Source organism: Psychrobacter glaciei (genome assembly GCF_014652895.1).
GTDB lineage: Bacteria > Pseudomonadota > Gammaproteobacteria > Pseudomonadales > Moraxellaceae > Psychrobacter > Psychrobacter glaciei.
This window is the reverse complement of sequence record NZ_BMZR01000005.1, coordinates 57672-115342: the sequence shown is the minus strand read 5'-3', so window position 1 is coordinate 115342 and position 57671 is coordinate 57672. Positions and strand designations below refer to the sequence as shown.

Sequence of the window (57671 nt, the reverse complement as noted above, 5' to 3'; positions counted from 1 at the left end):
TACTTGTGGGAATTTACTTGGCGTGGTAATCGCCTGCTGTTCACGAGCCAGTGTTAGCAAAGGTGCAAGGGATAGTTGGGCGACCCAAGTAGCCGGTAAGTCTAGCTGTTTGGCCGTATTAGGATGCAATTGACCAAGCCAACCGACATACGCATCATCGATGTATAATTTGGCGCTTTGACCCGGATGTAAGAAGGCAAGCTCACTACGCTCGTAGCGGATACGCATGCTATCGATTTGCGCTGGTAGCAGTTGCTCGATATCGTGCTTAAGGTCATAAAAGTCTAGCGCACGGTTTTGATAAGCTTGCTCATCCCAAATATCACCGACTGCGACCAAGGCAATACTTGGCGTTTGTACCAAATCACTAATACTTTGACCAACAAAGCTAAGACCTGTTTCAAAGAAACGTACGCGTGGCTGCTGACGATTAAGATTGTATTGTACACAAGGCAATAAACTTGATAGCAAAGTACGGCGCATCACTGCTAAATCACTAGAGATAGGATTGGCTAATGCCAATACTTCTCCTAATGCCTCATCATCAAGTAACGCTTCTATTTTTGCGTCACTAAAGCTAAAGCTGATCGCTTCCATATAGCCATTATCGACCAGTGCTAGCTTCATCTCGTGCGTCAAGTCTGCCGTATCATCATAATCCATGCTGACTTGCAAATGCGGCAACACGCTTGGAATATTGTCATAGCCATAGATACGAGCGATTTCTTCGATGAGATCTTCTTTGATACTCATATCAAAACGATAAGAAGGCGGCGTGCAGATAAGGCTATCCGCTTGCTGCTCTACCTCAAACCCTAATTGGGTTAAGATACGCCCCATAACCGCTGGCGCTATCTCAATACCGATGACATCACGAACTTTAGCGATTGGCAAAGTGATTGGTGCACGGGCTGGCAAGTGCTCAGTATTTTCTGCTTCGACTATAAAACCTGCCTGACCACCAGTAACGCTAGTAATCAAATCAACAGCACGCGCCAGTGCCAGCGCTGGTAATTCAAAATCTACCCCACGCTCAAAGCGTTGTGAAGCATCAGTGTGCAAACCAAAACGGCGTGCACGAGCGGCAATAGCAAGCTGACCAAAGAAAGCGCTTTCTACAATAATATTGGTCGTGCTATCAGTCACACTACTACGCTGACCACCCATGATACCAGCAAGAGCAAGAGCGCCTTTATCATCAGCTATCACCAACTCATCGCCCGTTAAGGTAATGGTTTGCTCATTCAGCAAGGTAATGGTCTCAGCAGGATGTGCCAAACGAACCACGATATCACCAACAATGGTATCGGCGTCAAAAGCATGTAGCGGTTGACCCAATTCCATCAATACATAGTTGGTCACATCAACCAAAAAGTTGTGCGAGCGTAGTCCTGATTGAACCAACGCATCTTGCATCCATTTTGGGGTATCAATGCTACGATCAATACTGCTGATTGATTGTAATAAATAACGCGGGCACGCTTCAATTGCACTGACCGTTACCGCTGGCGTAGCAGTATCAGCACCGTTATCAGTAACTACCACATTGGTAGGAATCTCAGGCAGCTGCATTGGCAAGTCGTTAATGACTGATATTTCACGCGCAATACCACGGACACTAAAACAATCACCACGGTTTGGTGTGATAGAGATATCCAGTATTTGGTTATCGAGACCTAAATATTCACGGATATCTGTACCAATCGGCGCATCAGCTGGTAGCTCAAGAAGACCATCAATGCTATCGGTTAAATCAATCTCAGACGCACCGCAGAGCATACCGTTAGAGTCGACACCACGTAGGTTGCCATTTTTAATTTTAAAGCCTTTCTTGTCATCGCTTGGGAGCACTGCACCAACGGTCGCAACAGGTGCTTTCATACCGACGGTGACATTAGGCGCACCGCATACGATTTGTAGCAGCTCAGCTTCACCGATATTTACCTGTGTGACGCGTAGCTTATCAGCATCTGGATGTTGCTCGACGCTGACGACTTCACCGACGACCACACCACTAAAGGCACGGGCGACCGCATAGCGATCATCAATCTCTAGCCCTGCCATGGTGAGTTGTTCGGCCAACTGCTCACTGGTATTGTTGGGGTTTACCCATTGACGTAGCCACTGCTCACTAATTTTCATAAATATCTCGGATCAGAATTTTATAATAAAGATTTTAGAATAAAGGATGACGTATTAACCTGTTATATCAACGAGGGAAACGTTAGCCAAACTGTTTTAAGAAGCGTACGTCGTTTTGGAAAAACAGGCGCAAATCATCAATACCATAATAGAGCATCGCAAAGCGCTCAATACCCATACCAAAGGCAAAGCCAGTGTATTTGTCGCTATCAATACCGCAGTTGGTCAGCACTTGTGGATGCACCATACCGCAGCCCATGACCTCAAGCCATTTGCCATTGTCATCTAAGATATCAACTTCAGCAGAAGGCTCAGTAAATGGGAAAAATGACGGACGGAAACGAACGGTTAATTCTTTGGCAAAGAAAGCTTCTAAGAACTCACTAATCAAGCCTTTTAGCTCAGCAAAGGTACTCGACTCAGTAACCATAAGCCCTTCTAACTGATGGAACATCGGCGAATGGGTTTGGTCCGAGTCATTACGATAGACGCGACCGGGACAAATAATACGAATCGGTGGCTCATTCTTTTCCATGGTGCGAATTTGCACTGGACTGGTGTGCGTACGCAACAAATAATGCGCATCAAAGTAGAAGGTATCGTGCATCGCGCGTGCAGGATGATGCGATGGGATATTTAGTGCTTCAAAGTTATAGTAATCGCTCTCAACTTCAGGGCCTGTGGCGACGTTAAAACCTGCTTGTATAAAATACTGCTGCATACGCTGGGTAATCATGGTCACTGGATGCAAATGGCCTTTTTGACCACCGCGAGCAGGCAATGTAATATCAATGCTCTCGCTTGCAAGCTTGGCATTTAATGCCGTGACTTCCAGCTGCTGCTGCTGATTGGTCAACGATTCTTGAATACGGCTCCGCACTTGATGTAACCAGCCACCGTAAGTTTTTTTATCGTCGCTGCTGAGCTTACCCATCTGCTTTGACCAGCCGGTTAATGGGCTCTTTTTGCCAGTCAATTGCACACGCAACTCTTGCAGCACACGCGCATCAGTTACTTGTAAGATTAAAGATTCAGCAGCACTGGCAAATTCAGTCAGCTGAGCTTCATTTAGCTCATTGAGCTCTGAAGACAAAGTCGGTAGCGCCGACAAATCGTTGGTGGCAACAGGGGTAGTCATAAGACGCATCATTCCTGATTTAAACAGACTATTAATTGTAGGGACTTGACCAAATATTGCAAACCATTTACCCAGTTACTTTTAATTAGTTATTCGTATTTAGTTATTCGTATTTAGTTATTCGTATTTAGCTACTTTCAATTAGTTGCTCGTAATTAGCTATTTTTAATTAACTGCTTTTGTTTCGCTAATTGTACCTAACTACTTTCGAATAACAAAAAATAAGTACCAGTTATGTGAATGGCTTGAATATTTAGACGATTAAATGTGCAATATCACGAAAAGCACAAGAAGCTTAAGCATTAATAAAATTAGTCGTAAAATAATTTAATATAAAAAAAGCCACCGACCAGCGGTAGCTTTTATTAATATCGACCTATTAATCAATATTAGTCCTATTCGTTTAGATGCTTAATCAGATAAGCGTTATATCTACTTAATATCTAAAGGATAGTTAATATTTATGCTAGTTCCGCTTTTGCTTTTTCAACCAATGCTGTGAAAGTCGCTGCATCATGCATAGCGATGTCAGCAAGTACGCGACGATCGATTGAGATGTTGGCTTTTTTCATACCATTGATAAAGCGGCTATAGCTTAAGCCGTTTAAGCGTGCACCAGCATTGATACGTGCAATCCAAAGACGACGGAAGGTACGTTTTTTGTTGCGACGGTCACGATAAGCATATTGACCAGCTTTGGTCACTGCTTGTACCGCTACGCGGTAAACACGTGAACGGGCACCGTAGTAGCCTTTTGCGCGCTTTAAGATTTTTTTGTGACGACGATTCGCCTGTACACCACGTTTTACACGGGCCATAAATTACTCCAAGATATTGTTAATCATTATTAAACGAATCACGATGTCATCAAATAGTAGACATCGTTATCAAATTGCAAGGTCAAATATTTTTAACTAAGTAGCTATGAATTAAACAGCGCTTGATTAAATACATATGACGATAGGCTATTAGATGTATGGGCACATACGACGAACTGCTGCTTCGTCAGACTTGTCCACCATCTTAAGACCGCGCAACTGGCGAATACGCTTAGCTGATTTCTTGGTCAAGATATGGCTTTTGTTTGCTTGCTTACGCTTGAAGCCGTTTGCTGTTTTTTTGAAGCGTTTAGCTGCACCGCTTCTGGTTTTCATCTTAACTTTCATGATGATTTGCCTCTTTGTCTTTAATAGAACCTGGTCGTCAAATAGTTAAAATGAATAGTGGCTTTAAAAACAACCACTAAACCTCTATTTGCCTCGAGGTGGGAGGCGCTATTTTAGCAGATAGTGTGCTATTTTGCCAAGTAAAGTTTCAGCCCTGTCCTAATGGACAATTCATGCTTGTCATTCGTCTTAACAAAAGTACATGTCCTAGCCGTTTTAAGCGTCATAAAGACCTTTCTTTTTTAGCTACCATTAATTTATAAGATATAAATAAGATAAAATAGCGCTAATAACCATGCAGCCACGATCAATTATTTACCATAAACCATAAACCAGACACAAGGCTTCAGCGCTCTTTGCCTCATTTCATATTTGTTGCTGGATAAAAACTCATGTCAGGTACTATTGAATAGTGTTCGATAGCACCTGACATTATTGAAATCTCTATAAAGCTTCATAAACCACGAATTTTTTTGTAAATAGATTGAATCTCGGTTTAAGCTGTGCTTAAGTAGAGACTGAGCGTCGCAACATTTTAAGTGCCAATAAACAACGCCAATTACTGCATCTACTGACCGTAGATCATACGATGCATGTTTATTTTTAACTATTCGGCTAGCTTGCCAATTGCTCAACAGAACAACTGATTATGGACAATCACTCTAGGAGACGACGTTGTCAAACCAAGAACTAAACTTTGATGACGGAATATTTGTGTTTGAAACGGTGATGCGAGTGCGCAATACCGAAATTGATATGGGTCAGCATTTAGCACTGCAATCATTGACCGCCCTACTGACTGAAGCAATGCAGCGCTTTTTATACTCTAAAGGAATTAAAGAGATCAATGCCGATCATCAAGGCTTGATTATTAATAAGCTACAGCTGAGCATTTTTAGCTGTGTACGGGCACGTGAAGAGCTTCTGTTTGAGGTCGGCGTTGAGCCATTATGTGATAATGGTGGCAATATTGTGTTTAAAGCCATGCGTATGCACAATGGCGAAATAGTAGCAAAGGCAAGGCAGCATTTTGTCAATTATGATTTTCGCCTAAATAAAATAACCACGCTAGATAGCACGATTAAGAAAGCCTTATACCCGCATTTATTCGAGCTTTAACTTTTCTTATACCATTCACAAAAATTAGAGTAGCAAGGAAAACGAGTGTAAGTGCTACGCATTGTAGACTAAACGAGTTTGACACCGCTAATCGTACTTTTTGAGCTTGGTAGTACTAACCAATTACTTACCACTTTCTAATTATAAGACGATAGACAGATTATGACTTTACCTGCTTGGCTGACTGCCATAAAGTTTAACGCTGATGGTTTGATTCCTGCGATTGCTCAAGATCACGAGTCAGGGCGCATTTTGATGATGGCCTGGATGAATGCTGAAGCACTTCAATTAACAGCACAAACAAAAACTGCCGTGTATTTTTCACGTTCACGTGCCAAGCTATGGCATAAGGGCGAATCATCAGGGCATACTCAGACTGTCCATGATATTCGCTTAGATTGTGATGCTGATGTGATTGTGTTGAGTGTGACTCAGGCTGGTGGTATCGCCTGTCATACTGGTCGCGAGTCTTGCTTTTACCAGCGTTTGGATTTGTCTGGGCAGACCCCTGAATGGCAAACCGTCGATAAAGTACTAAAAGACCCAGCAGATATTTATCAATCTTCTGAAGCTTCTGGCGCTACTTCTCACAGCCATAATACTGATACAAACGATGCTATGAATGCGGATAGTACGAATAACGCAGTTGAAGATCATAATACCGCAACGGGTAACACCTCTATTTTACAGCAGCTTGATAACGTATTGGCAGAGCGCAAACAAGCGGATGCCGACAGCTCTTATGTGGCAAGTTTATATGCAAAAGGGTTGAATAAAATCCTAGAAAAAGTGGGCGAAGAAAGCACAGAAAGCATTATCGCTGCCAAAGACTTTGCCAATTGCGATGAGAAAACTAACAAAGCACAATATGACGAGGCTCGTCATGAGCTCATTTATGAGGTTGCCGATGTCTGGTTTCATACGTTGGTGGGGCTAGCGTGGTTCGATATAGAGTCAGACGCTGTGTTAAACGAGCTGGGTCGTCGCTTTGGGCTATCAGGCATCGACGAAAAGGCCTCGCGATAACTTGTGACACTATAAAGTTAATACAGTAACGATAACGGGCGAAATCGTAAAACAAATCTCTACTTGTTTTGATTATGATTGCTTTCACCTTTTTGTCACAATGGCAGGTTATAATATAGCTCTTTTAGCTTCGCATCTTTTATCTATATTTTTTGTTTAACAGATCAGTATTCTATAAAATAAAAGCATTCATATATAGATATTACAATCAAGACATTAAGGATATCATTATGGGCAGTTTTTCCATTACACATTGGCTGATATTATTGGTGGTAGTGGTGGTCGTATTTGGCACCTCAAAACTTAGAAACGCGGGCAAGGATTTGGGCGGTGCCGTCAAAGGCTTTAAAGAAGCGGTCAAAGATGAGAATACAGAGCATGCCAAAAAGCATGCAGTTCTCGACCATGATGGCAATGCACACCCAACAGATCACGCGGCAACCAGTAAGGTGCAGGATAGCGATATCAATACTGCACCTGTTGACGATAAGCACCATTGATAATACCAAGTATAGTGCTGGGTATGATACTGCTGGCATCTAGATAGTGATAATCAACCATTATGTTTGATATTGGGTTTTCTGAATTACTCCTCTTTGGCGTCATTGCCTTAATTGTCTTGGGCCCAGAAAAACTGCCACAAGCAGCACGCACTGCTGGGCAGTGGTATGCCAAAATTCGCCGTACAGTCTCTACCTTACAGTCTGAAATAGAGGCTGAGCTAGACCTAGCTGAAACACGGCAACAAATGCAAAAAGAGCTGGCTAAAATCCGTGAAACTGAGGCAGAAATGCGGCGTGAGATGGCAGAAATGCGCGGCAGTATGCAGGAGTTTGAGTCTTCACAAAACCAGACTCTGAAAGCCACGCATGATCTAGACGCTGACCATCGCAATAATAAAACAAGCAATAATCAGCAAGATAGTAGTGATCAAAAAAACACGCCACCTGTCACGCCAAAGGCGTTTGACTACGCCTACGAGCAGGACGAAAAATCAGCAGATTCTGAGCAATTATTGAAACACGGTACTGACGACGAAACCTCAAAAACTGCCTCTAGTGATAATATTCAACAAATTACTCAACCAACTGCTCAAATCATCACCACCAAACCGTGGGAAAATATGTGGTTCCGTCTGGGCGCTTATGATAAAGCGCGTCGTTTGCCGCAGCCTCCCTATTTACCGAATTACAAAGCGGATAGATTATTAAACAGTCATTTAGATCCTTCTTTAAAAACACAGGCTTCTGTCAATAAGCAGGAGACTGATTGATGAATTTATTTAAGCGCAAAAAAAGTCGTCAAGAAAAAATTGCAGATGCAGATTTAGAGAAAGTAACTGAGACAGCCAGTAACGAGAAATCTGGTGATATATTAAGTTCATTGGCTGATATGCCCATCACTGAGCACCTCATTGAGCTACGCTCGCATCTGATCAAAATATGCGTGGCAGTGTTAGTCATATTTTTAGCCTTGGCTGGATTCTCACGCGAGCTCTATAATTTCTTATCCGATCCATTAGTCGCGCAGCTACCCGCCAATTCGACGATGATTGCCACGGATATTACCTCTAACTTTATGGCACCAATACGCCTGACTGTCTTTGTCGCTGCCTTCTTTGCCATGCCTTATATTTTGTACCAAATTTGGTCTTTTGTCGCACCTGGGTTATATAAAAAAGAGAAAAAAATCGCTATCCCTGTGCTGATGTCATCTATCTTTTTGTTTTATGCGGGCGTGGCTTTTTCTTACTTTATCGTGCTAAAAGGCGTCTTAAAATTCTTTATCATGTTTGCCCCGCAGAATGTCTTGCCAATGACGGATATCGATAGCTATTTAAGCTTTGCGCTTAAGCTATTTATGGTGTTTGGCCTGACTTTTGAGATTCCCGTCGTCACCTTACTATTGATATTGGTGGGGATTGTCTCCATTCAGACTCTAGAAGATAAACGTCGTTATATTATCGTTGGTTGTTTTGCCGTGTCTGCAGTCGTCACACCACCCGATGGCGTGTCGATGTTGTTACTCGCCATCCCTATGTGGTTATTGTTTGAGCTGGGTCTGTTATTAGCAAAAATCTTAATCAAAGAAAAGTCTAGTCCTACTCTCGTATCGACAGACAAAGAGTAAAACACTTATCAGTCTAATCCAGACTAAAATAAAGTTATTGATTACATATAGCTATGCGTTAAACTACCATTACACCGTTTTATTCTTGCCTCATTAGTCAGCTGATTGCTTACTATCACGTTTTAGCATCACCATCATCTATAAGCCATTGTTTACCCAGTGGCTTTTTTTGCCCCTTTTGTTTTTAATCAATTTTTGTATTTAGGTAGCTTTATTATGTCCGCATCTATGCCAGCTTATATGAGCGATCCCACTGACGAGCAGCTGAGCGCGCTGAATATGGCGATGGATCACAAGTCGTTTAAAGTGGTCGCTTATGCTGGTGCCGGTAAAACCACGACGCTAAAACTAATCGGTGAGCGCCTACGTGGACGCGGCTTATATTTAGCCTTTAACAAAACAATTGCCAATGACGCTCGTTCAAAGTTTCCATCCCATGTGGAATGTCGCACCTTTCATTCGCTTGCTTATCGGCATGTCGCCCGTGATATTACTGCCAAGCTGTCTTTACCGCGCTTTTCACCCAAGCGTCTTGGCGACGATTTGGGCCTGCAACCGGTACAAGTACGCCGGCAAATGGATGGCATTAATAAATACATTACGCTCACGCCTGCGAGATTAGCTCGATTCGTTAGTGATGCAGTCAGCAACTTTTGTAGTACACATGCCAGCTATCCAGCACCAAGGCATATATTGTTTCCGAGTTGGCTTGATGAGTCTGATGCAGAGCAATTACGTGAGATGCTCTACCCTGCCGTAGAGCAACGCTGGCTACAGTCGATTGATGCACGTCACCCCGCTGGTATCGGGCATGACATTTATCTCAAACTTTGGGCGCTATCTAAGCCAAGTATCCCTGCGGACTTTATCTTATTTGATGAAGCGCAAGATGCTGACCCACTGATGATGGGAATTTTGACGCAGCAACCACGACAAGTCATTTATGTCGGCGATGCGCACCAGCAGATTTATGAGTGGCGCGGCGCAGTCAATGCGATGAAAAAACTGCCATTGCCGCAAACATTATTGACGCAGTCGTTTCGTTTCGGCGAACCGATTGCTGAGGTTGCCAACACTTTGCTCAAAGCCTTACAAGAAGAGGTACCATTAAAAGGCAATCCTAACAAGCAGTCTTCTACTGAAAAAGGTATGGTTCATAGTAAAAAAGATGCCATTCTATGCCGCACCAATGCCGCTGCGATGTCGCAATTATTGACCGGACTTAAGCTAGGACACCGCGTGGCATTGCAAGCCGATACCGAGCGTATGCTGAAATTCTGTCAGGCCGCCGAAAATTTAAAAAATGGCAAATCGGCGTATGGTGTGCCAGAGCTGGCATATTTCTATAACTGGTCTGATGTACAAGAATATGCTGAAACCAACGAAGGCAGCGATCTCAAAACTCTGGTGAAATTGGTCGATGACCATGGCACCAATGTATTAAGCCAAGCAGTTAATAGTTTGACCAGCATCGAAAATGCCGACTATGTCATCTCTACCGCTCACAAAGCCAAAGGGCTTGAATGGGGAAAGGTACAGTTAGACGATGATTTTTATTATGATGTCACCACCAATGCCGTCAAGATCAGTCCAGAGGAATTGCGTTTGCTCTACGTTGCTTGTACACGTGCGCAGAGTAATTTGGACATCCATAATATCAAAGACTTGATATCAGGCTTACAGACAGGCAAAAAAGTGATTTTTGGCAATACTTAATCCCTCTTTATGGTTGTCAATTTGAATCCCTAATCTGCCTCTATTTATAACGACCTTTTAGCAGTGAATAATAAGCATGAATAATAGTCAGCAACTTCAAGCACGTCAAAACACTATCCGTCAGTTATTTGCCAATCCTGTCCGCTTACTGGCGCCAATGGAAGGCCTAACCGATCCATTGATGCGACAAATCCTAACGCAGATTGCAGCAGATTTAGGTCGTCCCTATGATTGGTCAGTGAGCGAGTTTATCCGCGTGACCCAACACGTCTTGCCAGCGCATGTATTTTATAAATACGTTCCAGAGTTGCGTCATGATGCCAAGACCGCCTGTGGCACACCGATTCATTTGCAACTTTTAGGCAGTGAAGCGCAACTTATGGCAGACAACGCAGCATATGCTGCCGAGCTTGGTGCACCTGCCATTGATATCAACTTTGGTTGCCCTGCTAAAACGGTAAACAGCCATCGCGGTGGTTCAGTATTATTGGATGAACCCGAAACCATGTATCAAATTATCAATGCGGTGCGTCAAGCGGTACCTGCCGACATTCCAGTCTCAGCTAAGATACGTTTAGGCTATACCGATACCAGTCGCATGGATGATATTCGCGGCGCTATTAACGACAGTGGTGCTGATTGGCTGACCATTCATGCACGAACCAAAACCCAAGGATATAAGCCGCCAGCCTATTGGGACAAGATTCAAAGCTTTAATGCACTTGATATTCCCGTCATTGCCAATGGCGAAATATGGCATGCAGAGCATGCACAGAACTGCATGACGCAAGCAGGTACAGAGCATTTGATGTTGGGTCGCGGCGCGGTCACTCGTCCCGATTTGGTTGCTCGTGTGGATTGCGGTTCAAATGATGCTATGCTGAGCGCGGCAACATTATCGTGGAAAATGCTGGTCACTCATCAGATAAAATTTTTGGAAGGTCAGGCTAAAACTGAAGTGATATTGGTTGGTCGTTACAAGCAGTGGCTCGCGATGCTCACCAAAGGTTATAGCGAGGCAAAAATATTATGGGACAGCATCAAACGAGAAAAAAATAAAGCAGTTATCATTAGTGCACTACAAATGAGTGTACGATAATCATAACTGCTTCTCTCAAACTGGCACCTTAACGAAACAAATGATGCTAAACACTCACTCGAATAGCTAGATAGAATAGCATCAAAGAACAAGCCATCGATAACGCCCAAAGGATAGAACGAAACATCGCCAAATTAGTAATATAAGCCACGCAAAAACCGATACGAATCAACACATATAGCCAAGCCAATACATTGATAATCGATTGCGGCACAAAAAATAGCATCGCTGTTATTACTGCGGCCAAAAATATAGGCAAAGTCTCATAGCTGTTTTGCTGTGCAGCATTAGCTCGTGCTGCAACCCCTGTCGCATGCTGAAAAAAATCACGTGGATGCGCATTATCTCTGAACTTAAAGCCGCCAGATGCTTTTGCAACTATTGATACCACCCATGGCAGTAAGCTTGCTACCACCATCGCCCAGATCGCTGACGCTGCTGTATCAGGGATTAACCCAAAAAATACATTCATTGTTCTATTTGCCCCTACCCTACAATCACTTCAAAATCGTGGGTAATATTCACCCCACCTTGTACCAACATTCTACTGGCAGAGCAGTATTTTTCTGCTGATAAATGAATGGCCTTCTCAACCTGTTTGTCTTTGATATCTTGCCCTGTCACAACAAAGTGCATGTGAATATCGGTATATACTGCTGGTACAGTTTCGGCACGTTGCGCGGTCAGTTCACAACGCACGTCTGTCACCTCTTGGCGTGACTTTTGTAAGATCGCTACCACATCGTAGCTCGCACAGCCACCCAGCCCTAGTAAGATCAGCTCCATCGGGCTTGAACCTTTTTCTTTATCAGCATCTATTTGTACATTATGTCCTGATGGTGACACGCCCATAAAGGCTTTGTTCTCTTGCCATGTGACGCTTGCTTTTGACTCTGACATTGTAGATATTCCTTATTTTAATTGACGTATTGCCTATTTTTTATTGTTTGAAAGATATGCCGCTTGGCTAGTGTAGCATAAGCCAAAGCGAGATTTTATACAGCCATTGTCTTAGGATACGCCCTCCATTCGATCGATAATGATCTAAATGAATTCAAAGTGAGAACACGCCCTAGATTATTCTTGTCAGATTATCGCCATGAGCGCTCGGTGAGTCTGTTTTCGAGGGTACACTTTCGCTAGCCAGACTCGTAGCCTTACACTGAACACAGATTTTTTACTGTGACCTAGGTTTGTCTTAATAATGCCTAAAATCGGCTTACAAAAATCTATTTCTAACTCACTGATTTTAAAGGACTAAACTCGTGAAACATTTTATAGCAAAATACTGTTACACATTTTGCTTGTTTCTTGGTTTAATAACGGTAATGAATCTTATTTTTACCTGATATCGATAACAGTCACCCTATAATAATTATGATTGCTGTCACGGTGTTATGTGGGAATAAGCTATTTTTAGACATATTAAAAGGTTTAGTCATGATAGATGCAGACGGCTTTCGCGCCAATGTCGGTATCATCTTGGCAAATACACAAGGGCAAGTTCTGTGGGCAAAACGCATTGGTCACAACGCTTGGCAATTTCCGCAAGGCGGCATCGACCGTGGAGAGACGCCGATGGATGCGATGTATCGCGAACTCTGGGAAGAGGTCGGTTTACATCCGCGTCATGTGGACTTATTGGCAGTCACGCAAGATTGGTTGCGCTATCGCCTGCCAAAACGCTATGTCCGTCACGGACAGCACCCTTTATGTATTGGGCAAAAACAAAAGTGGTTTTTGCTGCGCTTAGATGAGCCAAATACTCAACACATCCGCTTTGATGCGGGAAAACCGGAATTTGACCATTGGCAATGGGTCAGCTACTGGTATCCACTCGGACAAGTAATTCACTTTAAACGCGGAGTATATCGTCGCGCCTTGCAAGAACTGGCACGCGAACTACCACTTAGACAAGAGCTTATTATTCCTGAGCAAGACAATCACTTGTTAATGGAGTAAGTAGACAGTTTAATACAAAACACATGCTCACATTGATATCTAAAAAACGTAGATATTAATGTGGGCATTTTTATTTGGGATTTGCAGGATGATTGCATTTATGGCTGATAAGTTCAGCAAGGATTTGTTTGTCTGATGCCCTATTTTGGCGTAAGGTTAAAATACTTTGAGTCCGTGTTCCGTAAGTGGGTTTGCTGGTTTCAGCATTGCCAAAAGCAACTGGCTCGATATAAACAGATGACAAGGTTTGCTCAATCTCAGTGCTCATACCCGTCTCTGGTAGTTGGTCCACCGGTGCTTTCGTATTATCTGACAATACATTAAAAGCAGCCTCTTGCCAGTACTTAGGTGAGCTGTCCTCAGCAATCAAGGGTAGCACTTCTTGCCGCAGCCTGCCACGTAGACGCTCGGTTTTAAACCAACTGTCCTCCGGCTGACCATTAGAGATGACATGAAGTCCTGCATGTAATGGCGTGGGTGCATGACCGCGATTATTAACGATGACGGCTTGTGCCGTATCACCAATAATAAGATTGAACCCAGCATAATCTTGCAAATTAATACTTCGGGCAAAATCCATCGGGCTTAAATCTCCCGTTAAAAACTCAGTCACGAGCGCACCACGTGAGCGCTCATCACTGCTTGCTTGCACACCATCACGAAAGTTCAATACCGCAGCCCAACGTCCATTCTGCTCAAAAAATCCTATCTTTTTTTCTTGATGAATACCTAGCCATGTACCACCGCTTTGCTTATCACGGCCAGCATAAATAGGCTGATCAGACCATTGATGTAGCGGCTCAGTCGGACGCTGCAAAAACTCATCACGATTAGACAATAATACCAATGGCAACTCATCAAATAACTGCCAAGCAATAGCGACGATACACATAGCGTTCCTTTTATAATAATTTTCTGTTGTACAAGTACTTGTTAGCGAAGGTAAAAGACGTCCTTTAAGGTTTTATTTGCTAATCAGGTCTCATCAGCCGTTATTTCTGATTTTTGTCACTCAAAAGCGGTGGCGTTGATAAATGTAGATGCATGATGATTCCTCAGAAATTAATGCAATTTTTTCATCTTATCGGGTTTTTTATCGCTTTGCTATTCATTCAATCATCCATTCACTCATCCATTCACTCATCATAGTATTCGCAAGGGACGAATTTTGCTATTATAGTCAGCACTTTATTATCAATATTATGATGCCCTTATGATGATTCATCCTCAGTACGATCCTGTAGCATTAGCAATTGGACCCGTCGAAGTCCATTGGTATGGGCTGATGTATTTACTGGCATTTGCCGCCGCTTTCGGTCTGGCATGGTATCGCAGCACCAAACGCGATAATTGGACCACTGATATGGTCTCGGACTTAGTATTTTTTGGGGCACTCGGCGTCATTTTGGGCGGCCGTGTCGGCTATGTCTTGTTCTATCAGTTTGGTGAATTGCTACAAAATCCAGCCTATCTTTTCAAAGTCTGGGAAGGCGGTATGTCATTCCATGGCGGCTTGATCGGCGTCATGCTTGGTATGCTGTATTTTGCTCGTAAGTATAAAAAGACACCATTCCAAGTACTAGATTTTGTCGTGCCATGCGTACCGACGGGTTTATTGTTTGGCCGCATTGGCAATTATATCAATGGTGAGCTGTGGGGGCGTGTCTCTGATGGCGGCTATAATTGGTTGACGTATTTCCCGCAAGCCGCGTCTTTCGATATGCAGCAGTTACAGACCAATCCTGAGCTGCAAGAGCTAATGACCGAAGTTAATGGTCAGTATCTGCTGCCGCGTCATCCTTCACAGCTATATGAAGCGCTTGCTGAAGGTCTATTGCTGTTCTTATTCTTATGGTGGTATTCATCGAAACCCCGCCCTCGTATGGCAGCGACCGGTATTTTCATGTTAGGTTATGGCTTTAGCCGTTTCATTATTGAATTCTTTCGTCAGCCAGACATCGACCAAGGGTTCATCTTGTTAGGCTGGATGACCAAAGGGCAAATACTAAGCGCCCCAATGATAATTATCGGCTTTGTCTTGTTAATTTATGCCTACAAACGCGGCATCTATGACTGGGGTAAGCAAGCTGCTTATTAAGAAGTATTTTTAGTCGAGTATCGGTTTTGACAATGCATTTTAATAATGCAAAAGAGTATTTTTATGATCAATAACAATAATGAGCAGGGCTATTTAGACTTGCTCAAACACGTTTTGACCACAGGCACTGAAAAAGGCGATCGTACTGGCACTGGTACGCTCAGCCACTTTGGCGCACAGCTACGTTTTGACTTGGCGTCAGGGTTTCCGCTATTAACCACCAAAAAAGTCCATTTTAAATCCATCGCCTATGAGCTATTTTGGTTTTTAAGTGGTAGTACTCACGTCGATTATTTACAAGCCAATGGTGTACGCATTTGGAATGAATGGGCTACTGTAGAGCAGACGGCTCGTTTTAATCGTCCTGCTGGTGACTTGGGCCCTGTCTATGGTCATCAATGGCGCAATTATGGCGCAACCAAAGATGAAAACGGCAATTACCATGCGGATGGTGTCGATCAAATCACCCAAGTCATCGAGCAAATAAAAACCAACCCCAATTCACGCCGTTTGATTGTGTCTGGTTGGAACCCTGGCGAAGCAGATCAAGTCGCCTTGCCGCCTTGTCATACCATGTTTCAATTCTTCGTCGCGGACAATAAACTGTCGTGCCAGCTCTATCAGCGCTCAGCAGATTTATTCCTAGGTGTGCCGTTTAACATTGCCAGCTATGCCCTGCTTACCCATATGGTCGCGCAAATTTGTGGTCTAGAAGTAGGCGAATTCATCTGGACGGGTGGTGATTGCCATATTTATCAAAACCACCGTGAGCAAGTTGAGTTACAGTTGACGCGTTCGCTATATACACTGCCAACGTTGACGCTTAACCCTGAGGTCAATGACATTTTTGCCTTCAATTATGACGATATTAGCGTTGAAGGTTATGAATCCCATCCTGCTATCAAAGCAAAAGTTGCGGTATAGCATCTGTCTGATTGACTGATTCAAATAAGATTAGCATTGTAAAAGATAATAAAAAGGATACGTTATGAGTTATGCCCACACCGAAGTCGCCCAAATCGCTGCTATCAGTAGTAATCGCTGTATCGGTAAAGACAATGCGCTGCCGTGGCACATCTCAGCGGACTTGCAGCATTTCAAAAAGATGACAACCAAAGATAGTGATGGTGCTATTAAAGGTATCGTCATCATGGGGCGCAAGACCTTTGAATCAATGGGCAGCAAGCCTTTGCCAAATCGAGTAAGCTTTATCATCAGTACTCAGATGGATTATGCTGAACAAAAAGGCCTTGTCGGTAAGACCAATGCTTATGTCACGCATAACCTAGATGATGCTCTCACACAAGCGGCCAGTCTGGCGCATGGCGCACATTTGGATACGATTTGGGTGATTGGCGGTGAACGCGTGTTTAAAGAGGCGATGATGTATACCGATCGTATTGAGCTGACCCATGTAGATACTGAGATCGCTGATGGTGAGGCTTTTTATCCTGAATTGCCAAGTGAGTTTGAAGCGGCAGAAGAGTCTGAGCAGATGCACGATGAAAAGAGTGCGTTGGACTTTAAATTTGTGACTTATAAAGTAAAAGCTGCTGAATAACTGTCACCTGCTCATTAAAAATGATTGAAAAAAGGGCTGTCTTAGATATTTCTAGGACGCCCTTTTTTACAATCAATAAAACTACTCATGCAACACTTTATAAACGGTTTTCGCTAATACCGGACCAATACCTTGCACTCCAGACAGCTCTTGTTGAGACGCACCAAGCAATTGCTGCATACCACCAAAGTGATTGAGCAAATCACGACGGCGCTTTTCGCCCAGTCCTGGTATCACTTCTAATACTGAGGATGAACGGCGCTTATCACGCTTTTTACGGTGCGCCGTGATCGCAAAACGATGCGCCTCATCGCGAATATGCATCAATAAATGCAGCGCTTTGCTATCCATTGGTAGATCTAGCGGCTCATGATCGATAAAGTGCAATACTTCAAGCCCAGCCTTGCGCCCTTCCCCTTTTGCCACACTAATGAGCAAAGTATCACCAAGAATACCCAATTCAGTTAATACTTCTTTGGCAATACCAAGCTGACCTTTACCACCGTCAATGAGCAACAGATCTGGCAACGGCTGCTTCTTATAACGCCGTGTCAGCACTTGTTTCATCGCTGCATAGTCATCACCGCCTACGATGTCATGGATAGCATACTGACGATAATCACGGCGACGCGAGCCACCTTGGTCGAATACCACACAACTACCAATGGTCGCTTCACCCATCGTATGTGAGATATCAAAACACTCAATCCGATCAATGGTGCGCTCAGTGACATCGGCCAATACATCTTTTAGTGCACCAAAGCGTGCATGCAATTCTAAATAATCACCCAGCTTGGTTTTTAGCGCGTTATTCGTGTTCAATTTTGCCAAATCTAACCACTCTGCACGATGTTCACGTACATTGGTTTTGATGACGACTTTGCTACCAAAGTGCGTGGCTAAAGCTTCGCTCACCGCCACCTGATCCGGTAGCTCATGAGTTAGCATAATTTCTGCTGGCAAGTCATCGGTTACTTGAAAATAGAAAGAGGTAATAAAAGCAGATAAATTATCTGCGAGCGATTCACTGCTGTCGACATCAGGGAAATAGTTCTTACCACCCAATACGCGCCCGCCACGTACGGTTAATACGTTGACACACGTCATGCCTGCCTGACTGGCAATCGCAATCACATCGGCCTCGCCTTGTACGGTATAGACAGCTTGCTTGGCCTGCACTTCACGCAGCATAGAGAGCTGATCGCGATAAAATACTGCTTTCTCAAAATCTAACTCTTCAGCTGATGCTTCCATTTTTTCAATCAGCGTGGTGTGAATATCGCTAGAATCACCCTTCAAAAAGCGAATCGTATTATTAACATCTTCTGCATACTCTTCTGCTGATACCAAGCCGACACAGGGCGCACGGCAACGTTTAATCTGATACTCAAGACAAGGACGCTTACGTTGCTTGAAGAAAGTATTGGTACATTGACGCATTTGAAACATTTTTTGCATCAGCACCAGTGTCTCTTTTGCTGCATGAGCAGATGGAAACGGCCCAAAGAATCGACCCTTTTGATGATTGCCTTTACCGCGACCATACGCCAATCTTGGATAAGGCTTGTCGGCTGAGATAAACACATAGAGGTAAGATTTATCATCCCGTAGCAACACGTTATAAGGTGGACGATATTCTTTAATCAGATTTTGCTCAAGTAACAGCGCTTCTGTCTCACTACGTGTGATGATGGTCTCAATATTATGAATTCGCGCCACTAATGCTCGTGTCTTTGGATGATCGATCGTCTTTGCAAAGTAGCTGTTTACGCGGCTTTTCAGTGATTTAGCCTTGCCAACGTATAAGATATCACCGTTTTTCCCCAGCATTTTATACACGCCTGGCAAATTTGGTAGGCGCTGAATTAAATGCTTAAGACGGGCTTTTTTATCATCGATAGGACTCGATTCTGAGACATTAACCATAGAATTCATTGCTCTTAAAAGTCTTATAATACTGCTAGTTATGGGGCGGGAGTCATTGTTTTACAAGCCAATTATTATCATAGTATCACCCATAAAAAAGCCAGCTTTCGCTGACTTAGTTTGTTCTATTATCGTTTATTCAGCAACATACTACTAATGACGGAAGTTAGCCATTAAAGCTGGGATGCCTGGCAACATACCAACGATAGCCATCACGCCAGTCAATACCACAAACATAATACCCGGTATGATCCAGCGGCTCATTTTAGTCAAATTGGCACTACGTTCTTTAGAGCCAATCAAGCCCAAGTTATCGAGCAATAGCGTGAGCGACCAACCAAACGCAGGATTTACCAGTGCAGAGGCAAACACCACAATCGCAGCAGACTGGGTCGTTTTTCCTTCGCGAGTCATCTCCATGCCAGCTTCAAGCAGTGGGATAAATACCCCAACGATCAATGCCACACACATCACTGGCTGCCAGATAGCCAAATCCATTGGATAGCCCCAAACCCCTGCGATAATACAAAACAATGCCGTCAATAAGGCACCGGCAGGAATCGGACGTTTGGCAATCGCTGCTGGGACAATATAGGTGCCCCACGATGATGCAAAGTTAGCACCGCCCAATACAGAGCCAACTACCTGACGAAACGAAGCGCTAGTCATTGTGTCATCGATATCCATGAGCACTTTTTCAGTACGTTTAGGATAGCTGATTTTTTGGAATACCTGATGGCCTAAAAAATCTGGTGACCACATAGCAACTGCCAAAATAGCAAATGGCAGTACAATAATAAAGCTCTCAACTGTCGGTAATCCTAGCATCCAACCAGTATTTTCACCCCACCAATACATCGGATTCATATTCGGCAGACCTGGTGCGGTTTTGAACTCAAAGGGTGCGCCCAATGCAAAAGCAAGACCACCACCTAAGACACAGCTTAGCGGTACAGCAAGCCAGCGTTTTTGCCAGTGCTCAAGCAATGCATATAACAGGATAGTGGCCAAAATAATGAAAAAGGCAATATGCGACATGCCGATACTCTCTGACCATGCAAACAAGTTTTTAACCTGTGAGGTCGTCCCGATAAACCCTAAGTAAATCAAGAGGCCACCGCATACACCTTTACTGGTTAAATTGGCTAGCAAGCTTCCCCCTTTGCTAATAGCAAGCAGTAAGCCAAAAGCACCGATGAGCAGACCAAACGCCATTGGATGGCCACCAGCAGCTACAACAATAGGAATAAGTGGAATAAGGGGGCCGTGAGTACCTGCGAGGTTGGCTGTCGGGAGCAGAAAGCCTGAAAATAAGATAATAAAAAATGAAACAATTAATAGCTCATAACGAACGTTTTCTAAAACAAACGCATCGCCCAAACCAAGTGGACCTGCAAATGTTGCAGCAATCGCACCTACCATAACCACTTTGCCAATCGTTGCGGCCATTGCAGGAATAGTGTCTTCATATTCAAAGCGATAATCACGAAACGGTAAATTGGGACGCCAGCGTTTGGGCTGCATGATCTGCAATTCATGATTCAGATAATCATCACGACTATCAAAGCTTGAACTTGGCTTGTGCAAATCGACATAGCTACCTAATGACTCTGTGTCGTAATCTGACGGGTTTGACGGCTGTTGATTAGACCCTGGAGAAGGGATCTGAGTGTTACTCATCACATTTCCTTGTGTCGACTGAGGCTTTGGTTAACTGATAATTTAATAGTGAAACTTTATGTGACTAAAGCGTTCATTAAAAATTGCAAGCTATTGTATGACATGAGAACTTGAAATGCGAACTTAGAACCATTTAAAGATACTGTGTATCTCATTATAATATATAAATTAAAGTTTCTATTTAGCACGATATTGAACTTAATAGGAAACCATGAGGAAAAAACATATCTAATATAGGCTTTAAATTAAAATAAATGACCTTTTTCTTAACAATCATCTATATTTGGACATTAGCTATCACATAAATAAATACTAAAGATAATTATACTAAATAGATTATGGTAACTTTAAAGTAACCATAGAAAATCCATGTCAGTTACGCTTTAAGGCTAGCGGTCTTGGTGTTTTTTACTTATGATAAATACCCCCTAATGATTATGCGCAATACAAATATCTTTTAAATAATCAGCTGTATTAAAACAAATAGAAAAACTTAGAAGCAATAACAGGATAAGTTCATGCGTTTACTACCATCCAATTTTGAGACATTAAAACGTCGGGCTAAACAAAGCATCATGCCATTACTGACACCACATTTACTTAAGCTACGCATCAATACCTATGCGCCTTATATCGGTGCAGGTATCAAAATCGATCATATCAATCTAGATCAAGGTCTGTGCGTCGTCAGTATGGGACTTAATGCTTTGAACAAAAATATCGTCGGCACTCAGTTTGGTGGTAGTTTATATTCGATGGTTGATCCATTTTATATGATTATGCTCATGCATCAATTGGGCAGTAGCTACGTGGTGTGGGACAAAAGCTCACATATCGACTTTGTCGCGCCAGGTAACAGTAAAGTGATCACTCGGATGAAAATCCCCAGTGCTGAAATCATCACTATTCAAGAACTGGCCAAAGATGGTGATGCGGTCTTTCGTGAATATCAGGCCGATATCTTTGATGATCAGCAAAAACTGATCGCCACTGTCACCAAAACTATCTACATCCGACTGCGTAAGTACAGCAAATCTAAAGACCAAAGTAGTCGTATAGATAATTTTGATGATGAAGGTTAAAGCGTACTGAACATGTCATTTTCAATTCAAATTTAAAACCACACATACAAAAACCCCAACCTAGCTTTCGCATAGATTGGGGTTCCGTCTTTTTTGGTATGGCCCGCTTATTTATAAATAAACCTATGAATAAGGGCTTGTATCTACTCTCGCCTTACCTATCATTAACCGTATAATCATACAGCTAAATAGGCATGGCAAACTTGTGCTTAAATACCAGGTGCAGTATCAACTGCATCAGGTACGCCAGCGCTAGTTTTTTTCTTAGCAACTGGACGAGCACCAAGTTTTTCGCGGATACGGGCTGATTTACCAGAGCGTTCACGTAAGTAGTATAGTTTCGCACGACGAACCGCACCACGGCGTTTCACTTCGATGCTTTCAATGATTGGTGAATGCAGTTGGAATGCACGCTCAACACCGATACCGCTTGAGATTTTACGAACGGTAAATGCTGAGTTTAGACCGCGGTTACGCTTAGCAATTACAACGCCTTCAAAAGCCTGTAAACGCTCACGCTCACCTTCACGTACTTTTACTTGAACCACAACGGTATCGCCGGGTGCAAAGTTTGGGCGCTCAAGCAATTGAGCGTTTTCGATGACCTGAACCAATGGATGCTTGTTGCTCATGAGAGTTATCTCCTCACATTAGATAATAGAGGCTTAACGCATATCACCTGTTTGTAATAATTAATCGCATCTCTTTATAGTGAGACACAACGTAAATGGGTTATAACCAACGGCCACTATGCGATGACTCGTTTTATTAATGCTCAAAATTCTATTTCTTAACCGTTTATCAAATGTGACAAAAAAACCAGATTTCAACAATCTATTTTTTATCTGCTTTTGCCAATGCTTTTAACCACTTCGCTTGCGCTACCGTCGGTGTGAACGCTTGCCATAAGTCTGGACGACGCGCTTGCGTGCGACTGACTTGCTGACTAAAGCGCCACTTAGCGATATTGGCATGGTGACCTGATAGTAATACTTCAGGAACAGCCATACCCGCAAAATCATGCGGTTTCGTATAATGTGGACAATCAAGCAAGCCATCGACGAACGAGTCTTGCTCAGCTGACTTGTCGTCACCCATGATATCTGGCAAACGACGTATCACACTATCCATCATCACCATTGCTGGCAGCTCGCCACCAGTCAACACATAATCACCCAGCGATACTTCCATATCGACATATTGCGCCAGTAAGCGCTCATCAATACCTTCGTAACGACCACATAATATAATCATGCCATCGTACTCAGTCATACTGACCACACTACTTTCGCTGAGCGTTTGTCCTTGTGGCGACATATAAATCACCGGACAATGCTCACTGTCGACACGGCAGCCATGTTGACTCGCTCGCAGGCGCGCATCCTCGATAGCTTTTGATAATGGCTCAGCCATCATCACCATCCCAGGACCGCCACCATAAGGGCGCTCATCAATACGGCGATAGTTATCAGTGGTATAATCACGTGGATTAATGCATTCAATCGTCACTTGCTCTTGAGTGACTGCTCGCCCCGTGATACCAAACTCACGAATCGTCGCAAACATCTCAGGAAAAATACTAATGACGGCAAAATACATCTGATGTCTACTTGCATTGTGGCTAAAACAATCGGTATGACTACCAATAACACTTGGCTAAAAAGCCAGATATTATATTAGTAATCACTTTGCCATGTAACCAGCACTGTTTTTTCGGCTATATTGACCTCTACAACAGTTTGCTTGTGCCATGGAATCAGGCGTTCTTCCTTATCTAAACTGTCTGAATTTGCCGCTACACGCATGATAGCGTGGGCGCCAGTTTCAAACATTTCAGTGATATTGCCTAAATATTCACCCTGCTCGTTCATCACGCGCAGACTGACCAAATCCGACCAATAATATTCGTCTTCAGCTGTTTCAGGCAGAATGTTTTGCTCGACCCAAACGGTAACACCGTTCATGGTCTCAGCAACATTACGGTCAGGAACTTGCTCAAATTGAGCCACGATTCCTGTCCCTTGCTCACGCCATGCCTTTACAGTCAAAGGTTTCATGCCAGTGGCAGTTTTCATCCACCACGGCTTCATATCGAATATCGCTGTGCGATCATCCGTCTCACTGAATACCCAAAGCCAACCTTTGATGCCGTAAGGCTTTTTGAGCTGACCAATTTTCATAAGGGCACTAGCGTTTGGAACAGATGACATAGCAGCTAACCTAACAATGATTAAAACAGCAATTGCAAAAACAATTGTGTCAAAAGCGATAAACAGTTAATGGCGCACCCTGGTGAGACCAGTTACGCTATGTATTCTAAAGTCTACTGAGTGAGATCATAGTCAGACTATAAACGTCTCAGTAATAACCTAAACTTAAGCAGTTGCTTCAGTTTGAGCTACAGACTTGTTGTAAGCTTTTGCTAATGAAGCAACGCGATCTGAAGGTTGTGCACCTTTAGCGATCCACGCATTGTACGCTTCCATGTTCAAACGTACTGCTTCTTCAGACTCTTTAGCGAGTGGGTTAAAAAAGCCGATGTTTTCAATATAGCGACCGTCACGCGCGCGGCGTTGATCAGCAACAACTACTTGATAAAATGGGCGTTTCTTGGCACCGCCCCGTGCTAAACGAATAACAACCATGTGAATTCTCTCTTTCGCAGGTATACCAAAAAGGGCATAATTATATCACAGTCTTTATTTGTTGAAAACATAAACTGTGCTTATTTAATTATTTATTAACAATAGCTTAAATGCACCTATATGTAAATTAAAATTATGAATCGTCAACGATTATGTAGCCTCGTTCTTGTGCGCTTAATTCTATTAAATCGCTAAAATACTGTTAGGTGGCTTTTTTACGTTCTATTTAGGGCATGTCATCAATTAGCACATGGATACATTTAGAGGTCTTTAAATAGCTAAGTGTAATTATGCAAATTTGAGCCACCAGCGTAGTTACTTGATTGTGCTACCCTACCGCCCTCTATAATGGTCTAATAAAAACAGTCTACAATAGACCTTAATCCCCAATGTCGGCAACGTGCTTGATTGATTAACGATAAAAAAATATTGAAGTTTGTGAAACACGACTTTATTTTATCACCCTATTATTTATCTACGCCTTGGACTCATATGATCATCCCAAACCCCAAACCACCTCGCAAAGGTTGGCTGCCACGCTCCTATTCGAACAGTTGGTTGACCACTTTGATGGTGGCCTTCATTGTCCTTATCAGTGTCGGCTTATCGATTGTGTTTTTTTGGCGCAGTCTGTATTTGCCAGAGCTAAAAAATCATGCGCGTTATCTGACCAGCGAGCTACGTTTGATGAATAGCGTCAATAGAGACTGGCAGGATAATCCCAAAGTACGGCAGTGGATATATCAACATTCGCACGTGGTGGTGGTCGACAATCCCAGTGACTTCCCACAAGTAGCAGATAAAGCGTTTGTGGGAGTTTTTACCGATGTATTGCAGTACGAAATCGGGGCACAGTTGGGTCGACCGGTTGAGGTCTATTTTAAATTCAAACCAACGCCGCAGCTTTGGGTACAAGACAGCCGTGACACCAGTTTTTGGATTCGTGAACCCGTGGTTTACTATTCGCAATATAGCCCAGGATTGTTAGTACTATTCCTCATTGGATTGCCTATATTATCGCTGCTGACCATTATTTTATTAGCCCGGCAATTGAATCGTCCACTGCGTTATTTACAGCGTGCGGCGACCAATTATATTCGCCTTGGTCACGCTACTACCTTGCCGACACGCAACGGCCCTACTGAAATTCGCCAAGTAAATATGGCGTTCAATCGTCTATTTACCACACTCAATCAAGCACAAAAAGAGCGCACGATTATGCTTGCGGGTATCTCGCACGATTTGCGTACACCTTTGACTCGTATGCGCTTGACCGCAGAGATGCTACCGGATGATTTTTTTCGCGAGGGTTTGATTTATGATATTGAGGATATGGATGCGATTTTAGAACAGTTCATCTCATTTATGAAAGATGGCTCGGATGAACCAGTGCGCCTGACCAATTTAGACACCATATTTAATGAAATCATGGTGCAATTTGCGCCAATGAAATTTATTTATCAATCGGAATGTGACAAAGTAGTACCAGTGCGACCTCTCTCGATTAAGCGCTTGGTCATTAATCTGGTCAACAATGCCAATCGGTATGGCAAGCCGCCTATTTATCTTTCAGCGACGGTCGTACCAACGTTCATAGAAACAACTGAAGTAGAAGACAGCGACGTGGTTTCTGAAAATGAAGTCAATAAAGAAGCTCAAGAGCAGCTGATGATATGTGTAAGGGACTGTGGTGATGGCGTAGCAGAAGATCAATTAGAGCGCATCATGCAGCCTTTCGAACGCGGTGAGACAGCACGTACCACCCAAGGTAGTGGACTGGGTCTGGCGATTGTTGACCGTATTGCACGGTTACATCATGGTACGGTTGAGGCAATCAATCATCCTGAAGGCGGACTACAAGTGTGTGTGCGTATCCCTTTGCTATCCAAGGTAGCAGGAGAGCAGACATTAGCGGCTAATACAGATAAAACGTCGAGAGCAGATACTACCTTTAATAAAGACCTATAAAAAATTGACAAAAGACAATTTCATAATCGTCTTCAAAAGTTGGTGTGATAACTTAGGGCGTGTTGAACATTCGACCATGGCACTGACAGATACTATTTTTTAGACAGTTCGACGTCAAAAATAGTAAGTTTAGTCATTCTAAGCGTCTGTTTTTAACAATGAAGTGGCAAAAAATAGTCCTGTCTCCCTTTGTTGGTATTAGAGCTGATGTTAAAACTGCTCCATACTGCGTTGTAAACCTAGTTAAGGCTCTAGCATTACCGTCGTTTTACGCCTTGTCTGGAGCAGTTTTAGCGATCAGCAGTGCCTATTTGTCAATGTTCAACACGCCCTAACTGTTTCAATATTTAGGCAACAAAAATTATTCCCGTACGCCGATAATCGGTGGAATATACTCAGCACTATTAGTGAACGCTAGGGGCTGAGTAATTTCATCCTGCGCGGCTTTGAGCGTTTGAGTCGTGGTTGGCTGCTGTAGAAATAAATAATAACCCAGTGTCAACGCATTCAGTAGTACCAAACCACCAAATAAATACGGCATCCTCTGCCCTCCTCTATTTTACAACTTATAAAACCTGTTATTACAGGTTTGCTACCAAAGCATCTCAGCTTAGTTCACCATATATTGAGCGCTTAGTCTATTTTTTGCTGGTCAAAATACTCATAATTTTACAGACATAAAATAGCTGCTTGCATTATTTAATATCAAAATCACGGTCGCTTTTTTCTTGGGTTAATTGATCAGCAGCCAGCACTTGCGTCAAAGGTTTGATAGGCCATGTCATCACAAATCTAGCACCGCCAAGATCACGGCTTTCGTCTACCTTCATACTGCCATTAAACCAAAAGGCAATACGCGACACAATAGACAGTCCTAGACCATAGCCACCAGAGGCTCGTGTACGGCTGTCATCTAAGCGTGAAAATGGAATAAATACTTTTTCGCGATCAGCCTCTGCAATACCTTGACCATCGTCCTCCACGCTGACAAAAGCATTGCCCTTTTTGACACCCGCACTAATAATAATGGTCGTTTCTGCATAGCGTAAAGCATTACCCGCAAGATTTTGAATGACACGGTGCAAATATCGTCTGTCTGCTACTGCTGTTACTTTGGCATTTGGCAGATTGGCGACGATTTTTATAGGCTTACCTAAGGCATTGGTTTCGCGCTCAATCTGTTCGAGCAATTCTTTAAGGTTCACCGGCTCTAGGTCGAGTTTTGGCGAGCCTTCTTCAAGCTTAGCATAGGTCAAAATCTCATCAATGAGGCCATTGAGCGACTCAATATCCTCGTCGATATAATCACGCTGCATAAAACGTGAGTCTTCGTCATCGGTATCTGCTAGCATATCGACAGCAAAGCGAATACGAGCCACTGGCGTACGCAACTCGTGAGATACCGCGCGCGTCAGCTCTCGCTGCGACTCAATCAAACGCTTAATATGCGAGGTCATGGCATTAAACGTCGCTGACAGACGTGCAATTTCGTCTTGCCCAATGACCTGTACTTGGATATCAAGGTTGCCTTGGCTGACCTCATTAACACCGACTTGGATCAATTGTAATTTACGCTCGAGCGGAAAAATAAGCGCATAGACACCCAGACTGATCAAAAACATACTAATTAGAATCATACTGATAATCAGATTAAGCGGGAACCAATTGAACAAAGGAACCGGCCCAATCAGAATCGCCATATCGTTGATTTCAGATGGCACAATAATTTTGATAGATGAGTTACTTTTACTGCTATTGGTGTCTTGCAATAAAATGACCACTTCATCGCGGCGCAGACGCGCCATCTGATCTGTGTCCAACTCAAGCGTATTGACGGCTTTAAATGCCAAAGGAAAAGAGAACTTTTCTTCCAATTCAGCCAAGCGAGCACGCTTATCCGACAGCGTTATATGATAGGACAAATCATCCAGTAGGAACACGGCAATGGCACGTACTTGCTGCTCAGTGACTTGAGTAACTCTAGCGGTCAACACGCTTTTACTGTTTGGTAGACGATAATAAACGTCTGCGTAGACGGGCTGACTCACATAACGCACAACGGTATTGCCGTTCTCAAAACGTCGCAATTCGCTGGCATTAAAATCGACTTTTTCAATCGGCACAACACTAAAAGTCGCGCCAAACAAACTACTGGCATCAGACAACCAGTACTCACGCTGCATCTCATTGTCTTGGTGTGCAATTCCTTCGCTGACCAAATGAAAAGCACCTGTTGCCATGCTTTCACGGTAGGATTGCACGCGCTCTTTATTGATGGTATCCATCAATAGTTGAGCAAATAATGCCACACACAAACAGACGATGAGTAGTCCAGCATAAATACGGACAAAAATACTATGTTTTAAAGAAGAGACTAATGACATACGTGCCGTGACCAACTTAGTAAATAATAACGACTGATAACATTTAGCATATAAATGACGCAATATTAATGATATCGAGCATCGTTGAATAGAGATAAACCCTGACCGCTATGTTTTGATTTTATGTGCCAGTAACCTGATTACCTATGCGCATCACATCTATTTAGTCAGTATCTATAATAATGGCTTAATTAAACCACATAACACCACATTTAAGTTCAAAAATTAAGATTTCGCCACAAAAAAACCAGCATCATTGCTGGTTTTTTTATCTGACTTACACTAACAATCAATCTTTGCATAAGCAAGACTGGCTAATTCAGTTAATGAATTAGTTGCCTTCTTTGACAAATAAATAACCTTTACTACGTACGGTTTTGATACGTTTTGGATTTTCTGGATCATCACCGATTTTTGGACGAATACGCGAGATACGTACGTCAATCGAACGATCTTGACCATCATACTCAATACCACGTAGACGCTCAAAAATATCTTCACGAGAGAGAATACGACCAGCATTAGAAGCCAGCAACCACAAAAGATCATATTCAGCACTGGTAAAATCGACCAACTCATCGCCTAAATTCACTGAACGACCACCGTTATCGATGACCAATTCGCCAAATTCTAAGCGTTGTGGCACATCTTCTGATGGTGCATTTTCCGAGCGACGCAATAAAGCACGAATACGGGCAAGCAGTACACGCGGCTGAGCAGGTTTGGCGACATAATCATCGGCACCCATCTCAAGACCCAATACCTGATCCATATCTTCAGTACGTGCAGTCAACATCAAGATAGGGTTCTGATAGTGCGGACGGACCTCACGGCAGACTGTAAGCCCATCGCTACCAGGAAGCATGACATCAAGCACGACCAAATCTGGTTGTTCGTTGACAATGCGGCGAATGGCACGATTGCCATCAGTCTCAATTGCCACTTCTAAACCGTTTTTCACCAAGTAATCTTGGGTCAACATGGCCAGACGCTCATCATCCTCAACAATCAAAATTCGGGGGGTGTTGTCTTCTTCAGTTGTTGTCATTGTTATATCCTCTAATACATCTAATTTAAAAGCAGTAAAAGTAAGAGCGGTAAATTAATAGCGCCATCGAGTGGCACAATTGATGTTCGTATAGCTGTTACAAACTTGGTAGGACAGTATACTATTAAACATACAGCTTCCTATACTATAGCTTATAGTCGTTAACAAAACCTATAAACTACGACTATTAAAACTTTAGTTTGCGTCCAAGATTATATGATTTGTACTGCCAAAAAACCTAACACAGTCTCTATCAAGCAGTTAAGAGGCCAATAGGTATGAACCATCAAACCCTTAGATAAAGTAGCTCTAGTACGTTTTTGATATTCTTGGTAATTGTTGTCCAACAGCTAATATAGCGAGATATATGGATTGCCGCTAGTGACTTTTGCATAAAATTATTAATATTGGCTATCTATTAATTAAAAGGGCGGACTATATCGTGTATTTATTCAAACCTAACACAGAAATCCCGCATTATAGTGAATAGTTTAATATTTCATAGCGAATAGCTTGATACATCGTACCACGACCTAAATTCACACCAAATAATGAGCAAAAAAAACAGCCCATGATGGACTGTTTTTTGAGATATAAGACTGGATTAAACGTAAAGTTTAACACGGCAAATAATAAGACTAAGCACGGTTTTTGTACTTACGGATAGCTTGTAGCTGTCCTACGGACTCTGCCAATGATGCCAAGGCAGCGTTGGTTTGTACCGTATCTGATTGATTGACCAGCATTTGCTCTGCTTTTTTACGTGCTTCAACAATTTTGCTTTCGTCAAGATTATGGGCGCGCATCGCTGTATCAGCCAATACCGTGACCATTTTTGGTTGTACTTCTAGTACACCACCTGATACGTAAATCACTTCTTCTTCACCGTTTGGTGTTTGCACTCGCATCGCACCCGGTTTTAACAAAGTAATAAGCGGTGTGTGACCTGGCAATACACCAATCTCGCCTTCGGTACCAGTCGCTATTAACATGCTAATTTCGCCTGAATATAACTCTTCACGGGCACTTACGACGCGACATTGTAACGTTGCCATACTTAACTCCTTACTATCAAAACGCGATCAAAAAACAGTAAAAACTGCGCTGCGTTACTGATGAGTAGATAAACGTATTACAGCCTATCTACTCGTTAGCCAATACTTGAGCAACTTACGCTGCAGAAGATTTCATTTTTTCTGCTTTGGCAACCACTTCATCAATGCCACCAGCCATATAGAAGGCCTGCTCTGGTAAGTCATCGTATTCACCAGCGATGATTGCTTTAAAGCTAGCAATGGTATCGCGTAGTGGTACATATTTACCAGGTGCACCAGTAAAGATTTCAGCAACGTGGAATGGCTGTGACAAGAAGCGCTGAATCTTACGAGCGCGATAAACGACTAGTTTATCTTCTTCTGACAACTCATCCATACCCAAAATTGCGATGATATCTTTAAGCTCTTTATAGCGCTGTAGAATTTCTTGAACACCGCGAGCAACGTTGTAATGTTCTTCACCGATCACTTGTGGATCTAGCTGACGTGAGGTTGAATCTAATGGATCAACCGCAGGATAGATACCTTGTGATGCGATATCACGGCTTAGTACAACCGTTGCATCCAAGTGAGCAAACGTCGTAGCAGGTGATGGATCCGTCAAATCATCCGCAGGGACATATACGGCCTGAACTGACGTGATTGAACCTGACTGAGTTGATGTAATACGCTCTTGTAGCATACCCATCTCTTCAGCTAGTGTTGGCTGATAACCAACCGCTGATGGCATGCGGCCAAGCAGTGCTGATACTTCAGTACCGGCTAGTGTATAACGATAGATGTTATCAACGAACAGTAATACGTCACGACCTTTGCCAGTAGCAGGATCTTTCGTATCACGGAAGTACTCAGCCATAGTCAAACCAGACAGAGCAACACGTAAACGGTTACCCGGTGGCTCATTCATCTGACCATATACCATGGCTACTTTAGATTTACTAAAGTCTTCAGTGTTTACAACGCCAGCTTCTTGCATTTCGTGATAGAAATCATTACCTTCACGAGTACGTTCGCCGACACCAGCAAATACTGACAAGCCTTCATGCTTAAGCGCGATGTTGTTGATCAATTCCATCATGTTGACGGTTTTACCAACACCAGCACCACCAAATAGACCAACTTTACCACCTTTAGCGAACGGGCAAAGTAGATCGATAACTTTGATGCCTGTTTCTAACAATTCAGTACTGTTTGACTGATCCGCATAGCTTGGCGCTTCACGGTGGATAGACCATTTTTCGTCAGCTTCTACAGGACCTTCTTCATCGATAGGACGACCAAGAACATCCATGATGCGACCTAGTGTACCAATACCGACAGGCACAGAAATAGGTGCACCAGTATTAGTAACAGGTAGGTTACGCTTTAGGCCTTCAGTTGAACCCATGGCAATAGTACGTACGATGCCATCACCTAATTGTTGCTGTACTTCTAGGGTGGTTTCAGTACCATCTACTTGCAAAGCATCATAAATCTGAGGAACTTCACTACGGTTGAACTCAACGTCAAGAACCGCGCCAATAATCTGTACAATACGACCGCTACTCATTGCGTTCTCCTTGAACTTCTATATATAGGTGTAGTCAATTATGAAACAGCAGCAGCACCGCCAACGATTTCCGAGATTTCTCGGGTAATCGCCGCTTGACGCAGCTTGTTATAAACCAACTGTAAATCGTTAATTAGGTCACCAGCATTATCTGTTGCCGCTTTCATCGCAACCATACGTGACGACTGCTCAGAGGCAATGTTTTCCATTACCGCTTGATAAACAATCGACTCAATATAACGGCCAAGCAATTCATCAATCAACGTCTTGATGTCAGGCTCGTAGATATAATCCCAGCTAAGTTCTGTCTGTATACCGCTCTCTTCGTCACCAAATGAGCCCTCTGGTAGAGGTACTAATTGATTGACGGTTGGCTTTTGAGTCATGGCATTAACGAATTTGTTATATACCACATAGATACGGTCTATATTACCGTTACTATAATCCTCAAGCATGGCCTGAACGGGTGCATTTAATTGCTCAAACGTTGGTTTGTCGCCATAGTCGGTCACGGCTGAGGTGACTTTTCCGCCGAAATTTTTGAAGAAACTGACGCCTTTGGCACCGATGACTGCAAACTCAGCTTGAACAGACTGATCTTGATACTCATGAATGCTTTTGGTGAGCGCTTTGAATAGGTTAATATTCAAACCACCTGCGAGACCACGATCAGAGGTAACGACAATATAGCCGACCTTGTTGACCGGACGCGATACCATATAAGGATGTTTGTAGTCTGATGAGGCATGCACCAAATGTGAAATAACCCGGCGCATACTATCAGCATACGGGCGACCCACTTCCATGCGGTCTTGGGCACGGCGCATCTTACTTGCTGCTACCATTTGCATAGCGCGAGTAATTTTTTGGGTGCTTTTAATACTGGTGACTTTGGCACGTATCTCTTTTAAGCTTGCCATAATGATTCCAATATAAGAGGGTTAAAAAGCATTGGCGCCTGCAACAATTTTTTAATATAAAACATTGAACTAATCAAATAATATTTCAAATCTTGTGGCAACACGCGATCTAATACCGATGATGGTTAAAGCAGTGACGCGCCTGTCTCAGCAAAAAGCTTATCAGACAACGCGTCACCTTATAGGCTGTCAGCGACAGCCATAACCAGTTCGGCTTAACCCGTTAAATTAATAACTGTGATTTTGTTTAAAGGTCTCTAAAGCTGACTTTAAACGACCTGCGATATCATCATTATAGTTCGCAGTATCATCAATCTCACGCATCAATTCACTTTGCTCATCATGCATGTAACGTAAGTAAGATTCTTCGAAAGCACCAATTTTTTCAACTGGAACGTCTGATAAGAAACCTTCGTTCGACGCATAGATAACCGCTGCTTGCTCAGAGATAGACATTGGCTGATACTGTTTCTGCTTCATCAGTTCAGTCACACGCTCACCATGATCAAGCTGTTCACGAGTCGCGTCATCAAGATCTGAGGCAAACTGGGCAAATGCTGCTAGTTCACGATACTGGGCTAGTGCGGTACGGATACCACCAGACAGCTTCTTAATAATCTTAGTCTGAGCAGCACCACCAACACGAGATACCGAGATACCAGCGTTGACTGCTGGACGGATACCTGAGTTGAATAGGCTAGACTCTAAGAAAATCTGACCATCAGTGATTGAAATCACGTTAGTCGGTACGAATGCAGATACGTCACCAGCTTGGGTTTCAATAATAGGCAATGCGGTTAAAGAACCTGTCTTACCCACTACTTCACCATTAGTGAACTTTTCTACGTACGCAGCATTTACGCGTGATGCACGCTCAAGTAAACGTGAATGTAAATAGAATACATCACCAGGATACGCTTCACGACCTGGCGGACGACGTAGCAATAGTGAAATCTGACGATAAGCAACTGCTTGTTTTGATAAGTCATCAAAAACAATCAGGGCATCTTCGCCGCGGTCACGGAAGTATTCGCCCATCGTACAACCTGAATACGGTGCGATATACTGTAGTGCTGCTGGCTCTGATGCTGAAGCAACTACTACTGTAGTGTATTCAAGCGCACCAGTTTGCTCAAGCTTACGTACGACGTTTGCGATGGTCGAACGTTTCTGACCGATTGCCACGTATACACATTTGATACCAGATGATTTTTGCGCAATGATCGCATCGATAGCCATCGCGGTTTTACCCGTCTGACGATCACCAATAATAAGCTCACGCTGGCCACGACCGATTGGAATCATGGTATCAACGGCTTTATAACCGGTCATTACTGGTTGATCTACTGACTGACGGTCGATCACGCCTGGGGCGATTTTTTCGACTTTGTCAGTCATTTTGGCATCGATAGGACCTTTGCCATCAATAGGATTACCCAAAGCATCAACAACACGGCCTAGCAGCTCAGGACCTACGGGTACTTCAAGAATGCGACCAGTACAATAGGCTTTTTGGCCTTCTTGTAGTTTTAGGAAGTCGCCCAGTACTACCGCACCAACAGAATCACGCTCTAAGTTAAGCGCCATCCCATAGATTTCACCTTCAAACTCAATCATTTCGCCGTACATGGCATCTTCAAGACCATGAATCTGCACGATACCGTCAGATACTTTGACAATCGTGCCTTCATTCTTTGCAGTTGCACCCGCATCAAGGTCTTGAATACGCTGCTTAATCAGGTTACTGATTTCCGCTGGATTCAATTGTTGCATTGCCTTGTTTCCTTTAATTTATGATAACCCGCCCACTGATTTAAATGCTCTTACTATCACGCAGTTTTTATATATCTACGTTGATGAATGGCATTAGGCAGTTAGCTGTGTTTTTAACTGTTGTAACTTGCCGCGCATCGAATCATCAATGATTTTGTCACCGACTTTGATCGTAGCGCCAGCCAAAAGACTAGGATCAACCGACTCATGAATCACCACACTAGCATTTAGCGAAGCAGCAAGACGTGTTTGGAGCATGTCACGCTGTGCATCGGTCAATGGATAGGCGGAGGTCACGTAGGCATCAAGCTGCTTTAAGCTGGTTGCCTTATGACGGCGATAATGCGCATAAACTTCAGGAAGCAGCGCCAGACGCTCTTGTTCTGATAACTGATTAACGAAGTTACTAAGTGCCACTGATACTTTTGGATAGCTGGCGTTGTTGTCTGGGCGAGCCCCTTGGGCCTCACCTAATAACTGCTTAAAAGCAGAATCATCAGCGCTAGCTACTTGTGTATCATAAAGATCGATCAAAGCAGCTGACTTATGCTCAGCAGAAACAGCTGGATTGTCTAGCCAAGTACTGAACGACTTGTCATTGACAATGTTACTGGCAATAAATAAGAAGTTTTCCCACTCATTTACTACCCCGTTTTCATTGGCATAGTCAAACGCGGCTTTAGCGTACGGTCGTGCTAAGGTTGATAAGTCAGCCATTATATCCTCACAATTACAGCTTCGCCGCCAGTTGGTCTAACATACTGGCATGTTTTTGCACATCGACTTTGTCTTGCAAAATCTTTTCTGCACCAAGCACAGCCAGTTCAGCAACTTGGGCACGCAATGATTCACGCGCTTGATTGATTTCTTGGTCGATAGATGCTTGCGCTTGTTGACGAATGCGCTCGCCTTCCGCTTGGGCTTGCGTTTTGGCATCTTCGACAAGCTGGTTGGCGCTCTTGTTCGCTTGCTCGATTAGAGCAGCAGCTTTAGTCTTTGCAAGATTAAGCTCCTGCTGGACATCTTGCTCCGCGGTCGCCAGATCTGCTTTTGCTTTTTCTGCGGCATTCAAGCCTTCAGCAATTTTACGCTGACGCTCATTGATGGCACCGATAAGTGGTGGCCACACGAATTTCATGCAGAACATCACAAAGATTGCAAAAGCAATGGCTTGACCGATGAGGGTAGAATTGATATTCACGTGATCACCTCTTTGTTAATGAAAAATCAGTTTCATTGATCATATTTGATAGCCAAACTTTGGCTATGGTTAAGATACAAACTTTGACTACCAAACATTTACAACTGAGCTTTCTGATTAACCTGCTAGAGGGTTAGCGAATAACAATAGCATAGCAATACCAACACCGATCATCGGAATAGCATCAAGAAGACCTGCTACGATGAACATACGAGTTTGCAATTGTGAGCCAAGTTCTGGCTGACGCGCAACACCTTCTAAGAATTTGCCGCCTAGAATAGCAAAACCAATACCTGTGCCAAGTGCGCCAAGACCGATAAGTAGCGCTACTGCTATAACTGTGTAACCACCTAATACTGGATCCATTGATGTATCCTCATTTACCTATTGAATGTCTAATTAATGTTCAGTTGATGATGCAAGCGACATGTAAACTATCGTTAGCATCATAAATACGAACGCTTGAAGTGTAATAATTAAGATGTGGAAGATCGCCCACGGTACTGATAACGCCCATTGAATCCAAAACGGCATCAGGGCAATCAGTATGAAAATCAATTCCCCAGCATACATGTTACCGAATAGACGCAAGCCAAGTGATACAGGCTTTGCAATCAAGGTAACTGCTTCTAGAATAAAGTTAATGGGAATCAAAATGGCTTGCATGATTGGGTTTTTGGCACTAAACGGATGGAGTGTTAACTCACCGACAAAACCACCCAACCCTTTTTCTTTAATGCTATAAAAGATAATCAGCGCAAAGACAGAAAATGACATGCCAAGCGTGATGTTAGGATCAGTCGTTGGCACAATCTTGAAGAATACGTGATGTGGATCATGACCCATCATGGCGCCAACTTGCCCCGCAAGACTTGGAATAAAGTCGATAGGCAATAAATCCATCAAGTTCATCAAGAAGATCCACACAAAAATAGTCAACGCCAGTGGCGCAATCAGTTTTGAGGTACCACTATACGAATCACGAACGTTGTTATCAACAAACTCAACGATCAACTCAACTGCTGCCTGAGTTTTGCTTGGTACGCCTGAAGTGACTTTTTTGGCAACCATCCAAAAGATGGTGCAAAACAAGATACCCAGGCCAACTGACCAAAGCATAGAATCAAGATGGATAGCTTTAAAGCCCATCAGCCCTGCTTCTTCAGCAGTATAGGCAACTTTCCAGCCTTCGCCCGGCAAATAGCCGTACGTCCAATTCGTTAAGTGGTGAGAGATATATTCTGATGATGTTTGTTGCTCGGATGCCATAATGTAAGCTTCTTATTAATCAACGATTTAATCAACTACCAAAAATACGGTTGTCATCTGATGAGGCGATTGGCGGGTCTTTTTCCCACGTGTCTCACGTAAGGAGATAAAACCAACCAAGGCGCTCATGTAACCAACAACATCCAACCCATAGTTCTATTTACTAGTGCTATATACCTAGCTTAGTATAAATTTTAGCTATCAAAAAAGGGCTTATGATTATTCATTAATAGCCCTTTAATGTTTATATCGAATAGGTGTCTGCTCATACCTGCCTTTTTAGGCAAACGCTTAATATAGCGTCCAAAAACAAAGCAGTTAGCTGCCTATATTAATGCAGCGTTGTATTCGTGTAAAGCCTATTATGACTTTTTTATCCGCTGTATGAACAAGTTAGCGGCTATTGACCTTTAGTGGCATGGGTTTGCATCATTCGTGAAATTGTAAAAATAAAATTATAAGTGATGGCAATTAACCAAACTATCTCTTATCTATAAGACTATTTTTACTTTTTACGCTAATTTCAACGACTTATAGCAGTAACTTATAAGTCCATACCTTAACGTCAAATCAGTTATTTGTCATTCTTTTGGCTTTGTGAAGCTAGCCATAGAGAAGTTGGACGGCAGGATGACTTATCTAACGCTAATAGATACTTACTCACTTCAATACTGATCGTAAAGAGTGCTAGCGTATGTGCCACAACATCCAACTGTGACTAATTTGCATTACCATAAAACCGATAAACAACGCAGGCGCTGATAGGGGTTGTACGGTAATAAAAATTAGTGCGAAACCAAACACTGTCAGTAGCCATTTGACCATCTGACCTCGATATAGCTGGCTGACAATGTGTCGGCGCGCGCGATATCCAGTATGCCAAAAGATAAAATTTGCAAAGACGGCTTGTGTGGCGAAACTAAGTAGCGCACCGATCGAGGTACTTTTTGCTACTATCAGCCCACTGTCTAGCCAAGTCACATCTACTACCCAGCCAATAATAATCAGGATAAATAAAATCCATGCTTGGCGTTTCAGGTAGATGCCAATCTCATCTTTTTGCGTGCGTTTGGCAGGCTTGGTCATCAGCAGCTATCCTATAGTATTGGGATAATGTCGCATATTTGCCACGATTTTATCCGTGACCATTTTATTCATGACCATTTTATGCATGAAAAGTCACTATACAGACGTTGCCTTTTAACCAAAATAAAACGCCACTTATTATAGGGAGCGCGCGCGCGATTAGCAAGTAAAATATGCGTCTTATCAAGCATTTGATTGTTTAGCGCTAACGCTCCCTCTAAAAACTTAGTAAAGCCTAGCTAATATCTTATAAAACAAAGGTCTTGGTGCTCGACAATTTGATAATGCTATCGAGCGCCAAGACCCTTCTAAATAACGCTTTATGCTAGGGCATGCCCTTAATCTCAACAAAAGCGAGTAAATGGGCTAAAAATGGCTATGCGATACATTGGCGGATTTGCTGCGCCATACTCTGCCAACCACTAACGAAGTCTTTACTAGTGCTCATGTCTTCAGCTTGCACGGTACTCTTTACAGGTTGAAGCTTAGCGAGCAACCCTTTAGCTGGCGCACTTGGACTAACCAAACACATTTGCTTGGCAGGACGCTTCTCATTTAGCCAGCGCAACTGACTGGCTTTTGGCGCTAAATGGTGATCGGTGCTTAGACTGCCAACGAGCTGTAGCTTTAAGCTGTCCTCCATATACTGATAGGCATCGTGATACGCCCAATAAGGCAATGCCTTTGTCGCTGTGCTCTGCTTTGTAGCCAGCACTCCTTTATCCAGTCGCTTGGCAAATTTTTGTGCATTGGCTTGATAGAGAGCTTTATATTGTGGATTTGCATGGCTATGAATCACGGCAAGCGCACGGGTGATGGCTTTGGCATTTTCAGGATCGAGCCAAATATGCGGATCTAGCGTGCCAGTGATAGCTTCGCCTTTGACATCGCGTAGTGGATGGCGGTTGAACGCATCAAACTTGAATAAAGCAATGGCATTGGGCGCGCTATTGAGACTGGCGGCCAAATTATTTTCTAATGGCTCGCCAAACCATACCACAAACTTGCTGTCTTGAATGGCTTTTATGTCGCCCGGACTAATACTGCCGTGATGCCCCACCTCCCCTGCTTGCAATAATTGCTTGGCAGGCGGCGCACCTTCCGTCACGGCTTGACTCAACAAGAACAATGGATAATTACTCACGCTAACGGTAGCGGCTTGGGCGCTCAACGTCAGACAGCTTAACGCGACTATCCCAGTAATGAGCAGTCGCTGTAGTATAATGATCGAGCGTAAAGAATGGCTGAAAAATGAATTCATAATAGGCTCTTTAATATTAAGTTGAGGCAGCATACCTGTTTTTCATTTCATTATGTTATACTATAACAATAAAAAACGCCATCATAAAAAGGCGTCATATTTTTAGGAGTTTGTCCTATGTCCCCTACTTCATCGACATGCGAACATTTGCACGATGTGCAACATTTTACCGCGCACGATGTAACCGAGCGCTTGACGGCGGCAAAAGAACAATGCCGCATAAGTGGTGTACGCTTCACGCCATTGCGGCAGCAGATATATCAGTTAGTATTGGCCGCCAATAAGCCCGTTGGTGCCTACGACTTGATCACACAATTGCAGCAAATGCGCTTGTCAGAACCGGATGCACAAGATTCTGCGCCGACCAATCAGCAGACGCCAAAGAATGTCGCGCCACCAACGGTTTATCGCAGTTTGGAGTTTTTGTTGGGCGAAGGCTTGATACATCAATTAACCTCTATCAATGCTTATGTGCCCTGCTGTCACCCACGCGCCCAGCATACCGCCGCATTTTTAATTTGCGATCAATGCCAGCGAGTGCAAGAATGTAGCAGCTTACCGGTACAAGAAATGATGAGCTTTGCGGAGCAAGATGTCGGCTTTATTGTGGCTCGTAGTGTCATTGAGCTCAGTGGTCGTTGCCAAGCATGCCAATAAAGCTTGCTGTATTTTTTCTTTATTAAGTACTGATCTCGGTACTTATTATTCAGTATTTAGCATTCAGTACTCAGACATTTATCATTTATCAATATATTAGTCACTAGCCTATGAGCCTGCCCATTTCACCATCAGAGCAATCGTCTGCCTCTATCAGTCTGGATAATAAGACCAACCAAGCTAGCCAGCTGCTGAGCTTAAGCGATATCAGCTATGACATTGGTTCGCAACGCTTGTTGTCACATATTAATATCGATATTGCCGTTAACGAGACAGTCAGTCTTATTGGGCCAAATGGCGCTGGTAAATCGACGTTGGTTAAGCTTATTTTAGGGTTGATTGAGCCAACTAAAGGGCAAATGACGCCCCATCATAAGTTACAGCTTGGCTATGTGCCGCAGCGCTTTGCGGTACCGCCGATATTGCCATTACGAGTCTGCGACTTATTGGCGCAAGCCGATAAGAAACGCTTAACGGCTGAGCAACGCCAGTTTATCTTTGATAATTTATCGTTGACGCACCTGCTATCACGGCAAATGCTGCACTTGTCCGGTGGTGAAACGCAACGAGTTTTATTGGCTCGTGCCTTGTTAGATAAGCCTAATTTATTGATTCTAGATGAGCCGATGCAAGGACTTGACCCTGATACCGAGGTTTGGCTCTATCAGTTTATTGATGAGCTACCAGACTTCTTACGCTGTGCCATGCTAGTAGTGTCGCATGATTTGCATTGGGTGATGAAAGGCAGCCGACGGGTCATTTGTTTGAATAAGCATATTTGCTGCGAGGGACAACCAAGCGAGCTTGCCATTAGTAGTGAGTTTCAAAAGCTGTTTGGTCATCATTATGAGCAGCCTTATGTGCATCAGCCGCATGCCTGTGAACATCACGCGCCAAGCGAGTTGTAATCATCATAACCAAACGACTAAAGCAAAAAGCTGCTTTACGACCTTTATTTTATAAACCGTTTATTGGATACATGATATGAGTGCTTGGTTAGCCATTATTGCGCCTGCTTGGATTGCTGGCAGTATTTTAGCATTGCTATCAGCGCCCCTAGGGTGTTTGGTATTGTGGCGACGCATGGCATTTTTTGCCGATGCATTGGCACATGGCACATTGCTGGGCGTCGCCTTGGCAGTGTGGTGGCAATTACCGATGGGGATCGGTATTGCATTGGTTAGCGTGATAGTGGTACTAGGACTCGTGCTCATAGATGATGAGCGTTTGCCCGTCGATTCCGTACTGGCGGTGGTTGCAGTGTCGCTGCTATGTTTGGGGCTGTTAGCGCTGACCCAGCTGACCGATCAGCAAGCCAACGTGTTGGGGTTTTTGTTTGGTAATTTGCTCGAGCTTGATTGGGCAGACTTGCCATTGATAGGCGGTAGTGTGCTGGTGGGACTGGTATTGCTCGCATATATTTGGCCTGCACAAATTAAGCTTGCCACTCACGAAGCGTTAGCACGGATTCAAGGCGTCAACCCAACACGGCAGCGGCTGTTTTTTATGGGGTTATTGGCAGGGTTTTGTGCCATTGCTCTACAAGCAGTGGGTAGCTTATTAATCAGTGGCTTGCTGGTGCTACCGGCTTTAACAGCACGTCTATGGTCAGCATCGCCAAAGCAAATGGTGATTATTGCGCTGCTTATCGCTCAGCTTGGGGTCACCTTAGGTGTTTGGGGCAGTATTTGGCTGGATATTCAGACTGGACTATCTATCGTACTGGTATTGGCTATTTTATTTTTTGCAGCGCTGATTTTATCAAAGGTACTAACGGCAAAGTTTTGGACGATGCGCCGTTAGTTGTGCCATCTTTATTGTTACGTAGAGGCTTTTTATATGCCTTAGCTGATCATTAGGCTTTTATCCAACTTTATTTCATCAATATTGCTAGAGCTTTCATTCACTTTATGATATAAACTTTCCCTAATGCTATCAATGTAATAGTTAGTAGAATGCTGCATATCGCTCGTTTTGTGAGTATAGGGCTATAAGCGGCAACCGCTTCCATCAAGGATGGGAGAAATGCGCCATAAGACCCCGTAATTAAAAGTGATCGATTTATCCATATTCGTTTTAATAGCAATACTTGTTTTGATTCGATAAGGGACTGACCCAATGCTAAGCTATCCTGCCAATAACATCAGCACGCCAGATGAACAGCTAAACGTGTTGCAGATCACTGATTTGCACTTATCAACGCCCACCTCTGCCCCAGCTAATGACGACATTGACAATAATTCCGATATGTCTGTCTGTCAGCATAGCTTTGAAAAAGTCATCGAACAAGCATTGAGTGAAGACATCCGCTGTGACCTGATCGTGGTGACGGGCGACTTGGTGAATCAAGTAAAGCCCGCTATCTACGACCATATTTTTGAGGTGTTACAAGCGACTGATATTCCTTTTGCCTGTATTGCTGGCAATCATGACGTCACTGATGAGATTGGTAGCGATTTACCTTTTTTTGAGCGGGAGCTCGTCGCCCAGCCTATGGATACGCGTTTGCTAAGTCGACACGTTATTGAAACGGAATACTGGCAGCTGCTATTACTGGATTCCTCTATTTCTGGGCAGGTGGCAGGAGAAGTGACAGCGACCGATATTGACTGGTTATGTGTGCAGTTGCAAGAATGCAGTAAGCCTACGCTCATTGCCTTGCATCACCACGTTATACCGATAGAGTCTGACTGGATCGATACTCATATGGCAAAGAATACCGAGGCTTTCTGGCAGCATATGGCCCCGTTTGAGCAATTAAAAGTAATCATTAGCGGTCATACCCATCAAGCACAAGTGCGCCATCGTCAAGGGGTCAGCGTTTATAGCACGCCCTCGACTTGCTATCAGTTTAAGCCTTATAGAGATGACTTTGCTTACGATGAAAACGCGCGCCCCGGTTATCGCTGGTTGCAATTAGCCAACAATGGAGAGGTTGCAAGCTGGGTTAAAAGGTTGGATACTTGATGCCCAGTTTTATCGGCGTCAATAACACTGTAATTGTCTTTGTCCATATGTTTGATTTAATACAAAAAATTTCGTCCATATGGTTGGCAAAATCAAACTTTGCTTTATGATAAGTGAATACTGATACTGATAAAACCAAATCGCGTTAGGATGGTAACGCGTCTAATCGCAAGCAAAATTATAATAGCTAGGATGGCTACATTGACCACAAGCTAAGTTTTCACAGTCAGTCATTTGTCGCATTATTTAGGCCCAGCCATTTAAATAAAAATATGCATAACAATATACCTGACCATTGATATAAACATATCAATATAACCGTACGATGAGTTCAGCTGTGTTACTTGTGTTACCAAGTGGTAAAACGTTTTATAAAGGGACAACTTATCGCGTTTGTTAAACTTATAACGTCTTGTCTTTTGATATGTCGTTTTATTGAATTAATTTGAAAAAGTAGGATACCCATATGAGCACCGTGACCACGAATCCGAGTGATGTTAAGTTTACTCCTTATGTGCCTGCCAAAGACGAAGAGTATATGTCTGATGCGCAGTTAGAGCATTTTAAGGCTATTTTGTTGGATTGGAAGCAGCAACTGATTGGCGAAGCAGATCGCACCAAGACTTATATCCAAGATGAGTCTAGCGCCATGCCGGATATTAATGACCGCGCCACTCAAGAAGAAGAGTTTGCCTTGACGTTGCGTACGCGTGACCGTGAGCGTAAGCTCATTCGCAAAATCGATAAATCTATGGCAGAAATTGACAATGATGATTATGGATTTTGTGAAACTTGCGGGGTAGAGATTGGCTTGCGTCGTCTTGAAGCACGTCCAACAGCCACTCAATGTATCGACTGCAAGACGTTATCTGAGATCAAAGAGCGTCAAAACCAAGGTCATACCTAGACGCTCTCTTATGCTAGCGCATTTAAATGAGTACTGAGTGTCTTATAATAACGAGCGACCATTTATTGGTCGCTCGTTGCGTTTTATAGATCTTGTACTATAGTCAGTTCAATATAAAAAAGAGACAGCGTGACTGATATAAATTTTTTGTAGCCTCTGTCTACGTAGACACAGCAAGCAAGAAAAATTTGTACCAGTCACGCATTTTATAATGTCGTGTATCTATTTTATTTAATATCGACTATATGGATAGCTTTTACTAATTGACTAGGGCGTGTCTTCAATCCACTCGATAGCCATCTAAATGGGCAAAATCTTTCCAAATATCGTCAAATAACTGGTTAATGTCCCGATATTATCTGCGCTATTTTTCTTGTTTGACGGCAATTTATCTCATTTTTATCACCATTTTTAAAATGAAGACACGCCCTAACAAAACAAGCGTATTTAATAAATATCTTTTTGCTCCGTTCTTCTTTATTCTAGCTATATCCTCCTACATTGATAGTCATTACTTTGATAACCCCTATTTTGCAAACTGCCCATACTCCTATTCTCCATCAGCAGCCATCATCACCTCCTATCGGTCGCTTTGCGCCTTCACCCACAGGTGAGCTGCATCTTGGCTCCTTGACCACTGCGCTTGCCAGCTTTTGCCATATCAAGTCGCTCGGTGGCAAATGGCTGCTGCGTATCGAAGATACCGACACGGAACGCTGTGACAGACAATTCACTGAGCAGATTCTTATAGATTTAGAAGTGCTCGGGCTACAGTGGGACGGCGATGTCATTTATCAGTCTGAGCGTATTGATATCTACAACGACTACTTGTCATCAGACTTGCTGGCGCTGACTTATGGCTGTCAGTGCTCACGTAAGGACTTAGAGCGCTATTGGTCTCAGCAAGCACAAGCATCCTCGACGACTCAAGATTTAGAGCCTCTACCAGCAGGTTTGAATGCTACAGATATTAAGCAACTGCTGCCCAATAGACAACGCTACCCGCGCTGCTGCCTCAATGCCAATCTCAATCGTCAGCAACACAAGCTGCGCATACAACTGCCAGACCATAAAATCGGGTTTAGCGATGGTATTCAAGGGTTGCAGTGGGATAATCCACAACAAACCTTAGGGGATATGGTGGTTCGACGCCAAGACGGCATGATCAATTATATCTTAGCCGCCAGCCTCGATGATGGGCTACAACAAGTCACTCATATTATGCGTGGCTTGGACATTTTACCCATGACCACTGCTCAGATTAGTATCATGCAGGCGGCTAACTTACCGGCTATCGATCACTGGTATCATCTGCCCTTGATATGCAATCCTGACGGGCAAAAGCTCTCCAAGCAGAACCTTGCGCAACCGATTGATACTCGCGATCCAAGTAAGCTTATCGCCGACGCTTTGCAGCTATTACAGCAACCAGCGGTCGATAGAGATACGCCAACCCGAATGTTAGCGCAAGCAATTGCACAATGGGATAACACTCCGCTACAAGGCAAAAGCGCACTAAATCTGCCCAATTATTAAAAAACAAAAAGCGCCGCTGCTGGCGACGCTTTTCTACAAATTAACACCTGCTAATAATAACGGCACTGGCTTTTTTCAATCTCAGGGCTTTCTTTATAAATCTTTAGCAGCAAGGCAACCATCACTAAGCTGATGAGCATCGATGAGCCACCGTAACTAAAGAATGGCATGGTCAAACCTTTGGTCGGAATGGCACCCATATTCATCGCCGCATTGATAATCGTTTGCGCGATAAAGACCACACCGATACCAAAAGCGGTATAGCTCATACGCATTTGGCGACGCTTGAGCGCGTTATAACTGATACGCATGGCACTGCCAATAATGAGCGCCTCGAGCAGCAATACCACTGCGACCCCCACAAAACCCAGCTCTTCACCCGTAATGGCTAATAAAAAATCCGTATGTGCTTCAGGTAAATGTGACAGTTTTTGTACGCTTTCACCATAACCGACACCGGTGAACTGACCACGCCCAAAGGCAATCAAACTGCGTGCCAGCTGATAATCAGTATCTTGCACATCGTCAAAGGGATCCAAAAACGACATCACACGTACCAAACGATACTGTACCAAAGTCACTGCCAGTACTGCCAATCCAGCCACCAAGCCGCCCAATGCCAAGAACTGCTTGTAAGGTGCGCCAGCGATATAAAATATCGCAAAAACGGTGCCAACAATGACCACCAAAGAGCCAAAATCTGGCTGTAATAACAGTAACAGCGTGATCATACCGACCACTAAAAATATCCGTAAAAAGCCATCCCAGCCATTACGAACCTCAAAAGATCGACGCACGACAAAATCAGACACGAATACAATCATGACCAGTTTGGCCAATTCTGCAACCTGAAAGTTCAAAAACCCTAGATTTAACCAGCGCTTAGAGCCATTAATCGGCGTGCCAAATAGAGTTAAAACCAGCAAGCCCCCCGTAATGGCTAACAGGAGAAACTGAGTCTCTGTCTTATATAGGGTTCGTAAGGATACTAAGTAATAAGGAAAAGCGGCAGCGATTAGTCCAATTCCCATATAGAGTAGCTGATTTCTAAAAAAATATAGCTCCGTCATGCCGCGACTGAGCGCGAAGGGAATAGAAGCAGAAGCGACCATCAGTAGACTGAGCACCAGCATACAGCCGACACTCGCTAATAAAATTGCACGCGCTGACGGCATAGAGAGAATGCCATCTGAGCCAGAGGCTTGCTGCGATTGGGGAGACGAACGAAAAAGAGAAGAGAGCGCCATAATTTTATATACACTAACAAACGAAAAAACACGGCGTTTATGCAACGCCACCGTATAAAAAATATAAAGTAGATCGTACCACACGGACCATAACAGCCCATCAATACTAGAAAAATAACGCCTGATTTGGTAGCTATCCTAGGATTATTGTATCCATTATCACTGTTCTAATAATAAAGTCAGCAAACTGCCTGACTGATTATTGACAGTAGCAGTAATCTATAAGCAAAACAATCATTTATCAACAAAATGCGATTGGCTACACACTGCTGTGTTTGTATTGCTGTGTAGTTGCCCAATATTTAGCTAATGCTATTTAAATATCTGTCGCAAGCTGACTGACCAGCTGGCTAAAATGCTCACCACGAGCCGCATAACCACTAAATTGATCAAAGCTGGCACATGCTGGCGATAATAACACGGCTTGCACTTGTGACAAGCTGCTTATAGTGACTTGTTGAATGGTGGCAAATGCACTTTCTAACGTTTGGCATTGATGCAGCGCCACTTCATCACTTAATTTCGTTGCACGTAGATGCTGTTCAATCTGCTTAGCATCCTCACCAATAAACAGTACTTGGCTGACGTATTTATTGATAAAAGGCGTCAATTCACCGAATTGTTGACCTTTACCCTGTCCGCCTAAGATTAACAACAGCTTACCGTCTTTTGGTGCATAGACCGCGCCTAATCCTTCGATAGCCGCCATGGTCGAGCCAATATTGGTGCCTTTTGAATCGTTGAAATAATCAAGGCCTGCCGCAGTGGCGACGTATTGGCAGCGATGCTCGAGACCCGTGAACTGTTGCAGGGTGTTCAGCATGCTATCTAGTGGTAAGCCAGCAAGCTCACCTAGTGCCAAAGCCGCTTGCGCATTGAGCAAATTGTGACGCCCTTTAATCTGTAGTTTGTCCGCTGATAGCAACCGCTCGGTCCCACGTGCAAGATAGATCTGTCCTTCTGGATCAGTGATGAGACCATAGTGACCTTTATCAGGAGCATGGATACCTGTGCTCAGCCGTGGCAAATTATCCGCCACCAACGGTCGAGTCAGCGCATCTTCACGATTGATCACCACCGATTTGGCACCTTGAAAGATACGGTGCTTGGCTTGATGATAGCCCAGCATATCACCATGGCGATCTAAATGATCGGGTGACATATTAAGGACAGTTGCTACTTGCGCACCTAAATTGGTCACGGTCTCTAACTGGAAGCTTGACAGCTCAAGTACGGCCAATTGCATATCAGGATTGGCAAGTAGATTAAGGGCTGGCACGCCAATATTACCACCGATGCCTACATTGACACCGGCATCCGCCGCCATCTGCCCGACCAAAGTCGTCACCGTGCTTTTGGCATTGGAGCCCGTAATAGCAACGATCGGTACGGTACAGGCTTCGCAGAACAGCTGAATATCACTGACCACAGGAATGTTGGCGCGACGGGCCGCGGCAACCGCGTTGGTATCTAAAGAAATACCTGGGCTGATAATGATCCGTGCCGCTTGTTGCAATAATTCTGCATCTATCGCTCCAAATTGGCGAATATCAACGGCTGCTGGTAGTTGCTCTGCTAAGGCAGGCGTCGGCTGACTGTCAGTGACAGCCACATGGTAGCCTTGCTTGGTAAGATAGTTCGCTACTGAAAGCCCTGACTGTCCCAAACCGACCACGACTTGTAGACCACTGCCCTTATGAAGTAAGGTTTCTGTTGCGGTAAGGGTGGTCATATCTCTTCCTTCTATTGGACGAACAAAATGGCATCAAGCATATACGTGGTTTAGACCGTTTGAATGATACTGTTAAGATGAAGAGCATGATAACGGTATCGTTCAGATTTCGGTACTGGTTTTTTATGACTTTGTGCTATTATGCGGCTGTTTTTATATTGAGTAGCTAATGCTATAATATCGGCCTAAACAGATATTTGGGCTAGATATTTCACCTAAGCATTTTAGTTTAGCATGTTGTCACATTTACCGCGCTATTGTCACGCTGCTTCCGCAACGATTCCTATTGAGGTAATGAGATGGCAGACACTGGCTTCGATCTACTTATGCGCTTTTGTCTGATAGATTATTTATCTCCTTCTACCGCGGTACGTCATGGCGGTTCTTATACTTTATTTTAGACACTGTATTTTAATACACTATATTTTAGGCCTTATATTTTAGGCACTGTCATCATATTGACTATTGGTGAGCGTATTAGCGATACCAGTCAATAAATTGATGGGCGTGCTGCTAGCTAATTATCGATTGGTAATGAAGCAACAGCATAATAAAAGTACGTTTAGTAGCACTGATTATAACGACCTGTAATAACGCGATCATTTTAACACTGAGTAATGATTACTTTTTTTGCCTTTAACTCTATGCAGTTTACTTATGACATCTTTTTTTGATAGCTTACGTGACGACTGGTTTTCCAATGTTCGCGGTGACGTTTTATCAGGGGTGGTGGTTGCACTGGCCTTGATTCCAGAAGCCATTGCTTTTTCTATTATCGCGGGCGTCGATCCAAAAGTTGGTTTGTATGCATCATTCTGCATCGCCGTCGTGATTAGTTTCGTCGGTGGTCGGCCGGGTATGATTTCGGCAGCGACAGGAGCGATGGCGCTAGTGATGGTAGACTTGGTGGCTGATCATGGCTTGCAGTATTTGCTGGCTGCTACCTTACTGTGCGGGGCGATTCAGGTCGTCATGGGTATTCTTAAGCTTGGCAATCTGATGCGTTTTGTCTCGCGCTCGGTGGTCATCGGCTTTGTCAATGCGCTAGCGATTTTAATATTTATGGCTCAATTACCTGAGCTTAACCCTATGACTGAGAAGGTCGGGATGACCGTTTATATCATGACCGCGGCGGGCTTGGCGATTATTTATTTGTTTCCGCTTATTCCTAAAATTGGTCGGGTGATTCCTTCACCGCTGATTTGTATCGTTGGCTTGACCGCGGTAGCGATGTATATGAATCTCGATATTCGTAACGTCGGTAGCATGGGTGATTTACCTGATTCTCTACCCGTATTTTTGCTGCCAGATATTCCATTAAATTTAACGACGCTCTTAATCATTGCGCCTTATTCTATCGCGCTGGCCATCGTTGGTTTATTAGAATCTATGATGACAGCGACGATTGTGGATGAATTAACTGATACGCCGAGCGATAAAAACCGCGAGTGTCGTGGTCAAGGTATTGCCAACGTGGTATCAGGATTCTTTGGTGGTATGGCAGGTTGTGCGATGATTGGTCAGTCAATGATCAACGTTAAATCAGGCGGACGTACGCGTCTGTCTACCTTGATGGCAGGTGTGGTCCTACTCATTATGGTGGTGTTTTTGAGTGAATGGGTCAGTCTGATACCAATGGCAGCACTGGTAGCTGTGATGATTATGGTCTCCATTGGTACTTTTAATTGGCAATCTATTCGCGAGTTTAAGACCCATCCGATGTCATTTAACATTGTCATGCTAGCAACCGTTTTGACCACTATCTTTACGCATAATCTAGCATATGGCGTAGGTGTTGGTGTGCTGCTATCTGCGCTAGCATTTGCCAATAAAATCGGGCAATTCTTAACGATATTTAGCGAGTATGACGACAGTAGTAACACGCGTTACTACTACGTCCAAGGCCAAGTGTTCTTTGCCTCAACGACGCAGTTCTTGCATAGCTTTGATACCAAAGAAGCTTTGGATAGCATTCATATCGATGTCAGCCAAGCGCATTTTTGGGACGTCAGTGCCGTAGATACCTTGGACAAGCTGGTCATGCGCTTGCAACGTGAAGGGATTGATGTCAAAGTGGTAGGACTCAACAGTGCAAGCCGTACGTTGATTGACCGTTTCTCTATCCATGATCGCCGAGACATTGGCTTGTTGGATTAAATGGTTAGATAACCAAGCACTATGCCTGCGTTATCGAACGGACGTTAATTCATGGTTTGTAGACAAACCATTATATTGGTATACCAGTTCAAGCTTTAGGGTCATCGCAGATGAGTTGACCCGCTTGACGGTATTTAACTATTAGATGATGTGGTGGCCTTATGAGTAATTTAAAGCCAGATAGCGTAATTGCCTGCTTAGACTGCCCTGATCACGTACAAGCCGTGCTAGAGGCGAGCATGTGGGCAGCACCTCGTTTACAAGCCCCTATCGGTCTGTTGCATTCAGTACCAAGCTTGCAACAAAAAGCAGCGGTCAATTATTCTGGTTGCCTCAATATCGATGACGAAAGTGCTTTGTTAGATCAATTTACCACCAAAGAACATTTGAGTAATTGTGAACTAAAAGCGCAAGGCAAACTGTTACTCCATCAAGCCACAACTTATTGCGAGCAGCAGCGCCAAAAATTAAAGACGTATACGCTGCATCGTCATGAACATCTTAATCAAAGTATCGATTATGTCGACAATAAGGCGCAATTGATTGTTATTGGTCATCATGTGACCTGCAAAGCAACGTTGAGTCAGCTTATTCGTTTAAGCCACTGCCCCATTTTGGTGACTCATGCACCATTTTTGACCCCTACAACTGCTTTATTTGCTTTTGACAACTGTGCAACTTCTCATAAACTGCTTAATTGGCTATGCAAAACGCCGCTTGTTCGCGCCCTAACCATTCATATTGTTATGGTCGGTAAAGACAACTCGGAAAACTGCGATGCACTACGTGAAGCTTATGCCCGTCTCAAGCAAGCTGGCATAAAATCCAAAAAGGCATTGCTAGACTGCCGCGATGTGACAGCAGCCTTAACCTACTATCAAAATGAGCACAATATTGGTCTGCTGATAACAGGCGCTTTTGGTCAGTCTCGTTTGCATGAATTTCTCAAAGGCAGCGACACCAAAAAACTACTAGGCAGTACCAAAACCCCATACCTACTCTTCCCTAAAGTATAACGCCAACTTTTAATTTGCGGGCAGAGTATTGTGCTCTGCCCCTCCTGTCTACTTTTACTCAGTACTCATTTGCTATACACTTTTATCAAATCATCACATGAAATAAAGTGATAGCCTCCCCAAGCGCTTTAAAAGTTGGTTATAATAAAGTTTTCGATACTCCAACGTTAAAGGTTGATCTACTCTGCTTGTATGGACAACAATGACGATTATCGTGCCCCTATAAGCCGTATTTTTTGTCAATACCATAAGCATTTTTGAACCAATTGGCTCAATCCTAGCTACCCCCTTGATTAGGTTTGGCACAGTTCTTGAATGACTTACGTTAAGAATGGCAGTCATACGATGAAGCACAATGTCTATATCAACCTGCGACATCACACATATAAGGAATTTTTTATGAAGCTAATCACTGCGATCTTAAAACCGTTTAAGCTCGATGATGTGCGTGAAGCGCTTTCTGACATCGGTGTCAAAGGTGTTACCGTCACTGAAGTCAAAGGTTTCGGTCGCCAAAAAGGTCACACGGAGCTCTATCGCGGCGCAGAATACGTGGTGGACTTTTTACCTAAAGTAAAAGTTGAAGTGGCCGTTATCGATGAGATGGTTGAACCTGCTATCGAAGCCATCACTCGCATCGCTAGCACTGGAAAAATCGGTGACGGTAAAATATTTGTGACGGCTCTTGAGCAAGTCATTCGTATTCGTACGGGCGAGACAGGTCCTGACGCTATCTAACGCGTAGACTTACCTATAAACACAGATTTATAGGACATACCGATATCTATATTGCATATATTCAAGGGGGAATTAACATGCAAAATCAAATCTTTGAGCTCCAGTACGCACTTGATACGTTTTACTTTTTAATGTGTGGGGCGCTGGTCATGTGGATGGCAGCGGGCTTTACCATGTTAGAAGCAGGGCTGGTACGCTCAAAAAACACCGTCGAAATCCTAACAAAAAATATCGCGCTATTTGCCACCGCTTGTACCATGTACATGATCTGCGGCTATGCCATTATGTATGATGGCAATCTATTCTTAAGCGGTATTGCAGGCGGTGAGGCTTTGGTAGCAGATGCTTTAGCAGCCTCAGCTGAAAATGGCTTTGGTGGTGATTCTGTTTATTCTGCAGCTTCTGACTTTTTCTTCCAAGTGGTATTCGTCGCAACCTGTATGTCAATCGTCTCAGGCGCTGTCGCTGAGCGTATGAAGCTGTGGGCTTTTCTCCTCTTCGCGGTAGTCATGACTGGTGTTATCTATCCTGTTGAAGGCAGCTGGACTTGGGGTGGCAAAGACGTCTTTGGCTTATTTAACTTAGGTGACTTAGGCTTTTCTGATTTTGCTGGTTCCGGTATCGTCCATATGGCAGGTGCTGCTGCTGCATTAGCAGGGGTATTATTGTTAGGTGCTCGTAAAGGTAAATATGGTCCTAATGGTGAAATACGTGCCATTCCTGGTGCCAATCTGCCATTAGCAGCACTTGGTACTCTCATATTATGGATGGGCTGGTTCGGCTTTAACGGTGGTTCTGTCCTCAAGCTCGGTGATATCGCCAGTGCCAACTCTGTCGCGATGGTATTTTTGAATACCAATGCAGCAGCAGCAGGCGGTGCTATTGGGGCATTGTTAGTAGCGCGTCTTATCTTTGGTAAGGCTGATTTAACCATGCTCCTAAATGGTGCGCTAGCAGGTTTGGTTGCGATTACCGCAGAACCTTCTACTCCTTCTGCGCTGCAGGCCACACTGTTTGGTCTGATAGCAGGTGTTATCGTTGTTTTATCCATTCTCGCTTTAGATAAAATAAAAATCGATGACCCAGTAGGTGCTATCTCGGTACATGGTGTAATTGGTCTCTTCGGCCTACTGATTGTTCCTATTACCAATCCAGCAGCATCGTTCGTAGGTCAAATTGCAGGCGCAGCGACCATCTTTATATGGGTATTTGTTGCCAGTCTAATCGTTTGGTCAATCATTAAAGTGGTGATGGGTCTACGTATCTCTGAAGAAGATGAATATGAAGGTGGTGATATCGCTGAATGCGGTATGGAAGCTTACCCAGAATTCGTAAGATAATCGGTTAACATCTAGAAAAATACTGCAGTACAAAGAAATCCCGCACTACCTTTCGGTAATGCGGGATTTTTTATACTGTATAATTTGTACTATATAAACTGCTTTCTATAAAGTATCTAATAATCTAGTTTCTTTAGAATTAGATTATTTCTTTTTCCACTCTTGACTGCGTGAGAATGGACCGATATAACCTTTTAGCTTCAATGTACTACCACTTAGTTGTGCCGTCATACGATAATCTTTACCTTTCTCAGGATCAGTAATCGTACCACCACTATATTTACCACTACCATCAGCTTTAAGACCTTTGATGATAGTCGTGCCAACGTGTTTCTTACCTTTGGCTGAATTAGTAGAAATCAGCGTACCTGTCAAAACACCATTTGATTCAGTGATTTTTACCGTACCTTTTGGCTTACCTTCATCATAGGTCTGCCAAGTCGTGTTGGCTAGAGGATCAGCGGCAAATGCCATGCTTGCTAAACTGATACCTGCAACTGCTAAAGTGGTTTTTGTAAATAATTTCATAGACTGACTCCCTTCATACAATGATTATTCGAAACGTTATGTTTCTACTCTCCTAGGCTTATCCTTCGCTAAAACTTCATTCCCAGCTGTGCGATTTCCTACTAGTTAGTAGTGGGTTAACGCAACAATAAATAAGCTGTTCATTAAAATTCTAAACGACATAAGCGATGTCTTGACCCATTATAAGCAATTTTAAGCTTTTGCCTAGTAATTTTTTTATAGTTTATTATTTCTATAAAATCAGAACTATATCAAACAGTTACAAGAAGGGATTGTCGATATTTTTATCCAGCTGGTCATCTTTTTCTTTTGACTTGTCATCATTATTATTGTATTCAGTGTTGTTTTCAAAAGCTTGCAAAATCTTACTTGTTAAGTCATGTAACTGTTGTGCTTGCTGATGCCCAGTGGCATCAAAGGTCAAATCAATGTCGCCATATATAATAATTTTATCTTGCTGGTTTTCGATTACGAGCTCACCAATTTGCATACTTTGATGATTATTGGCAAATGGGTCAATCATTTGAGTCTCCTTTCTATTAACAGCATCTTACGTGATTTTTCAATAGTTCGTACTTTCTGTCACATACAGACATTAGAGTGTGTCCTCAATCTGAATAAAAGCGACTAAATAGGCTAATAGTAAAAGCATTACGCCTGCAACTGGGTGATTAGCCAGTCAAGAATCGCCCAGACAAAAAGCATCCAAGTAGGTTCTTCAACAGTCGCCTCAGGCAAATCTGAACTCTCGCCAGCCTTTAGTGGTAGCTCAAACGCTTGTGCTTTAGTCTTGGCATCCAGTACGGGTAATACATCGATGCCAATTTCGGTCGCCAATTCATCGACACTAATAACCTTTATACGCTCTGACTCATCATTTGGTGCGTAATAGACCCCTGCTTGATTAATCGCAGGAATATAAACTGCTTTAAAGAAATGACTGGGAACAAGCACTCGGTCAGCCAATTGCTTAGTTTTTTTGCCAGTAAACGCCACCCCTGTAATGGTATAAACCTCTCCATATTGCTGGGTTAAGTAACGAGTGGCTGACTCGATATTACGCCAAATATAGCGATTATTACGTGGCGATTGCGGAGCGATATTGGCCAAGCTAAAACTATCATATTGTTGACTGCGATTCGCCATATCAGCATTGGGCGCTAAGTGCCCGCGATCATAGCCTGAGCCTGAATAGTCAGACAATGAGGCACGTGCGGATGTGGGTAGTCGGCTTTCTTCATGAAAACTGTCTTCACGATCAATCTCTTTGGCTTGCTGTAAACGCTTGCGATCTAAATACTCTGCCGACCACAGCGGCGTGCGTGATACTCCCGAATACATCACGGCAAAACCATCCATACATAGCGCTTGTGTCTTGTTACTGAGCTTAGGATTGGTAAATTCAGGATAGATACTGCCATAAAAGGACTGGCTACACTGGGTAAAGTCATCAGCATGCGCCGAGGTTATGCTTACTACCATCATCACAGTCATTATGATGCTGTTTTTGACACTGTATTTGATCCTGCCGACACTTATCATTCAACTTTCAACCATCTATGCTTATCATTACGTATACGCTATCGTAGCAGGCGTCTGTGAATAAAGAAAGATAAGGCGTAAGCCGTGACATTTTAAATGCTATCCGCTATACTAGGCGGTCTCAAATATACGGACAACTGATTATTTTTTATTTTAATCAATCAAAACTGTCCGCTATGTCAAAACGGTGAAGTGGGTGAGTGGCTGAAACCGCACGCCTGGAAAGTGTGTATGCGTTAATAGCGTATCGAGGGTTCGAATCCCTCCTTCACCGCCAATCTTATAAAGACCTAGTTTTCCTACCTTGTCCCAAATACTCCTATATACCTATGTGATCCTTTATAAATAACGCTTCTAGCGTTTTTTTTATGTCTGCTGTTTTCCTAATCTAACCTATATCAGCCTACTCAATCCGCGTATTGTGTTGGTATACGCGTTGGTATAGAATAAAAAAACCAGCCTTCTATACCAACGATCTGATATTTTTACTACTCGTTATACCAACAGCTACCTCACATCTTATGTCGGTAAAGGCTTAAATCAACCTCTTACAGGAGTTTTAGCTATGCTTACTGATGTCAAAATTCGCAGTCTGAAACCTAGTGAAAAATGTACTAGCTCTCGTCCTGATAAACATAGTGATCAAGAAGGACTACAGATATGGGTACGACTTTCTGGTACAAAGACGTGGATTAGCGCATATCGCTTTAATAAAAAACAGCACGTATTAACATTAGGTAGCTATCCAGATTTAAAGCTATCAGAAGCAAGACAAGCTAATAAAGAAATTAAAGCACTACTCGCTCAAGGTATCGATCCTAAAAATAAAAAACGTCAAGAAAAGCTTGCGAATGAGCAAGCCAAAATGTTCAATGATTACGCATTAGAATGGCTAGACGAGCGTCAGCGTAACGTAAAGCATCGCACCTATCAGCAAGACTATAATCGCATGCAAAAAGACGTTATACCTAATTTTGAAGGTATCGCTTTAAAAGATGTGACATTTGAAGACTGTAAATTGATGGCAGATCAAATTGAAAGTAGAAAAAATACTGAAGGGTCATCACCTAGAGAGGTAACGAGACGTACTATTGATCTGGTTGGCAATATCCTTAGAAGAGCTAAGAGAGAGCGCTTAATCATGGTAAATCATACGGAAGGGCTAAAAGAGCTATATCCAAAAGCGAAGACCAAGCACATGAAACATGTTGAGCTTAGTGAGCTACCTAAGCTCTTGCAAGACATTGAAGGCTATCATGGTCACGACCAAACTCGATTGGGTATGAAGTTTCTAGCATAT

At 43.3% G+C, this 57671-nt stretch carries 55 protein-coding genes and 1 tRNA gene (2 of these 56 cut by a window edge); 25 read left to right on the top strand and 31 right to left on the bottom strand.

Translation table 11 applies throughout. From position 1 onward, the window contains the following. From pheT to rpmI, 4 genes are all read right to left on the bottom strand, one after another. Positions 1-2142: the 5' portion of a phenylalanine--tRNA ligase subunit beta gene (pheT, locus tag IE130_RS11520; protein ID WP_189586070.1), read on the bottom strand. 273 nt of this gene lie to the left of the window's left edge; the window shows 2142 of its 2415 coding nt (coding positions 1-2142); its start codon is at positions 2140-2142; the stop codon falls past the left edge of the window. A gap of 82 nt (positions 2143-2224) precedes the next feature. Continuing rightward, entirely contained in the window at positions 2225-3280 is a 1056-nt protein-coding gene (pheS, locus tag IE130_RS11515; protein WP_189586067.1) for a phenylalanine--tRNA ligase subunit alpha, read from the bottom strand. Between the two features lie 461 nt (positions 3281-3741). Further along, a complete protein-coding gene (rplT, locus tag IE130_RS11510; protein ID WP_010197865.1) occupies positions 3742-4098 on the bottom strand; it encodes a 50S ribosomal protein L20 in 357 nt (118 codons plus the stop codon). A 150-nt stretch (positions 4099-4248) separates the two neighbouring features. Then, positions 4249-4446, bottom strand: coding sequence for a 50S ribosomal protein L35 (gene rpmI, locus IE130_RS11505; RefSeq protein WP_010197866.1), 198 nt, complete (start codon positions 4444-4446; stop codon positions 4249-4251). A gap of 675 nt (positions 4447-5121) precedes the next feature. Here rpmI and IE130_RS11500 point away from each other — a divergent pair. The 7 genes from IE130_RS11500 (at position 5122) to IE130_RS11470 (ending at position 11536) form a co-directional block, all read left to right on the top strand. Next, positions 5122-5565 (top strand): acyl-CoA thioesterase family protein, encoded by a 444-nt coding sequence (locus IE130_RS11500; protein ID WP_189586064.1) that lies wholly within the window; start codon positions 5122-5124, stop codon positions 5563-5565. A gap of 162 nt (positions 5566-5727) precedes the next feature. After that, positions 5728-6591, top strand: coding sequence for a phosphoribosyl-AMP cyclohydrolase (gene hisI / locus IE130_RS11495; RefSeq protein WP_189586061.1), 864 nt, complete (start codon positions 5728-5730; stop codon positions 6589-6591). A 230-nt stretch (positions 6592-6821) separates the two neighbouring features. Next, positions 6822-7091, top strand: coding sequence for a Sec-independent protein translocase subunit TatA (tatA, locus tag IE130_RS11490; protein ID WP_189586058.1), 270 nt, complete (start codon positions 6822-6824; stop codon positions 7089-7091). Between the two features lie 62 nt (positions 7092-7153). Beyond that, complete coding sequence (tatB, locus tag IE130_RS11485) at positions 7154-7864, top strand: Sec-independent protein translocase protein TatB (RefSeq protein WP_189586055.1); 711 nt, start codon at positions 7154-7156, stop codon at positions 7862-7864. Beyond that, complete coding sequence (tatC, locus tag IE130_RS11480; RefSeq protein WP_189586052.1) at positions 7864-8721, top strand: twin-arginine translocase subunit TatC; 858 nt, start codon at positions 7864-7866, stop codon at positions 8719-8721. Before tatB ends, tatC begins: the two co-directional genes overlap by 1 nt. A gap of 216 nt (positions 8722-8937) precedes the next feature. Further along, complete coding sequence (locus IE130_RS11475) at positions 8938-10437, top strand: UvrD-helicase domain-containing protein (protein WP_189586049.1); 1500 nt, start codon at positions 8938-8940, stop codon at positions 10435-10437. Between the two features lie 76 nt (positions 10438-10513). Next, entirely contained in the window at positions 10514-11536 is a 1023-nt protein-coding gene (locus IE130_RS11470) for a tRNA dihydrouridine synthase (protein ID WP_189586046.1), read from the top strand. Between the two features lie 46 nt (positions 11537-11582). On the opposite strand, the gene IE130_RS11465 is transcribed toward IE130_RS11470, so the two are convergent. Together IE130_RS11465 and IE130_RS11460 are read right to left on the bottom strand one after the other, a co-directional pair. Further along, positions 11583-12008, bottom strand: a complete 426-nt coding sequence (locus tag IE130_RS11465; protein ID WP_189586043.1) for an MAPEG family protein — start codon at positions 12006-12008, stop codon at positions 11583-11585. A gap of 14 nt (positions 12009-12022) precedes the next feature. Beyond that, positions 12023-12436, bottom strand: coding sequence for an OsmC family protein (locus IE130_RS11460; RefSeq protein WP_189586040.1), 414 nt, complete (start codon positions 12434-12436; stop codon positions 12023-12025). 540 nt (positions 12437-12976) lie between these two features. Between IE130_RS11460 and IE130_RS11455 the strand changes: the two genes are divergently transcribed. Next, positions 12977-13498 (top strand): RNA pyrophosphohydrolase, encoded by a 522-nt coding sequence (locus tag IE130_RS11455; protein WP_026037137.1) that lies wholly within the window; start codon positions 12977-12979, stop codon positions 13496-13498. Between the two features lie 70 nt (positions 13499-13568). On the opposite strand, the gene IE130_RS11450 is transcribed toward IE130_RS11455, so the two are convergent. Beyond that, positions 13569-14390: an NRDE family protein gene (locus IE130_RS11450; protein WP_189586037.1), complete on the bottom strand. Its 822-nt coding sequence runs from the start codon at positions 14388-14390 to the stop codon at positions 13569-13571. Positions 14391-14711: 321 nt separating this feature from the next. On the opposite strand from IE130_RS11450, the gene lgt reads away from it, so the two are divergent. The 3 genes from lgt to IE130_RS11435 all read left to right on the top strand — a co-directional run bounded on the left by lgt (position 14712) and on the right by IE130_RS11435 (position 17157). Then, the gene (gene lgt, locus IE130_RS11445) at positions 14712-15596 is read left to right on the top strand and encodes a prolipoprotein diacylglyceryl transferase (RefSeq protein WP_189586033.1); all 885 of its coding nucleotides are present in this window, start codon (positions 14712-14714) and stop codon (positions 15594-15596) included. 63 nt (positions 15597-15659) lie between these two features. After that, complete coding sequence (locus IE130_RS11440) at positions 15660-16520, top strand: thymidylate synthase (RefSeq protein WP_189586030.1); 861 nt, start codon at positions 15660-15662, stop codon at positions 16518-16520. Positions 16521-16584: 64 nt separating this feature from the next. After that, positions 16585-17157 (top strand): dihydrofolate reductase, encoded by a 573-nt coding sequence (locus IE130_RS11435; protein WP_189586028.1) that lies wholly within the window; start codon positions 16585-16587, stop codon positions 17155-17157. 81 nt (positions 17158-17238) lie between these two features. Here IE130_RS11435 and uvrC read toward each other — a convergent pair whose 3' ends face one another. After that, positions 17239-19083 carry an excinuclease ABC subunit UvrC gene (gene uvrC, locus IE130_RS11430; RefSeq protein ID WP_189586024.1) on the bottom strand — a complete coding sequence of 615 codons (1845 nt, stop codon included), beginning with the start codon at positions 19081-19083 and terminating at the stop codon, positions 17239-17241. A 153-nt stretch (positions 19084-19236) separates the two neighbouring features. Continuing rightward, positions 19237-20763 (bottom strand): DUF3360 family protein, encoded by a 1527-nt coding sequence (locus IE130_RS11425; protein WP_189586021.1) that lies wholly within the window; start codon positions 20761-20763, stop codon positions 19237-19239. A gap of 518 nt (positions 20764-21281) precedes the next feature. On the opposite strand from IE130_RS11425, the gene IE130_RS11420 reads away from it, so the two are divergent. Continuing rightward, positions 21282-21845 (top strand): DUF4442 domain-containing protein, encoded by a 564-nt coding sequence (locus IE130_RS11420; protein WP_189586018.1) that lies wholly within the window; start codon positions 21282-21284, stop codon positions 21843-21845. A 209-nt stretch (positions 21846-22054) separates the two neighbouring features. On the opposite strand, the gene rplS is transcribed toward IE130_RS11420, so the two are convergent. The 4 genes from rplS to rpsP all read right to left on the bottom strand — a co-directional run bounded on the left by rplS (position 22055) and on the right by rpsP (position 24490). Then, positions 22055-22477 carry a 50S ribosomal protein L19 gene (gene rplS / locus IE130_RS11415; RefSeq protein WP_010197927.1) on the bottom strand — a complete coding sequence of 141 codons (423 nt, stop codon included), beginning with the start codon at positions 22475-22477 and terminating at the stop codon, positions 22055-22057. A gap of 202 nt (positions 22478-22679) precedes the next feature. Beyond that, positions 22680-23444: a tRNA (guanosine(37)-N1)-methyltransferase TrmD gene (trmD, locus tag IE130_RS11410; protein WP_010197929.1), complete on the bottom strand. Its 765-nt coding sequence runs from the start codon at positions 23442-23444 to the stop codon at positions 22680-22682. 77 nt (positions 23445-23521) lie between these two features. Beyond that, positions 23522-24055, bottom strand: a complete 534-nt coding sequence (rimM, locus tag IE130_RS11405; protein ID WP_189586014.1) for a ribosome maturation factor RimM — start codon at positions 24053-24055, stop codon at positions 23522-23524. 165 nt (positions 24056-24220) lie between these two features. After that, on the bottom strand, positions 24221-24490 hold the full coding sequence (rpsP, locus tag IE130_RS11400; protein WP_010197931.1) for a 30S ribosomal protein S16: 270 nt from the start codon (positions 24488-24490) through the stop codon (positions 24221-24223). Between the two features lie 492 nt (positions 24491-24982). On the opposite strand from rpsP, the gene IE130_RS11395 reads away from it, so the two are divergent. Continuing rightward, complete coding sequence (locus IE130_RS11395; RefSeq protein ID WP_010197932.1) at positions 24983-26458, top strand: ATP-binding protein; 1476 nt, start codon at positions 24983-24985, stop codon at positions 26456-26458. A 361-nt stretch (positions 26459-26819) separates the two neighbouring features. On the opposite strand, the gene IE130_RS11390 is transcribed toward IE130_RS11395, so the two are convergent. The 13 genes from IE130_RS11390 to IE130_RS11330 form a co-directional block, all read right to left on the bottom strand. Continuing rightward, entirely contained in the window at positions 26820-26999 is a 180-nt protein-coding gene (locus tag IE130_RS11390; RefSeq protein WP_026037138.1) for a hypothetical protein, read from the bottom strand. Between the two features lie 154 nt (positions 27000-27153). Further along, positions 27154-28842 carry an ATP-binding protein gene (locus tag IE130_RS11385; protein WP_189586011.1) on the bottom strand — a complete coding sequence of 563 codons (1689 nt, stop codon included), beginning with the start codon at positions 28840-28842 and terminating at the stop codon, positions 27154-27156. Positions 28843-29173: 331 nt separating this feature from the next. Beyond that, complete coding sequence (locus IE130_RS14450; protein WP_010197939.1) at positions 29174-29890, bottom strand: response regulator; 717 nt, start codon at positions 29888-29890, stop codon at positions 29174-29176. Between the two features lie 638 nt (positions 29891-30528). Next, entirely contained in the window at positions 30529-30945 is a 417-nt protein-coding gene (locus tag IE130_RS11375; RefSeq protein WP_010197949.1) for a F0F1 ATP synthase subunit epsilon, read from the bottom strand. A 115-nt stretch (positions 30946-31060) separates the two neighbouring features. Continuing rightward, on the bottom strand, positions 31061-32494 hold the full coding sequence (atpD, locus tag IE130_RS11370; protein WP_010197951.1) for a F0F1 ATP synthase subunit beta: 1434 nt from the start codon (positions 32492-32494) through the stop codon (positions 31061-31063). 38 nt (positions 32495-32532) lie between these two features. Continuing rightward, a complete protein-coding gene (gene atpG, locus IE130_RS11365) occupies positions 32533-33414 on the bottom strand; it encodes a F0F1 ATP synthase subunit gamma (RefSeq protein ID WP_189586008.1) in 882 nt (293 codons plus the stop codon). A 228-nt stretch (positions 33415-33642) separates the two neighbouring features. Then, on the bottom strand, positions 33643-35187 hold the full coding sequence (gene atpA, locus IE130_RS11360) for a F0F1 ATP synthase subunit alpha (RefSeq protein ID WP_010197953.1): 1545 nt from the start codon (positions 35185-35187) through the stop codon (positions 33643-33645). A 93-nt stretch (positions 35188-35280) separates the two neighbouring features. Continuing rightward, entirely contained in the window at positions 35281-35904 is a 624-nt protein-coding gene (locus IE130_RS11355; RefSeq protein ID WP_189586005.1) for a F0F1 ATP synthase subunit delta, read from the bottom strand. A gap of 13 nt (positions 35905-35917) precedes the next feature. Continuing rightward, positions 35918-36388 carry a F0F1 ATP synthase subunit B gene (locus tag IE130_RS11350; protein ID WP_010197957.1) on the bottom strand — a complete coding sequence of 157 codons (471 nt, stop codon included), beginning with the start codon at positions 36386-36388 and terminating at the stop codon, positions 35918-35920. Between the two features lie 117 nt (positions 36389-36505). Beyond that, positions 36506-36754, bottom strand: a complete 249-nt coding sequence (atpE, locus tag IE130_RS11345) for a F0F1 ATP synthase subunit C (protein ID WP_010197960.1) — start codon at positions 36752-36754, stop codon at positions 36506-36508. A 33-nt stretch (positions 36755-36787) separates the two neighbouring features. Then, positions 36788-37657 carry a F0F1 ATP synthase subunit A gene (gene atpB / locus IE130_RS11340; protein ID WP_010197962.1) on the bottom strand — a complete coding sequence of 290 codons (870 nt, stop codon included), beginning with the start codon at positions 37655-37657 and terminating at the stop codon, positions 36788-36790. Positions 37658-38344: 687 nt separating this feature from the next. Continuing rightward, positions 38345-38743 carry an ATP synthase subunit I gene (locus IE130_RS11335; protein WP_189586002.1) on the bottom strand — a complete coding sequence of 133 codons (399 nt, stop codon included), beginning with the start codon at positions 38741-38743 and terminating at the stop codon, positions 38345-38347. Between the two features lie 376 nt (positions 38744-39119). Beyond that, positions 39120-40004 (bottom strand): metal ABC transporter solute-binding protein, Zn/Mn family, encoded by an 885-nt coding sequence (locus IE130_RS11330; RefSeq protein ID WP_189585999.1) that lies wholly within the window; start codon positions 40002-40004, stop codon positions 39120-39122. 117 nt (positions 40005-40121) lie between these two features. Here IE130_RS11330 and IE130_RS11325 point away from each other — a divergent pair, with 117 nt between their 5' ends. From IE130_RS11325 to gluQRS, 6 genes are all read left to right on the top strand, one after another. Beyond that, positions 40122-40661: a helix-turn-helix domain-containing protein gene (locus IE130_RS11325; protein WP_189585996.1), complete on the top strand. Its 540-nt coding sequence runs from the start codon at positions 40122-40124 to the stop codon at positions 40659-40661. Positions 40662-40771: 110 nt separating this feature from the next. Then, positions 40772-41569, top strand: coding sequence for a metal ABC transporter ATP-binding protein (locus tag IE130_RS11320; protein WP_227676210.1), 798 nt, complete (start codon positions 40772-40774; stop codon positions 41567-41569). Between the two features lie 76 nt (positions 41570-41645). Beyond that, entirely contained in the window at positions 41646-42464 is an 819-nt protein-coding gene (locus tag IE130_RS11315) for a metal ABC transporter permease (RefSeq protein ID WP_189585993.1), read from the top strand. A gap of 315 nt (positions 42465-42779) precedes the next feature. After that, the gene (locus tag IE130_RS11310; RefSeq protein WP_189585990.1) at positions 42780-43628 is read left to right on the top strand and encodes a metallophosphoesterase; all 849 of its coding nucleotides are present in this window, start codon (positions 42780-42782) and stop codon (positions 43626-43628) included. A 466-nt stretch (positions 43629-44094) separates the two neighbouring features. Then, positions 44095-44535: an RNA polymerase-binding protein DksA gene (dksA, locus tag IE130_RS11305; RefSeq protein ID WP_010197974.1), complete on the top strand. Its 441-nt coding sequence runs from the start codon at positions 44095-44097 to the stop codon at positions 44533-44535. 519 nt (positions 44536-45054) lie between these two features. Continuing rightward, a complete protein-coding gene (gene gluQRS, locus IE130_RS11300) occupies positions 45055-46071 on the top strand; it encodes a tRNA glutamyl-Q(34) synthetase GluQRS (protein WP_373299687.1) in 1017 nt (338 codons plus the stop codon). Positions 46072-46121: 50 nt separating this feature from the next. Here the strand turns inward: gluQRS and ftsW are convergent, their stop codons facing one another. Beyond that, positions 46122-47318 carry a putative lipid II flippase FtsW gene (gene ftsW / locus IE130_RS11295; RefSeq protein ID WP_189585987.1) on the bottom strand — a complete coding sequence of 399 codons (1197 nt, stop codon included), beginning with the start codon at positions 47316-47318 and terminating at the stop codon, positions 46122-46124. Positions 47319-47634: 316 nt separating this feature from the next. After that, positions 47635-49050, bottom strand: coding sequence for a UDP-N-acetylmuramoyl-L-alanine--D-glutamate ligase (gene murD, locus IE130_RS11290; RefSeq protein ID WP_189585984.1), 1416 nt, complete (start codon positions 49048-49050; stop codon positions 47635-47637). 657 nt (positions 49051-49707) lie between these two features. Here murD and IE130_RS11285 point away from each other — a divergent pair. The 4 genes from IE130_RS11285 to amtB all read left to right on the top strand — a co-directional run bounded on the left by IE130_RS11285 (position 49708) and on the right by amtB (position 54301). After that, entirely contained in the window at positions 49708-51207 is a 1500-nt protein-coding gene (locus IE130_RS11285) for a SulP family inorganic anion transporter (protein ID WP_189585982.1), read from the top strand. 161 nt (positions 51208-51368) lie between these two features. Continuing rightward, complete coding sequence (locus IE130_RS11280; protein WP_189585979.1) at positions 51369-52223, top strand: universal stress protein; 855 nt, start codon at positions 51369-51371, stop codon at positions 52221-52223. Positions 52224-52622: 399 nt separating this feature from the next. Then, positions 52623-52961 carry a P-II family nitrogen regulator gene (locus tag IE130_RS11275; protein ID WP_010197981.1) on the top strand — a complete coding sequence of 113 codons (339 nt, stop codon included), beginning with the start codon at positions 52623-52625 and terminating at the stop codon, positions 52959-52961. A gap of 77 nt (positions 52962-53038) precedes the next feature. Beyond that, positions 53039-54301 (top strand): ammonium transporter AmtB, encoded by a 1263-nt coding sequence (gene amtB / locus IE130_RS11270; protein ID WP_010197982.1) that lies wholly within the window; start codon positions 53039-53041, stop codon positions 54299-54301. A gap of 144 nt (positions 54302-54445) precedes the next feature. Here amtB and IE130_RS11265 read toward each other — a convergent pair whose 3' ends face one another. From IE130_RS11265 to IE130_RS11255, 3 genes are all read right to left on the bottom strand, one after another. Continuing rightward, positions 54446-54829 carry a DUF2147 domain-containing protein gene (locus IE130_RS11265; protein WP_189585975.1) on the bottom strand — a complete coding sequence of 128 codons (384 nt, stop codon included), beginning with the start codon at positions 54827-54829 and terminating at the stop codon, positions 54446-54448. 259 nt (positions 54830-55088) lie between these two features. Beyond that, the gene (locus tag IE130_RS11260) at positions 55089-55352 is read right to left on the bottom strand and encodes a hypothetical protein (RefSeq protein ID WP_189585972.1); all 264 of its coding nucleotides are present in this window, start codon (positions 55350-55352) and stop codon (positions 55089-55091) included. A gap of 128 nt (positions 55353-55480) precedes the next feature. After that, positions 55481-56311: a DNA/RNA non-specific endonuclease gene (locus IE130_RS11255; RefSeq protein ID WP_227676209.1), complete on the bottom strand. Its 831-nt coding sequence runs from the start codon at positions 56309-56311 to the stop codon at positions 55481-55483. A 246-nt stretch (positions 56312-56557) separates the two neighbouring features. Here IE130_RS11255 and IE130_RS11250 point away from each other — a divergent pair. Then, positions 56558-56648: transfer RNA gene (locus IE130_RS11250), tRNA-Ser, on the top strand. 288 nt (positions 56649-56936) lie between these two features. Continuing rightward, a protein-coding gene (locus IE130_RS11245) for a tyrosine-type recombinase/integrase (RefSeq protein ID WP_189585966.1) crosses the window boundary here: on the top strand, positions 56937-57671 show its 5' portion. 630 nt of this gene lie beyond the right edge of the window; only the first 735 of its 1365 coding nucleotides appear in the window; the start codon lies at positions 56937-56939; the stop codon falls past the right edge of the window.

Excerpts from the sequence above, each read along its gene's own strand:
- hisI (WP_189586061.1), top strand. The coding sequence starts at position 5,728 with ATGACTTTACCTGCTTGGCTGACTGCCATAAAGTTTAACGCTGATGGT.
- IE130_RS11375 (WP_010197949.1), bottom strand. The coding sequence starts at position 30,945 with ATGGCAACGTTACAATGTCGCGTCGTAAGTGCCCGTGAAGAGTTATAT.
- IE130_RS11385 (WP_189586011.1), bottom strand. The coding sequence starts at position 28,842 with ATGTCATTAGTCTCTTCTTTAAAACATAGTATTTTTGTCCGTATTTAT.
- IE130_RS11315 (WP_189585993.1), top strand. The coding sequence starts at position 41,646 with ATGAGTGCTTGGTTAGCCATTATTGCGCCTGCTTGGATTGCTGGCAGT.
- IE130_RS11255 (WP_227676209.1), bottom strand. The coding sequence starts at position 56,311 with ATGGTAGTAAGCATAACCTCGGCGCATGCTGATGACTTTACCCAGTGT.
- pheS (WP_189586067.1), bottom strand. The coding sequence starts at position 3,280 with ATGACTACCCCTGTTGCCACCAACGATTTGTCGGCGCTACCGACTTTG.
- IE130_RS11320 (WP_227676210.1), top strand. The coding sequence starts at position 40,772 with ATGAGCCTGCCCATTTCACCATCAGAGCAATCGTCTGCCTCTATCAGT.
- rplS (WP_010197927.1), bottom strand. The coding sequence starts at position 22,477 with ATGAGCAACAAGCATCCATTGGTTCAGGTCATCGAAAACGCTCAATTG.
- IE130_RS11465 (WP_189586043.1), bottom strand. The coding sequence starts at position 12,008 with ATGAATGTATTTTTTGGGTTAATCCCTGATACAGCAGCGTCAGCGATC.
- murD (WP_189585984.1), bottom strand. The coding sequence starts at position 49,050 with ATGACCACCCTTACCGCAACAGAAACCTTACTTCATAAGGGCAGTGGT.
- ftsW (WP_189585987.1), bottom strand. The coding sequence starts at position 47,318 with ATGGCGCTCTCTTCTCTTTTTCGTTCGTCTCCCCAATCGCAGCAAGCC.
- IE130_RS11335 (WP_189586002.1), bottom strand. The coding sequence starts at position 38,743 with ATGACCAAGCCTGCCAAACGCACGCAAAAAGATGAGATTGGCATCTAC.
- IE130_RS11265 (WP_189585975.1), bottom strand. The coding sequence starts at position 54,829 with ATGAAATTATTTACAAAAACCACTTTAGCAGTTGCAGGTATCAGTTTA.
- IE130_RS11275 (WP_010197981.1), top strand. The coding sequence starts at position 52,623 with ATGAAGCTAATCACTGCGATCTTAAAACCGTTTAAGCTCGATGATGTG.
- IE130_RS11280 (WP_189585979.1), top strand. The coding sequence starts at position 51,369 with ATGAGTAATTTAAAGCCAGATAGCGTAATTGCCTGCTTAGACTGCCCT.
- atpB (WP_010197962.1), bottom strand. The coding sequence starts at position 37,657 with ATGGCATCCGAGCAACAAACATCATCAGAATATATCTCTCACCACTTA.
- tatA (WP_189586058.1), top strand. The coding sequence starts at position 6,822 with ATGGGCAGTTTTTCCATTACACATTGGCTGATATTATTGGTGGTAGTG.
- atpA (WP_010197953.1), bottom strand. The coding sequence starts at position 35,187 with ATGCAACAATTGAATCCAGCGGAAATCAGTAACCTGATTAAGCAGCGT.
- IE130_RS14450 (WP_010197939.1), bottom strand. The coding sequence starts at position 29,890 with ATGACAACAACTGAAGAAGACAACACCCCCCGAATTTTGATTGTTGAG.
- IE130_RS11470 (WP_189586046.1), top strand. The coding sequence starts at position 10,514 with ATGAATAATAGTCAGCAACTTCAAGCACGTCAAAACACTATCCGTCAG.
- IE130_RS11425 (WP_189586021.1), bottom strand. The coding sequence starts at position 20,763 with ATGAGTAACACTCAGATCCCTTCTCCAGGGTCTAATCAACAGCCGTCA.
- atpD (WP_010197951.1), bottom strand. The coding sequence starts at position 32,494 with ATGAGTAGCGGTCGTATTGTACAGATTATTGGCGCGGTTCTTGACGTT.
- IE130_RS11355 (WP_189586005.1), bottom strand. The coding sequence starts at position 35,904 with ATGGCTGACTTATCAACCTTAGCACGACCGTACGCTAAAGCCGCGTTT.
- IE130_RS11460 (WP_189586040.1), bottom strand. The coding sequence starts at position 12,436 with ATGTCAGAGTCAAAAGCAAGCGTCACATGGCAAGAGAACAAAGCCTTT.
- atpG (WP_189586008.1), bottom strand. The coding sequence starts at position 33,414 with ATGGCAAGCTTAAAAGAGATACGTGCCAAAGTCACCAGTATTAAAAGC.
- IE130_RS11285 (WP_189585982.1), top strand. The coding sequence starts at position 49,708 with ATGACATCTTTTTTTGATAGCTTACGTGACGACTGGTTTTCCAATGTT.
- IE130_RS11420 (WP_189586018.1), top strand. The coding sequence starts at position 21,282 with ATGCGTTTACTACCATCCAATTTTGAGACATTAAAACGTCGGGCTAAA.
- rpmI (WP_010197866.1), bottom strand. The coding sequence starts at position 4,446 with ATGAAAGTTAAGATGAAAACCAGAAGCGGTGCAGCTAAACGCTTCAAA.
- tatB (WP_189586055.1), top strand. The coding sequence starts at position 7,154 with ATGTTTGATATTGGGTTTTCTGAATTACTCCTCTTTGGCGTCATTGCC.
- uvrC (WP_189586024.1), bottom strand. The coding sequence starts at position 19,083 with ATGGTTAATGTCTCAGAATCGAGTCCTATCGATGATAAAAAAGCCCGT.
- amtB (WP_010197982.1), top strand. The coding sequence starts at position 53,039 with ATGCAAAATCAAATCTTTGAGCTCCAGTACGCACTTGATACGTTTTAC.
- IE130_RS11435 (WP_189586028.1), top strand. The coding sequence starts at position 16,585 with ATGAGTTATGCCCACACCGAAGTCGCCCAAATCGCTGCTATCAGTAGT.
- IE130_RS11450 (WP_189586037.1), bottom strand. The coding sequence starts at position 14,390 with ATGTGTATCGTCGCTATTGCTTGGCAGTTATTTGATGAGTTGCCATTG.
- IE130_RS11310 (WP_189585990.1), top strand. The coding sequence starts at position 42,780 with ATGCTAAGCTATCCTGCCAATAACATCAGCACGCCAGATGAACAGCTA.
- tatC (WP_189586052.1), top strand. The coding sequence starts at position 7,864 with ATGAATTTATTTAAGCGCAAAAAAAGTCGTCAAGAAAAAATTGCAGAT.
- dksA (WP_010197974.1), top strand. The coding sequence starts at position 44,095 with ATGAGCACCGTGACCACGAATCCGAGTGATGTTAAGTTTACTCCTTAT.
- IE130_RS11395 (WP_010197932.1), top strand. The coding sequence starts at position 24,983 with ATGATCATCCCAAACCCCAAACCACCTCGCAAAGGTTGGCTGCCACGC.
- IE130_RS11440 (WP_189586030.1), top strand. The coding sequence starts at position 15,660 with ATGATCAATAACAATAATGAGCAGGGCTATTTAGACTTGCTCAAACAC.
- IE130_RS11325 (WP_189585996.1), top strand. The coding sequence starts at position 40,122 with ATGTCCCCTACTTCATCGACATGCGAACATTTGCACGATGTGCAACAT.
- IE130_RS11390 (WP_026037138.1), bottom strand. The coding sequence starts at position 26,999 with ATGCCGTATTTATTTGGTGGTTTGGTACTACTGAATGCGTTGACACTG.
- IE130_RS11330 (WP_189585999.1), bottom strand. The coding sequence starts at position 40,004 with ATGAATTCATTTTTCAGCCATTCTTTACGCTCGATCATTATACTACAG.
- trmD (WP_010197929.1), bottom strand. The coding sequence starts at position 23,444 with ATGTATTTTGCCGTCATTAGTATTTTTCCTGAGATGTTTGCGACGATT.
- atpE (WP_010197960.1), bottom strand. The coding sequence starts at position 36,754 with ATGGATCCAGTATTAGGTGGTTACACAGTTATAGCAGTAGCGCTACTT.
- IE130_RS11260 (WP_189585972.1), bottom strand. The coding sequence starts at position 55,352 with ATGATTGACCCATTTGCCAATAATCATCAAAGTATGCAAATTGGTGAG.
- lgt (WP_189586033.1), top strand. The coding sequence starts at position 14,712 with ATGATGATTCATCCTCAGTACGATCCTGTAGCATTAGCAATTGGACCC.
- IE130_RS11475 (WP_189586049.1), top strand. The coding sequence starts at position 8,938 with ATGTCCGCATCTATGCCAGCTTATATGAGCGATCCCACTGACGAGCAG.
- rimM (WP_189586014.1), bottom strand. The coding sequence starts at position 24,055 with ATGTCATCTGTTCCAAACGCTAGTGCCCTTATGAAAATTGGTCAGCTC.
- rplT (WP_010197865.1), bottom strand. The coding sequence starts at position 4,098 with ATGGCCCGTGTAAAACGTGGTGTACAGGCGAATCGTCGTCACAAAAAA.
- rpsP (WP_010197931.1), bottom strand. The coding sequence starts at position 24,490 with ATGGTTGTTATTCGTTTAGCACGGGGCGGTGCCAAGAAACGCCCATTT.
- IE130_RS11455 (WP_026037137.1), top strand. The coding sequence starts at position 12,977 with ATGATAGATGCAGACGGCTTTCGCGCCAATGTCGGTATCATCTTGGCA.